Source organism: Aminobacter sp. NyZ550, assembly GCF_025628925.2.
In the GTDB taxonomy this organism is placed as follows: Bacteria; Pseudomonadota; Alphaproteobacteria; order Rhizobiales; family Rhizobiaceae; genus Aminobacter; species Aminobacter ciceronei.
Map to the genome: position 1 here is coordinate 1,570,491 of NZ_CP114190.1, position 54,509 is coordinate 1,624,999.

Here is a 54,509-nt window from a genome sequence, read left to right on the forward strand (position 1 = left end):
TGGTCTATGTCGCCCAGGCGGCGGCCGAGGAGACAGGTATCGATGCCGAAGTCATCGACCTCCGGACGCTTTTGCCGCTCGATCTCGAGACCATCGTCGCCTCGGTCAAGAAAACCCGCCGCTGCGTGGTGGTGCATGAGGCGACGCTGACCTCCGGCTTCGGCGCCGAGCTCGTGTCGCTGGTGCAGGAAAACTGCTTCTACCATCTCGAAGCACCCGTCGCCCGGGTTACCGGTTGGGACACGCCCTATCCGCATGCCCAGGAATGGGACTACTTCCCCGGACCCAAGCGTGTCGGCGAAGCTTTGATCGAAACGATGGAGGCCTGAGCATGGGCGAACATGTCATCAAGCTTCCCGATGTCGGCGAAGGCGTGGCCGAGGCTGAGCTTGTCGAATGGCACGTCAAGATCGGCGACCTCGTGCGCGAGGACGCGGTGCTTGCCGCCGTCATGACCGATAAGGCAACGGTCGAGATCCCGTCGCCGGTCGACGGCGAAATTGTCTGGCTCGGCGCCGAGATCGGCGACACGGTTCCGGTCGGCTCGCCGATTGTCAGGATAAAGGTCGCCGGCGATGCGCCGTCGACCGCAGAGCCGGCCGCCGAATCCAAGCCGGAGGCCAAGGCGCCAGAAGCTGCCAAAGCCTCTGCTGAGCCGGCTAAGAAAGAAGAAGAAAAAACGCCAGCCACCCCGAAGCCTGCCGCTACCACAGCAGCCCTCAAGCCTGTGCCGCGTGCCACGACCGGCCTGCCGCGTCCCGAAGGCGAGCGTCCGCTCGCCTCTCCTGCCGTCAGGCTACGCGCCAGGGAGGCAGGCATCGACCTGCGCCAGGTGCCGGGTACCGGTCCCGCCGGGCGCGTCACCCACGAGGATCTCGATGCGTTCGCCGCCCGTGGTGCTGCCGTCGTCGTCGCGGGTCTCCAGGAAAAGACCGGCGTCGAGGAGGTCAAGGTCATCGGCCTGCGCCGGCGCATCGCCGAGAAGATGGCGCTGGCCAAGTCGCGCATCCCGCACATCACCTATGTCGAGGAGGTCGACGTCACGGCACTCGAGGAGCTGCGCGCCAAGCTCAACGCTTCGAAGAAGCCCGAGCGCGCCAAGCTAACCATCCTGCCGTTCCTGATGCGGGCGCTGGTCAAGGCCGTCGGCGAGCAGCCGCAGCTCAACGCCGTTTATGACGACGACGCCGGCATCATCCATCGCCATGCCGGCGTGCATATCGGCATGGCCGCCCAGACGCCGGGCGGGCTGATGGTGCCTGTGGTCAAGCATGCCGAGGCGCGCGACCTCTGGGATTGTGCCGCCGAGGTCAACCGTCTTGCCGAGGCCGCCAAGGCTGGCACGGCAACGCGCGAGGAGCTGACCGGCTCGACCATCACCATCACCTCGCTCGGTGCGATGGGCGGCGTCGCCACCACGCCCGTTATCAACTACCCGGAAGTGGCGGTCGTCGGCGTCAACAAGATCATGATCCGGCCGATGTGGGACGGCACCCAGTTCGTGCCGCGCAAGATGATGAACCTGTCCTCCAGCTTCGACCATCGCGTCATCGACGGCTGGGACGCAGCGGTCTTCGTCCAGCGCATCAAGGCGCTGCTCGAAGCGCCGGCAATGATCTTCGTGGAGGGCTGAGGCTGTGAAGGAAATCTCCTGCAAGCTTCTGATCATCGGTGCCGGACCCGGCGGCTATATCTGCGCCATCCGCGCTGGCCAGCTCGGCATCGACACCGTCATCGTCGAAGCCGTCAAGCCCGGTGGCACCTGCCTCAATGTCGGCTGCATCCCCTCCAAGGCGATGATCCATGCCGCCGACGAATATCTCAAGGTCTCGGAGATGGCGGCGGGCACAAGCCCGCTCGGCATCTCCCTGTCGGCACCGGCACTCGATCTCGCCAGGACCGTTGCCTGGAAAGACCGCATCGTCGGCCGCCTGACGACAGGCGTTGCCGGCCTGCTCAAGAAGGCCCGGGTCAAGTCGGTGCAGGGCTGGGCGCGCTTCCGCGACGGCAAGACCGTCGAGGTCGACACCGAGACCGGCCTGCAGGTGATCCGCGCCGAAACCATCGTCATCGCCACCGGCTCGGTGCCTGTCGAATTGCCGTTCCTGCCCTTCGGTGGATCGGTGATCTCGTCGACCGGGGCGCTGGCACTCAAGCAGGTGCCGCAAGCGCTCGCCGTCGTCGGCGGCGGCTACATCGGCCTTGAGCTCGGCACTGCCTTTGCGAAGCTCGGTTCGAAAGTCACAATCGTCGAAGCCTTGCCGCGCATCCTGCCGCAATATGATGCCGAGCTGACCCGGCCCGTCGCCAAAAGGCTCGAAGCGCTCGGCGTCAAGGTGATGACAGGCGCCAAGGCCAAGGGGCTTTCAGCCAAGGGCGATGCGCTGCTGGTCGAGGCCGCCGACGGCAGCGAGCAGAAGATTGCGGCCGACAAGGTGCTAGTGACTGTCGGGCGCAAGCCGCTGGTTGAAGGCTGGGGCCTCGAGGAGATCGACCTCGACCGCGACGGCCGCTTCATCCGCATCGACGAGCAATGCCGCACCTCGATGCGCGGCATCTATGCCATCGGCGACGTTACCGGCGAGCCGATGCTGGCGCACCGCGCCATGGCCCAGGGCGAAATGGTCGCCGAGATCGTCGCCGGCCACAAGCGCAGCTGGGACAAGCGCTCGATCCCCGCCGTCTGCTTCACCGATCCGGAGGTCGTCACCGCGGGCCTTTCACCCGACGAGGCCAAGGCGCTCGGCATCGAGATCAAGTCGTCGTCATTCCCGTTCTCGGCCAATGGCCGGGCGATGACCTTGCTCGGCGAAGACGGGTTCGTGCGCATCGTTGCCCGCGCCGACAACCATCTGGTGCTCGGCATCCAGGCCGTCGGCACCGGTGTCTCCGAGCTTTCCTCTGCCTTCAGCCTGGCGATCGAGATGGGCGCCAGGCTGGAAGACATCGCCGGCACCATCCATGCTCACCCGACCCAGGGCGAAGCCTTCCTTGAGGCAGCACTGCGTACGCTCGGCCACGCGCTGCACATCTGATGCCCTATCCCGATTTGGACGCGGCCTTGCGCCGCGTCCCCTCCTGCCTTGCCCAATCAGCCAAGCTGGGCTAACAAGCCCACGCACTGGACGACCAGTGCCTAGTACGTTCGGGGACGGCCCCATCCAGGAGATGGCGCCGCAGACTTGTCACCTGAACTGATTCACCCCTTGAAACCGCGAAAACATGCAGCCTCCGCGCGGCGGACTGCTTTGTGCGCTCGACCCTGTCAGGCTTCCGGATCGGGTTCCGGGGCGCGCGCTTTCGCATTCGCATTGACCAGACCGGAGAGGCGCCATGGCCGGACCGATAGAACAATTTGAAATCAAGCCGATCTTCACCCTGTTCGAGTTTGCCGGCCAGGAGATCGCCTTCACCAACTCCGCCGCCCATATGGTCGGCGTCGCGGTGTTCGGCGGGCTGTTCCTGCTGGTCTCGACCAGCGCCCGCGCCCTTGTGCCGACCCGGCTGCAGTCGATCACCGAGCTGATCTACGAATTCGTCTCCAGGACCTTGCGCGAAAATGCCGGCGAGGGCGGCATGACATTTTTCCCGCTGGTGTTTTCGCTGTTCGTCTTCATCCTGATCGCCAATCTGGCCGGCATGTTTCCTTATGCCTTCACGGTCACCAGCCACATCATCGTCACCTTCTCTTTCGCCATGATCGTGTTCGGCACGGTGACGCTCTATGGCATCTGGAAAAACGGGCTCGGTTTTTTCAGGCTGTTTTTGCCATCCGGCGTGCCGCTGGCTTTGGCGCCGATCATCGTGCCGATCGAGATCGTTTCCTACATCTCGCGGCCGATCAGCCATTCGGTGCGCCTTTTTGCCGTCATGCTGGCCGGTCACATCACGCTCAAGGTCTTTGCCGGCTTTGTCGTCAGCCTCGGCAGCATGGGCACGCTCGGCATTTTCGCCGCCGTGCTGCCGCTTGCCATGACGGTTGCGCTGACGGCGCTCGAACTTCTGATGGCGGTGATCCAGGCCTACATCTTTACCATGCTGACCTGCATGTATCTCAACGACGCGCTGCACCCCGGGCACTGAACGGGCGCTGCCAAACAAAAACCCCGGCGCGAGGCCGGGGTTTTCTGTTCAGGGCTGGTTGGCCGGCTCACTCGCGCGGCGGCCAGACGTGGTCGCTCATCCCCATCTTGGGCTCGCCCAGCAGCGGCGTTTTCAGCGCATGCACGCCGCCGACCGAAAACAGCCAGATGATGTTGCGGTCATATTCGGTGAACACCGCGAAGCTGGCATTGTCGAAGGTGTAGTCGGGCATCTCAGATGTCGTCGGGAAACGCGGCACGAAATAGCCTGATATCTTCGGCTGTGCCGGGTCCTTGACGTCGAAGATCTGCAGCCCGGCATTGTAGAAGGCGTAAGGCACGATGCCGTCGCGGCCATGGCCTGGCTGGTGCGTGGTGCCGGAGCGCTTGGGCCCGAAGCTGCCTTTGCGCTGGCAATAGTCGGTGAATTTCGCTTCCTGCGGCGGTGTTGGCCGCGGGAAGGTCGCCACCACCTTGGGTGCCGCCACATCCTTGGCGTCGATCACCAGCACATCCTTGTAGGGCTCGTAGCAGTTCGAGTTCATCGGATAGCCATTGGCGAAGACGTATCCGGTGCGCGCATACTGGCTGGTGTCGACATTGTCGAACTCGGTGCCGGCAAAGCTCGGTGCTGTCTCGACATGCCCCTTGATCTCCGGCCTGTCGGGATTGGAAAGATCGAAGGTGTAGAGGCCGAGCCCGCCCATCGCGCCGAAAGCGACCTTGCCGCCCTTTTCAACCGGGGTCGGCAGGAAGAGCGGCATGCGCGAACCCATCCATGACGTGCGGTTTCCTGCGCGCGGGTTCATCAAATAGGCGTCCTCGCTTGCCTTGTCGCCGACCACCTGGCCGGGCACCGTCACCTGGCTGACAAAGACCGGATTGGCCGGGTCCGACATATCCCAGACCTGATAGCCCGGCGAGTGCAGGTAATCGGGGTATTCGGTCAGTGCGTAAGAATCGTCGGGGGCCGCCGACAGGTACATGTATTTGCCGCCGAACCAGGCGGGTGCGTCGAGCGAGCCCGAGCCCTCCTGCTGGCCAACGGGCGCATTTGGGTTCTTGGTGTCGGTGGTGCGGGTGGCGATCAGCTTCCAGTCGTCGGGCGTCGGCCCGTTCATCTCATAGACCTTGAAGCCCTTGAGCGAATTGTAGTTGCGCAGGCTCGCGACGATGTCGGGCTGGGTGCGCTTGTTGTCGAGAATGCCGAAGCGGCCGATCTCGTAGGAGGCGACGACGACGTTCTTCTGCAGCTTAGCGCTCCAGGCGATGGTGATGCCGCCGAAATAGTCCTGGACCGTCTTGGCGTCCCAGTCCTCGCTCGAACCTTCCGGCCCCCACACGCCGCCCCTGGAATAGACGACCTTGGCCTTGGCCGGGTCGGTGATGTCGAGCACGCGCATATAGTCGCGGTCGTGCACATACATGTAGCGCTTGCCGTCGAAGTCGGCGACGTCGGGCCAGGCATGCCAGGGCGAGCTTATATGCGGATAAAACGCGATCTCCTCGACATTGTGGCTGTAGCTGTTGTCGTCCCAGGCTTCGAGCTGGCCGGGAAAGGCCGGGCTGTCGCCCAGAGGCGTGGCGCGCGGCGCGCGGAAGGTGCCGTCCTCCGCCATGCCATAATCCTTGCCCGGCTCGAGCGCCGGCGGCGCCTTGTCGTAGGTCAGCGCGTTCCACTGCTTGAGGTAGGGGTCGGTGATGTTGATCTCGGTCGGCACCTTGCTGCCCCAGTCGGCGGCCCGAGCCACGCTGGCGGTCAGCGCCAGCACCGAACAGCCGATCGCGATAATCCTTGATGTCATGACGTCCCTCCCGACGGTTGGCCGCCAGCCCGCGTTCCTCGCTTGGGGCCTGTGGCGGAGTGGTCAGTTGAGGAAAGTTCGGTCAGTCAGAAAAGTGAATTTTCAGCACACAGCTATGAGCAGTTGGCATAGATGAGTATTGAGGTGAATGAGTTTGGATACACAGATCGCCGAGGGCATGCAAAATGCGATTGCGCCGCATTCAAACACATCTGCGAGAGAATGGAGTGGTGATCCCGACAGGAATCGAACCTGTGACCTACAGATTAGGAATCTGCCGCTCTATCCTACTGAGCTACGGGACCACTCGGCTGCACACATAGCGGCTTCGAACGGATTCGCCAACGGTTTTTGGCAGGCTTTGCCTGAAACGGTTTGGCGGCGACTGATGCCGCCAAATCCTGTTTCTGCGTCCAGGGCCGGTTGGCGGCCCTGGAGGCGTTTGGGCGGCGAAGGTCAGGCCGCGAGCGCGGTTTCGGCGAGGCGGACCCAGTAGCTGACGCCGTGGGGGATGGCCTCGTCGTTGAAGTCGTAGGCGGGGTGGTGGAGGTTGGCGGTGTCGCCATTGCCGATGAAGATGAAGGCGCCGGGGCGGGCTTCGAGCATGTAGGAAAAGTCCTCGCCGCCCATCAGCGGCTGGATCGCCCGGTGCACCTGCGGCTCGCCGGCGACGGAGGCTGCGACATCGCCTGCGAACACGGTCTCGTTCTCGTGGTTGAAGGTGACGGGGTAGTTGGCGTCGTAGTCGAGCTCGATCGCCGTGCCGGTGGCTTCGGCCACGCCGCGACAGATGGCGCCCATGCGCTCCTCGGCGAGCTTGGCGATTTCCTTCTTCAGCGTGCGCACGGTGCCGGCAATGACAGCCTGCTCGGGAATGATGTTGTAGGCGGTGCCGGCGAGGAACTTGGTCACCGAAACGACGATCGCCTCGGCCGGATCGGTGTTGCGCGAGGCGATTGCCTGAAGTGCGGTCACCAACTGGCTTCCGGCGACGATCGGGTCGATGGCGCGGTGCGGCATGGCGGCATGGCCGCCCTTGCCCTTGACGGTAATGGTGAACTCGGCGGTCGCCGCCATGATCGCGCCCGGGCGGATGGCAAACTGGCCAACCGGCAGGCTCGGCATGTTGTGCATGCCGAACACCTTCTGGATGCCGAAGCGCTCCATCATGCCGTCCTTGACCATCTCGTTGCCGCCGCCGCCGCCTTCTTCGGCCGGCTGGAAGATGACGGCCACCTGGCCGGCGAAATTGCGCGTCTCGGCGAGATATTTGGCGGCACCCAGAAGCATCGCCGTGTGGCCGTCATGGCCGCAGGCATGCATCTTGCCAGGTACTGTCGAAGCATAAGGCTTGCCGGTGATCTCCTCGATCGGCAGCGCGTCCATGTCGGCGCGCAGGCCAACCACGCCGCCTGCACCGAGGCTGCCCTTGATGATGCCGACGACGCCCGTCTTGCCGAGGCCGGTGACGATCTCGTCGCAGCCGAACTCCTCGAGCTTGGCTTTGACGAAGTCGGCGGTCTCGAAGACGTCGAAATTGAGTTCCGGCTTCTGGTGCAGGTGACGGCGCCAGCCGGCGATCTCGTCCTGCATTTCGGCGGCTCGGTTCAGGATCGGCATGTTGGTCTCGACTTCCTGTGTGTTGGACCGTCTGTTTGTTGAGCCAGGGGTCCGGATTCGCAATTGTGATCGCCCAAGCTCTGCCATCTTGGCGTCACATAGGTTATTTAGCAGCGGCGGCGACGCCGTGGCCATGGGTCTTTCGTACCGGCCAGCGCGTTGCCATCCCGGTTTACGGAAATCTTATGGACGGCCGGCTATGATCGGCAAGAGGCGATTTCGGATTTGATGATGAAGATTAGGTTCGTCAGAAGCATGCTCCTCGGCCTAACGGTCGCAACCGTGCTGGGCGCTGTCCCCGCGTCGGCCAATCCGGCGATGCTTTTCGACGTCAATTCGGGCGCCGTCATCGAGCACCAGGAAGCGTTCAAGCGCTGGCATCCGGCCTCGCTGACCAAGCTGATGACCGCCTATACCGCCTTCCGCGCCGTCCAGGCTGGCGAGCTGGCGCTCAATTCGCCAATCAAGATCTCCAAGAAGGCGGCGGCCTTCCCGCCGGCCAAGATGGGCTACAAGCCGGGTTCCGTGCTGACGCTCGACAACGCGCTGAAGATCATCATGGTCAAGTCGGCCAACGACGTGGCGGCTGCGATCGGCGAAAATGTCGGCGGCACGCCAGAGGCCTTCGCCGCACGGATGAACGCCGAGGCGCAGCGCCTCGGCATGGTCGGCAGCCACTGGGTCAATGCCAACGGCCTCCACGATCCCGAGCAGTATACGACGGCGCGTGACCTCGCGATCCTGGTCAGGGCGATCCGCCTCGAATATCCTGAATATGCCGCCTATTTCGACATCGAAGGCATCATTGCCGGCAAGGCCAAACTCAAGAACTTCAATCCGCTGGTCGGCCGCTTCCCCGGCACCGACGGCATGAAAACAGGCTTTGTCTGCGAATCCGGCTTCAACCTGATCGCCACCGCCACCCGCGACGGCAGGACACTTGCGGCGATCGTGCTCGGCGCGGACTCACCAGACAATCGCGCCGAAGAGGCGGCGAAGATGCTGCAGACCGGTTTTGTTCGCAACGGCGCGTCGGTCAGCGTTACAGGGCTTGCGCCCTATGGCGACAACCGCGACGTCGCGACGAGCATGCGCGAGGAAGTCTGCTCGCCCAAGGCCAAGCATGCGGCTTCCGATGGGCCGGCGCCGACCGAGGCAGGGGCTGCGCCCGACAAGGTCTCGATCATTCCTGAAATGACACGCCAGCGTAACTGGGTCACCGTCAGCCTCGGCGGCGCCACCGGGCCGATGCCCAAGGCGCTCGGCGGCCGCGACATCGTTGTCGACACTGGCGTGCCGTTGCCGACCTGGCGTCCCGACAGGCCAGCGCCCGCAGGTGCTGCACCAGTTGCTGGCAAGGTTAAGGCGCGCTCGTGAATTCGCAGGCAGTTTTCCCGATCCCGGTATCGGTGCTGACCGGCTTTCTCGGCGCCGGCAAGACGACGCTGCTCAACCGCCTGCTCAAGGATCCCGAGCTCACCGACACGGCCGTCATCATCAATGAGTTCGGCGATGTCGCCATCGACCACCTGCTGGTCGAAAAGGCCTCCGACGGTGTCATCGAGCTGTCCGACGGCTGCCTCTGCTGCACCGTGCGCGGCGAGCTCGTCGACACGCTGGCCGATCTCGTTGACCGCCTGCAAACCGGCCGAATCGAGCGGCTGGCGCGGGTTGTGATCGAGACCACCGGCCTTGCCGATCCGGTGCCGGTGCTGCAGTCGATCATGGGCCATCCCGCACTCATCCACGCCTTCCGGCTCGACGGCGTCATCACCCTTGTCGATGCGGTCAATGGTGCATCGACGCTCGACGCCCATGTCGAGGCGGCCAAGCAGGTGGCGGTGGCCGACCGCATCGTGCTGACCAAGGCCGATCTCGTCGACGATGCCGAATGGCTCGATGCGCTCAGGGCGCGGCTTGCCCGCATCAACCCGGGTGCCGAAATCCGCGACGTCGAAGGTGCAGCGGTGGCAAAGCTGTTGCAGTGCGGGCTCTACGACCCGGCGACCAAGACCGCGGACGTGCGCCGCTGGCTGGGCGAGGCGCATGCGCATGACCACCACCATCACGGTGACCACGGTCACCATCATCACCACGACCATCATCATGATCACGACCATGGTCATGATCACGACCATGGCCATCATCACGACAGCCGGGTCGGCTCGTTCTCGCTGACGCACGCCGGTGCGCTGCCTTTCTCGACGGTCGAGATGTTCCTCGACCTGTTGCTGTCGACGCAAGGCGACAAGCTGTTGCGGATCAAGGGCATCGTCGAACTGCTGGAAGACCGGGAGCGGCCGTTGGTCATCCATGGCGTGCAGAAACTGCTGCATCCGCCGGCACGCTTGCCGTCATGGCCGGATGCGGTTCGCGGCACAAGGCTGGTGCTGATCGGCATCGACCTGCCGCGCGACTATGTCGAACGCCTGTTTGCCGCCTTCGTCAACAACCCTGCCATCGACACGCCGGACCGCGAAGCGATGGAAAACAACCCGCTGGCGATCGCCGGGCGGTAGGGTCCTGTCGCTGTCTCCAAGGACGCACCGACTCCGAACTCAGCTTCCGCGTTCGACCAGAAAACGGTGGCCGCCTGAAAAGGCCGTGGTCTCGATCAGGCGGTGGCCAGCCTCCTGGCAGAAGGCCGGGATGTCTATGACAGCCAGCGGGTCGGTGGTTTCGAGCCACAACAGCTCGCCTGACGACATGTCGGCGAGCCGGCGCTTGGCCTTGAGCACGGGCAGGGGGCAATTGAGCCCCCTGAGATCGTAGATTTCGGTGGTTTCGCCCACGCCGATCAGCTGCCGAACAGGTTGAGCAGCTTCTTCTTGAGCTTGGTGGCAGCTCCTGCCTCTTCGGCGGGGGCCGCCTGCGCGGCCCGCGTCGGCGCTTCGGTCACTGCGGGCTGTGGCTGCGGCACGGCGGCGATCTCGACCTGCTGCTGGGCGGCAAGCTTGGCAGCCTTGGCGGCAGCGATGGCTTGCGCCTTTTCCTCGGCAGCCTTCTTCTTGGCTTCCGCTGCCGCATCGAGCGCTGCCATGCGGCGGCCTTCGGCCGAATCGATACGGCCCATGCGGGCGGTGGTCTGGACGATGCTGCCGTCCTGGGCCATCGCCGGCGGCTCCAGGGTCACGCGCTCGCCGCGGGCACGGCGCTTGGTCCAGTCCGAAACGATTGCCGCTTCCTTGATGCCGGCAATCGTCGGCTTGGGCGCGGGAATGTCGCCACCGGTGGCGCTGGCAAAGGCAGCGTCATACTTGCTCTTGTAGGCCTGGTAGGCGGTCTGCAGCGCCTGCGGCTGGGTCACTGCCGGGCAGGCGCCCGTCGGGTTGAACGTGCCACCTGCTTCCGGGACCTGGTTGAAGACGTAGCGCTTTTCGCAGACGTCGACTTTCGGCGGCACCTTGGTGATCTCGAAGTGGTCGTAGCCTTCCTTCAGCATCGCCCAGAACTGGTAGTTCGGGTCGTTGCGGTAGCGGGCCATGTTGGCTGCGGTCATGCGGAACGGATAGGACTGGACCTGGAATTCGGTCTGGCCGCCCTTGAAGGCATCGCGCGCGAAGGCGTAGATTTCCTCGATCTGCGCATCGGTCATCGAGAAGCAGCCTGACGACGAGCAGGCGCCGTGAACCATCAGGTTCGAGCCGGTGCGGCCGTTGGCGCGGTCGAAGGCGTTGGGATAGCCGATGTTGAAGGCGAGGTGATAGCTGGAGTTCGGGTTCATCTGTCCCGGACGCACGGTGTAGAAGCCCTCCGGCGACTGGCGGTCGCCCTCGGTGAACTTGGGGCCGAGCTTGCCCGACATCTTGCAGATGTCGTAGCTGGCAACGATGTCGTAGCGGCCGTTGGTCTTCTGTTTCCAGACCTCCAGCTTGCCCTCTTCCTTGAACACGCGCGCCAGCACGGGCGAGCTCTTGTTCATGCCCTTGGCCTTCATTTCGGCCACGATCTTGGCCGGCAGCTGCCTGTTGGCGTGCTGCGGCACGAAGTCGGTCACGGAGGATTCCGAACAGCCTGCCACCGCAAGGGCAGCGAGAAGCAATCCGGCGCGTGCGATATTGGCGATCATCGGTCTAAATGTCGTCTCTGATTGCAGTCATGGCGCATGCGCCAACGACCGGCCCGTCCTGGTACTGCCTCGACCTTAGGGTCGTTAACCTTGAAAAATCCTTACCGCAAGTTCTTGGCCCGTCCCACGCGCGAAAAATCACGGCAAGTTCATTGAGCCGGGCGAGGCGGCATTTTTGTGGCGAAAACGTGCCGTGGCCCATGGGGCCCACAGTTTGTGCAATCACAGGCTGCGCATTGCGCCTTGCGAAGATCGATTCCGATTTTCGGGCGGATGCTAGAGGCTGCGGCCGATGGAGAGGTACTTCTCGCGGCGCTGCTCGCGGAAATCGATGTTCGAGCCGTTGAATTCGGCGAACGTCTTGGCGATCAGGTCGCCGGTGGCCGAAATGACCGCCTCGGCGTTGCGGTGAGCGCCGCCCAGCGGCTCGTCGATGATCTTGTCGATGATCTTGAGCGAGAGCAGGTCCTGCGCAGTGATCTTCATGTTGGTCGCCGCGTCTTTGGAACGCGTCGTGTCACGCCACAGGATGGAGGCGGCACCTTCCGGTGAGATCACCGAATAGATCGCATGCTCGAGCATGAACACGCGATTGGCGGTGGCAATGGCGATCGCGCCGCCCGAGCCGCCTTCGCCGATCACAACCGCGATCGACGGCACCTTGAGGCCGAGGCAGGCTGAGGTCGAGCGCGCGATGGCTTCGGCCTGGCCGCGCTCTTCGGCGCCGACGCCCGGATAGGCGCCCGCGGTGTCGACGAGCATGACGACGGGGATGTTGAAGCGGTCGGCCATTTCCATCAGGCGCACGGCCTTGCGGTAGCCCTCGGGGCGGACCGAGCCGAAATTGTGCTTGAGGCGGCTCTTGGTGTCGTTGCCTTTTTCCTGGCCGAGCACCAGCACCGGCTCGCCACGAAAGCGGGCGAAACCGCCGACCATGGCATTGTCTTCGCCGAAATTGCGGTCGCCGGCCAGAAGCGCGAAATCGGTGAACAGGCCGTTGATGTAGTCGAGGCAGTGCGGGCGGTCGGGGTGGCGCGCCACCTGGACCTTCTGCCAGGGCGTCAGCGCCTTATAGGCGTCACGCAGAGCATCACGCGAGCGCTTCTCCAGCCGCTTGATCTCGTCGCCGACATCGACGGCCTCGCCATTTTCGGCAAGCTTCTTGAGCTCGAGGATCTTGCCTTCGAGATCTTGGACCGGTTTTTCGAAATCGAGGTAATTGTACATTGGCGAGCGGACTACCACGCTGAAAATTTGAGGCACCGGGGGCCGGGGCCTGTGGCACCGCGCCAGTGGAACGTGGCACTCACATAGCGATATGGGCCCTAATCGGCAAGCGGATGATGCTCGTTGACCAGTTTCAACAGCCTTTCTTCCAGCACATGGGTGTAGATTTGCGTGGTCGAAATGTCGGAATGGCCAAGCAATTGCTGCACCGCGCGCAAGTCGGCGCCATTCTGCAGCAGGTGGCTGGCAAAGGCATGGCGCAGTACGTGTGGCGAGATTTTCGCCGATGCGATGCCAGCGCGGGCGGCCAGACCCTTGAGTTCTCTGGCGAAAACCTGGCGCGGCACGTGCCCGCTTTCCGACGAAGCGGGGAACAGGAACGGACTTTCGACCAGCCGTGGGTTGGCATTGCGGTCACCCAGCCAGCGCCGCATCGCCTCGCGCGCCTTGGCTGACAGCGGCACCATACGGTCCTTCTCGCCCTTTCCGCGCACGACGAAGAAGCGCTCGTCGCGCAGCGCCACCGTCAGCGGCAGGCTGACCAGCTCCGAAACGCGCAAGCCGGTGGCATAGAGCACCTCGACAAGCGCGTGCAGCCGGGTCGCCGCCAGGCTGTCGCCCTCGGCGGATTCGCTCGCTTCCATCGCCGCGCGGTCAAGAAGCCGGCCTGTTTCGGCCTCGCTCATCGTCTTGGGCAGCGGCCGATCCTTCTTCGGGCTGTCGAGGACGCCGGTGGGGTCGTCGGTTCGCAGGCCTTCGGCATAAAGGAAGCGGAAGAACTGCCGGAGTGCCGACAGCTTGCGTGCCTGTGAGGTCGCTGCGAAGCCGCGGCCGGCAATGTCGTCGAGATAGCCGCGGATGGCTGGGGCGTCGGCGTCGGCGAGGCGGCCGCCGAGAAATTCCGAGGCGTCTTCGAGGTCGCGGCGATAGCTGGCCAGCGTGTTGTCGGCAGCGCCACGCTCGGCGCTCATCATTTCGAGGAAGGCCTCGATGCGCGCACCGCTTTTCATTTTTTTGGCGCGAGCTTTTCCGGTGGAATGCGGATGGTTATCTCAGCCTTCTTCGGCTCGACGAACATCACCAGCGCAAACATGGCGCCGTATGCGATGCCCGCCAGAACAGCGAGCGTGACAAGGAACCGGAAAAGTGTCGGCATCGATGTGTTTGCCCGTCTGTCCTATCCTGTGCCCTTATGGGACGCCGTCACAGGCAATTCAAGGGCGCGTTTGCGGTCATGCGCTTGACGCAACGGGGCTTTTCATGTCGATACGCCGGCGAAAGGGACGCCATGACACCCGACGCGCAGACTCCATTTCCCGAAGGCTCCGTAGCCGCCCTGCTAGAACGGCTCGGCACCCGTTCGATCGTTTTCGTCGGCCTCATGGGCGCCGGCAAGACCGCCATCGGCCGCAAGGTCGCGCAGTCGCTCGGCCTCGGCTTCATCGACAGTGACCACGAGATCGAAAGCGTGTCGCGGATGACAATTCCCGAGCTCTTCGAACGCTATGGTGAGGTCGAGTTCCGCGCGCTTGAACAGCGCGTCATAGGCCGCCTCCTGGAAGGTGGCCCGCAGGTTCTGTCGACCGGCGGCGGCGCCTTCATGAATGCACAGACCCGCGCGGCAATCGCAGGCCACGGCGTTTCGGTCTGGCTCAAGGCCGAGCTCGACCTTCTGATGGAACGCGTTTCCAAGAAGCAGAACCGGCCGCTGTTGCAGAATGCCGATCCGCGTGCCGTGCTGGCCAAGCTGATGGACGAACGCTACCCGGTCTATGGGCTTGCCGACCTCACCGTTGCGACACGCGACGACCGCAAGGAGGCGATCGCCAGCGAGGTCATCGAGGCGCTGTGCAGCCATCTCGGCGTGCCCGGCAGAATTCACGTTTCGGAAGGTTCGGAGGATCACGAATGAGCGTCGTCACCGTCGAAGTCGGACTTGGCGACCGCGCCTATGAGATCCTGATCGGCCCGGGCCTGATCGCGCGCGGCGGCGAGCTGATCCAGCAGCGCCTGCCCAAGGCGCGTTGTGCCATCGTCACCGACGAGAATGTCGCTGCTGCCCATCTCGAACCGCTGGTCGAAAGTCTCACGGCCGTCGGCAATGCGCCTGCTGTCATCACACTGCCAGCCGGTGAAAAGACCAAGAGCTTTTCCTCGCTGGAAACCGTTGTCGACCAGATCATTGCCGCCCGGCTCGAGCGCGGTGATGCGGTGATCGCGCTTGGCGGCGGCGTCATCGGCGATCTCACCGGCTTTGCCGCCGGCATCGTGCGGCGCGGCATGAATTTCGTGCAGGTGCCGACCTCGCTGCTGGCGCAGGTTGATTCGTCTGTCGGCGGCAAGACCGGCATCAACAGCCCGCGCGGCAAGAACCTTATCGGCGTCTTCCATCAGCCGAAGCTGGTGCTGGCCGACACCGGGGCCCTCGACACGCTGCCGCTGCGCGAATTCCGCGCCGGTTATGCCGAGGTCGCAAAATACGGCCTGATCGACCGCCCGGATTTCTTCGCCTGGCTGGAGCAGAACTGGCAGGAGGTCTTTTCGGGTGGTGCGGCTCGCATCGAGGCTATAGCGCAGTCCTGCCGTGCCAAGGCCGACGTGGTTGCCCGCGACGAGTTCGAAACCGGCGACCGGGCGCTTCTCAATCTCGGTCATACGTTCGGTCACGCGCTTGAAGCTGCCACTGCCTATGACGGCGCACGGCTGGTGCATGGCGAGGGTGTTGCAATCGGGATGGCACTGGCGCACCGCTTCTCGGCCAGGCTCAATCTGGCAAGCCCCGACGATGCGGCACGCGTCGAGGCGCATCTGCGCGCCGTCGGCCTGCCGTGGCGCATGTCCGACATACCTGGGGACCTGCCGGACGCCGATGCGCTGTTCAACTACATTACCCAGGACAAGAAGGTGTCGCGCGGCGCACTGACCTTCATCCTGACGCGCGGCCTCGGCCAGTCCTTCATCGCCAAGGACGTGCCGGCCTCCGAAGTGATTTCCTTCCTCAAGGAGCAGCGTCAGGGATGATCGAGGCCGGCTGGATCGCTGCGGGCGCGCTGTCGGGGCTGGTCCTTGCCGGGCTGGCCTTCCGCGAGCGGCTGCTTGCCTCGCTCGGCTACGAATTGATTGCGCTGACGCCGCAGCGTTCCGGCCACGCCGAACTGCGCGGCGCGGTCGATGAACTCCATCGCGACGGCCAGGTGGTCAAGCAGGACCGCGACCAGGTCGGCGGCCTGCTCGACCTGCATGAGCTCGAGGTGTCGGACGTGATGGTCCACCGAACCAACATCCGCTCGATCAATGCCGACATGGCGCCCGAGGCACTGGTGCGCGAGATCCTGCAGAGCCCCTACACCCGCATGCCGTTGTGGCGCGGCTCGCTCGACAACATCGTCGGCGTCGTCCACGCCAAGGACCTGCTCCGCGCGCTCAATGACGTCGAAGGCGACTATTCACGCGTCGACGTGCCGAAGGTCGCCTCCAAACCCTGGTTCGTGCCCGACACGACCTCGCTTCAGGAACAGCTCAACGCCTTTTTGCGGCGCAAGGCGCATTTCGCCATCGTCGTCGATGAATATGGCGAGGTCGAAGGGCTGGTGACGCTGGAAGACATCATCGAGGAGATCGTCGGCGAGATCGCCGACGAGCACGACATCGATATTCAGGGCGTCAAGCAGGAGGCCGACGGCTCCGTGGTCGTCGATGGCACCGTGCCGATCCGCGACCTCAACCGCGCGCTCGACTGGCACCTGCCGGACGACGAGGCGACGACGATCGCCGGCCTCGTCATCCACGAGACCCAGTCGATCCCCGAGGAAAAGCAGGCCTTCACCTTCCACGGCAAGCGCTTCATCGTCATGAAACGCGACAAGAACCGCCTCGCGCGGATCAGGATAAGGCCCACGGTGGTCGAGCCTCAACCGGCCGCAGCGCGTCCGCCGAAGTAACACCCGGCCACAAGACCCGACCTGCCGCCAGGCCAAGCACCGCGCCCGCCAGTTGGGCCGCGATGAATGCCGGCGTGTCGGCGGGCGCGATGCCCGCGAATGTATCGGTCAGCGCCCGCGCGATGGTCACAGCTGGATTGGCGAAGGACGTCGACGAGATGAACCAGTAGGCCGCAAAGATGTAGAGACCGACGGCGGCGGGCGTCGTTTTGGGTGCCTGGGCAATGCAGCCGAAGATGGTCAACACCAGTCCAAAGCTTGCGACTGCCTCGCCGAGCCATCGGCCCGGGCCGGTTCGGACCGTGGTCGAGACCTGCAGCAGCGGCAGGTCGAACATCGCGTGCGCCAGCAATACGCCCAGTATCGCGCCGCTCGCTTGTGCTGTGACATAGGGCGCGACCAGCGACCATGCCAGGCGCCGGTCGAGCGCCGTCACGAGGCTGACTGCTGGGTTGAAATGCGCGCCGGAGATTGGCGCGAGAATGGTGATGAGCACCACCAGCATGGCCCCGGTGGCCAGGGCATTGCAGAGCAGTGCCAGCGCTACGTTACCCTGCGCAAGCTGCGCCGCCATGATGCCGGAGCCGACCACGGTTGCGAGAAGGAAGGCACTTCCCAGGCATTCGGCAAGCAATCGCCGCGCGAGCAAAGCGCTCATGTGCTGGAATCGCCTGCTTTCGTGCTGGCACCTTCCATCTTGCCGATATCATGCAGATGTGCGGTCAGCGCCATGCGGTCGAGGCTGGTGATGGGCAGCGCGGTGAATGCCCTGATGCGGTTGCGCATGTATTTGAAGGCGGTGACGAAAGCTGCTTCCTTTTCGAGGTCGGTGCCTTCGACGTGGCTCGGATCCTCGATGCCCCAATGCGCGTTGGCCGGATGGCCGAGCCAGACCGGGCAGGCTTCGCCGGCAGCGTCGTCGCAGACGGTGAAGATGAAATCCATCTCCGGGGCGCCGGCAGCGGCGAACTCATCCCAGGTCTTCGAGCGGAAGCCGTCGGCCGGATAGCCATAGCTTTCAAGCACCTTGAGCGCGAAGGGATTGACGCTGCCCCTGGGCTGGCTGCCGGCGGAAAAGGCGTTGAAATGCGGTGCCCCATCCTTGCGCAGGATGCCCTCGGCGAGGATCGAGCGGGCGCTGTTGCCGGTACAGAGGAAAAGCACGTTGAAAGGCCGATGGGTCATGGCATTACTCCGATGGCGTGCAGCAGGGAGACAATTCGGCGAGCAGCGGCGCGCAGATCTCCGGCTTGCCGTCGCAGCAATCCTGCAGCAGGAACAACAGCACATTGCGCAGGGCAGGGAGGTTGGCGCGGTAGATGATCGAGCGCCCCTGGCGGTCGCCGGTGGCGAGGCCGGCGCGGGTCAGCACGGCCAGATGCGCGGACATGGTGTTTTGCGGCACGTCGAGTCGGCGTGCCAGGTCGCCGGCGGCAATGCCGTCCGGCTCGGCGGCGGCCATCTGGCGAAAGGCCTCCAGCCGTGTCGGTTGGGCCAGCGCGGCGAGAGCGTCGATCGTGTCGTTTACATCCATATATCCAGACTAATGGATGTATGTGACAGGCAAATGACGAGGCAGCGCGGGGCTGCGCTCAACAATCGTGCAGAAAGAAAATTACCAGCGTGTCGCTTCGCCGGGGGCTGCCGGCTCGATCGCCAGTGCGTGCAGGCCGGCCTTGAGTTCGGCTGCCAGTGCATCGTTGACGGCGCGATGGCGGTCGATGCGGCTCATGCCGGCAAATGCGGGAGCAACGATGCGGATGCGGAAATGCGTCTCGCCTGACCCGTCGAAGGTGGCGTGATCGCCGCCGTCGACATGGTGATGGCCGGCATGCAGGTGGCTTTCATTGAGCACGACGAGCCGCTCCGGCGAAAATGCCTGGTTAAGCTTCGTTTCGATGGTCGCCTGTATGGACATCGGTCTCGCCTTTCACCACATGTGTCGCCGCGACCAATCATGCTCTCGGGCAAAATTGGGCCGCAAATCAGGCGTTAGGGCCAACATCCTCGAAATGTCAATTCTTGTTTCGCCGCGCCAAGAGGCGGTAAATACGATCAGATGAAGCCGTACCCAAAATATTTCGACAAGATCCGCGTCCGGCCCGATCCGGAAGCGGAGGTGAAGTCGCACGCGCCGCTCTGCCAGTGGGATGGCTGCAAGCAGCCGGGAACGCACAAGGCGCCGGTTGGCCGCATGCGGGAAGGCGAGTACTTCCGCTTCTGCTTCGACCACGTGCGCGAGTATAACAAGGGCTTCAACTACTTCTCCGGCCTCGCCGACGGCGATATCGCGCGTTTCCAGAAGGAAGCGCTGACCGGCCACAGGCCGACCTGGACCATGGGATCCAACGGCTCGGCGCGTTCGGCGCCTGACTTTGCCCAGCAGCGCTCGGGCCGCGCCGGCTACTACAGCCGCATGCGTGATCCGCATAATCCTTTCGGTGCCGGCGCGCCGCGCCAGCGCAAGGCGAAGCCCTTGGAAGCCAAGGCGCTGGAGACGCTCGGCCTCGATTCGCGGGCCACCGGTTCCGACATCAAGGCGCGCTACAAGGAACTGGTCAAACGCCACCACCCCGACGCCAATGGCGGCGACAGGGGGTCCGAGGACCGCTTCAGGGATGTGCTCCAGGCATATCGCGTGCTCAAGCAAGCGGGATTGTGTTGAGCCAGCCGCGGTCGCGGCCTTTTTCCAACTTTCATCTGGTCGGAAAAGGCTTTATGACCGCCCCCGAAGAAAATTCGATTGCCGGCGTGGCCTGAAGCCACGCGCGTGGAGACGCTATGAACAAGGTCGATCGCGACATCACGAACCTGCCTGATACCACGGTGTCGGTGAAAGACACCTTCGGCTTCGATTCGAAGATGGTCGTGCCGGCCTATTCGGCGTCGTCGGAGCATGTGCCCGACATCGATCCGGACTATCTGTTCGACAAGGCGACGACGATGGCGATCCTCGCCGGCTTCGCCTACAACCGCCGCGTCATGGTGTCGGGCTACCACGGCACCGGCAAGTCGACCCACATCGAGCAGGTCGCCGCCCGCCTCAACTGGCCGATGGTCCGCGTCAACCTCGACAGCCACGTCAGCCGTATCGATCTGGTCGGCAAGGACGCGATCGTCGTCAAGGAAGGCATGCAGGTCACCGAGTTCAAGGACGGCATCCTGCCCTGGGCCTACCAGCACAACGTCGCGCTCTGCTTCGACGAGTATGACGCCGGCCGTCCCGACGTGATGTTCGTCATCCAGCGCGTGCTCGAATCCTCGGGCCGCCTGACCCTGCTCGACCAGAGCCGCGTCATCCGCCCGCACCCGGCTTTCCGCCTGTTTGCCACCGCCAACACCGTCGGCCTCGGCGACACCACCGGCCTCTATCACGGCACCCAGCAGATCAACCAGGCCCAGATGGACCGCTGGTCGATCGTGACCACGCTGAACTACCTGCCGCACGACAACGAAGTGAACATCGTCATTGCCAAGGCCAAGCACTATCGCGACGCCAAGGGCAAGGAGATCGTCAACAAGATGGTCCGCGTCGCCGACATGACACGCTCGGCCTTCATCAATGGCGACCTGTCGACGGTCATGAGCCCGCGTACCGTCATTACCTGGGCCGAAAACGCCGAGATCTTCGGCGATGTCGGCATGGCCTTCAGGCTCACGTTCCTGAACAAGTGCGACGAACTCGAACGCTCCGTCGTTGCCGAGTTCTATCAGCGCGCCTTTGGTGAAGACCTGCCGGAATCCGCTGCCAACGTCGTGCTTGGATGATCTGGTAAGATGCGGCCATGCATGGGGATACCCTTTGCTGTCCTCGTGCTGGTGCTTGCCGGGAGTGGATCTCCAGTAATGGCACAGGAACTCGCTGCAGGTCAGGTGTGGTCGTACAACGAAGCTGAGCCTAAGACGTCACGAGTCATAATCGGGAAGGTAGATCGTTTCGATGGGCAGCAGGACCGAGTTGTTTCGATTGTCGTTACGGATGCACCAATTCCTTCCGCAAGTTCGACGCATCAGACAATTCAACATCTGCCTGTTGCCGAAGAAAGTCTGCGTAAAAGCCTGATTGGACTTGAGGGCCAAGTAGAGGTTCCGTCCGGGTTCGTCGACGGATATCAGCATTGGCGTCTAGTGTACGACGAGGGCAAGGCTGGCTACTTTACGATCCCAGTCAATGAGATCGTGAAATACGTAGGCCAAGTGGCAGGTCAGCCTCGGACGGCAGAATAGCGAGTGTGACTGATTATGGCAGGGCCGGGCGACAACACACGCAACAAGTCGAAGACGGGCTCTGAAGCCGACAGCTTCAAGCGCGCGATGACCGTCTGCATGCGTGCCATTTCGGGCGACAACGGCCTCGAAGTGGCCTTCGCCAAGGAGCGGCCGGCGCTTGCCGGCAATCGCGCCCGCCTGCCCGAGCTGCCCAAGAAGGCCTCGCCCAGTGACATCGCCGTCACCCGGGGCCTCGGCGATTCCATGGCGCTGAAGCGTGCCTGCCACGACGGCCGCATCCATGCCCGCCTGGCGCCCGAGGGCAAGCAAGCCCGTGCCGTGTTTGACGCGGTCGAGCAGGCGCGTGTCGAGGCCATCGGCAGCCGCGCCATGACAGGCGTTGCCCAAAATATCACCTCGATGCTCGAGGACAAATACGCCAAGGCCAATCTCGCCGACGTCACCGAACAGTCGGAAGCGCCGCTCGAGGAAGCGCTGGCGCTGATGGTGCGCGAGAAGCTGACCGGCCAGCCCGTCCCCAAGAGCGGCGAGCGCATGGTCGCGCTCTGGCGCGACTGGGTCGACCAGAAGGCCGGTGGCGATCTTGACGGCCTGCTCGGCAGCCTCGAGGACCAACAGGCTTTCGCCCGTGTCGTCCGTCATATGCTGGCCTCGCTCGAGATGGCCGAGGAATATGGCGACGACCAGGAGACCGAGGACAACGAGGACCAGGACGACGACCAGCCGCAAGGCGAGGAGCAGAGCGAGGAGGGCGGCGAGGACGATTCCGGCTCCGAGCAGGCACAGTCCGAAGATGCCGAATCCTCCGCCGACGAAGAGCAGTCCGGCGAGATGGAGGCGTCCGATGCCACGTCCGACGAGATGTCCGACGACGATGACGTCGATTCCGAGACGCCGGGCGAGGCGCGCCGCCAGGACAATCCCTTCGCCAACCTGCCGCGCGAAATCGACTACAAGGTCTTCACCACCGCTTTCGACGAGACGGTGGGCGCCGAGGAGCTGTGTGACGAGGACGAACTCGACCGTCTCCGCGCCTTCCTCGACAAGCAGCTCGCCAATCTGTCTGGTGTCGTCGGCCGTCTCGCCAACCGCCTGCAGCGCCGCCTGATGGCGCAGCAGAACCGTTCCTGGGACTTCGACCTGGAAGAGGGCTATCTCGACCCCGCACGCCTCGTGCGCGTCGTCATCGACCCGATGCAGCCGCTGTCGTTCAAGCAGGAGCGCGACACCAAGTTCCGCGACACCGTCGTCACGCTGGTGCTCGACAATTCCGGCTCGATGCGTGGCCGTCCGATCACCGTTGCCGCAACCTGCGCCGACATATTGGCGCGCACGCTGGAGCGCTGCGGTGTCTCTGTAGAGATCCTCGGCTTCACGACGCGCGCCTGGAAAGGCGGACAAGCACGCGAGAAGTGGTTGAAGGACGGCAAGCCGCCGAATCCTGGCCGCCTCAACGACCTCCGCCACATCATCTACAAGTCAGCCGACGCGCCGTGGCGCCGCGCCCGCCGCAATCTCGGCCTGATGATGCGCGAAGGCCTGCTTAAGGAAAACATCGACGGCGAAGCGCTGCTCTGGGCGCACCAGCGCCTGATCGCACGGCCCGAGCAGCGCAAGATCCTGATGATGATCTCGGACGGCGCGCCGGTGGACGATTCGACGCTGTCGGTGAATCCGGGCAACTATCTGGAGCGCCATCTGCGCGCCGTCATCGACCTGATCGAGACGCGCTCGCCGGTCGAGCTTCTGGCGATCGGCATCGGCCACGACGTAACGCGCTACTATCGCCGTGCCGTCACCATCGTCGACGCCGAGGAACTGGCAGGTGCGATGACCGAGCAGCTCGCCTCGCTGTTCGGCGAAGAGAGTGCGCGCGAGACCCGCCGCGGCGGCTTCCGGCGCGCCGGGTGAGCTTGTCCATGGCCCGGCTGCGGCACCTTGCTTGCGCTGCCTTGGCGGCGCTCGCGCTGTCGGCATCGCTCACCGCGTCCTCGCGCGCCGAGCAGCCTGCCATCGAGCGCATCGAGATATCAGCCCGTCCCATCGCCCGCTTCCAGATCGGTCTCGACCAGAAGATCTTTGGTCCGCTCGAATTCGTCGGCGGCCTCGAAATGACCTCGTCGTCGCGCAATCTCGGCGCGCTGTCGGCCTTCCGCTTCCTCAAATCGGGGAGTGACTTCATCGGCGTCGCCGACACCGGCTTCTGGTATTTTGGACGTGTCGCCCGCGACTCCGCGATGCGCCCGACGGGCATCGAGAACTTTCGCATGGTGCAGATGGTGGACAGCTCCGGTGTCGCCATCGAAAAGAAATGGCAGGCCGATGCAGAGGGCCTTGCGGTGAAGGACGGTATCGCCACCGTCGGCTTCGAGCGCACCCACCGCGTCGCCCAGTACCGCATCGATCCCGACAACATGCAGCCGCCGTTCCGCGAGCTCGATTTCCTCGTGCCGCGCAACGAGCTCAGGACGAATCGCGGCTTCGAGACCGTCGCCTATTCCACTGAGAAGGGCGGGCTTGTGGTGGTGTCGGAAAAGAGCCTCGACACATCAGGCAACATCTTCGCCGCGATCATCGAGGGGCCCAAGAAGGGCGTCTTCACGGTCAAGCGCAACGGCGAGTTCGACATCACCGACGGCGCCTTCCTGCCCGATGGCGACCTGCTGCTGCTTGAACGTAGCTTCTCGATGGCTTCGGGCGTGAAGATGCGGCTCCGGCGCATTGCCTCCGAGACAATCGCCAGGGGCCAGGTCGCCGACGGTCCGGTGCTGCTGGAAGCCAACATGGGCTATCAGATCGACAACATGGAAGGGCTCGACGTCTGGCAGCGCAGCGACGGCGCGCTGATGGTATCGCTGGTCTCCGACGACAACCATTCGATCCTGCAGCGCAACCTCTACCTGGAATTCATCCTGCACGGCGATTGAGCAGCGATTTTCCGCTATTGTCGGCGCCTGCGATGCGGGAGCCAGCCATGTCGTCCGATGTCACCAGCCTCATTGACCGCTACTGCGCGGTCTGGAACGAACCCGACGCCGACAGTCGCAAGGAGCTGCTCGAAGCCGTCTGGGCCGAGCGGGCGACATACACCGACCCGCGGGCCGACACTGTCGGTGCTGATGAGCTTCTGGTGCATATCGCAAGTATCCGGATGAGCCGCCCCGGTGCGAAGATCGTCCGCACCACCGCTGTCGATCTTCATCACGGCGTTGCCCGTTTCGGCTGGCGCGTCGTCGTGGCCGACGGCACGCCGCTGCCCGAAGGCCTTGATATTGCCGAGCTTTCGCCCGACGGGAAGCGCATCGCGCGCATTATCGGCTTCTTCGGGCCGATGGTGGCGATCTGATCTGCCTGAACTTGCCCTTGGCCGAGCCAAGCAGGGAGCCGGCCGCTGCCATCAGGGCAAAAAGAAAGCGAGGGGTCCCCCAACCCCTCGCTGTAAAGTCGGACCTCCGGGGTATCCTCCCCGTAAGGCGTCCCGTGATCAGGCTGCCAGATGGCTTGTCGCGGCCTGGGCGTAGTTGTGGCCGAAACGGTTGGCGAGGAAGGCGTCGAGCGCGATGTCTTCCTGGCGGATGAAGCCCTGCTGCGGCAGCGCACCGTTGGCCAGCATGTCGAGCACGGCGCAGATACCCGAAGCCGTGGTGATCTGGATGGCGCTGCGCACCATCGTGCCCATCTGGCGGCTGTAGATCTTATTGGCGTAGCTTTCCTGGAGCAGGCGCCCGCCCTTGCGACCGCTGACGGTGACGAAGATCACCACCACGTCCTGCATGGTCGCCGGCAGCGAGTTCTCCAGGATGTCCTTGAGCACTTCGCGGCGGTGACGCAGGCCGAGATCGTTGAGCAGCGCCTTCATGATCGCGGCGTGGCCGGGATAGCGAATGGTGCGGTAGTTCAGCGTGCGCACTTTGCCCTTGTAGGTCTCGCACAGCGTGCCGAGACCGCCCGAGGTGTTGAACGCCTCATAGGTGATGCCGTCGAGCGAGAACTCTTCGCGTTCTTCCAGCGGCGGCACCTCGACCAGCGAGCCTTCGACGATCGCCTCGCAGGGCTCGCAATACTCGTTGATGACGCCGTCGGTGCTCCAGGTCAGGTTGTAGTTCAACGCATTGGACGGGTACTGCGGCAGTGCGCCGACGCGCATGCGCACGCTCTCCAGCGAATCGAAGCGCTTGGCGAGATCGTTGGCGACGATCGAGATGAAGCCCGGTGCGAGGCCGCACTGCGGGATGAAGGCGCTCTTGGCGGTGACAGCCAATTCCTTGACGATGCGGGTCGAAGCGACATCCTCGGTCAGGTCGAGATAGTGCACGCCGGCCTTGGCGGCTGCCTCGGCAATGCGTGTGGTGAGGTGGAAGGGGGCTGCGGAAAGTACGGCGAACTTGCCTGCCAAAACGGCGTCGAGGGCGCCAGCTTCGGCGATCTCGACCTTAAGCGTCTCGACGGCGTTGCCGGTCTCGAGCGAATCAAGTGCGGCCTGCGAGCGGTCGACCACGGTCACCTGGTAATCGCCACTCTCGGCCAGCATGTCGGCGATGGTCGAGCCGATCTTGCCTGCGCCAACGACAACGATCTGTTTCATGGTCATGTCCCCTTCAAATGGAATTTCGCGCGGAGTCTACGGTCGCACCACGTCAAAAGGCAGTATCGATATTGCCGAAAGGCCGATATGTTTTGGACGAAACGACGTATGGTATCGACGAAATGACGACAGACCCTGATCGCGCCCTGCTTGCCTTGTTGCGCGAGAACGCGCGCGCCTCGACGGCCGAGCTGGCGCGCAAGCTAGGTGTGTCGCGAACGACGGTGCAAAGCCGGATCGAGCGGCTGGAACAGCGTGGGGTGATTGCTGGCTACAGCGTCAGGCTGTCGCCAGACTACGAGAAGAACCTGGTTCGCGCGCATATCCTGGTCACCGCGCTGCCCAAGGTCTCGGCGGCGGTGGAGGCGGTGCTGAAGCGGATTCCCGAGGTGCGCACGCTGCATTCGGTCAGTGGCAATTTCGACATGATCGTCGTCGTCGAGGCGCCGTCGGTGCGCGACCTCGATGCCTTGATCGACCGAATAGGTGCGCTCGAAGGTGTCGAACGCACCTTGTCGTCGATCATCCTGTCGACGCGAATCGACCGCTGATCGGCCTCAGCCGATCGCCGAAAGGTCGTGACGAAAGACGACCTCGCCGCCGATGATCTCGCCCGTCGCGCGGAAGCCAACCTCGCGATAGAGCGCCATCGCCATTTCGTTTTCCGGCACGACGCTCAAGGTGACATGGCCGCAGCCGGGCAGTGTCGCCATCAGCTTCAGCATCTCCAGCAACGCCTTGCGGCCATAACCGAGCCGCTGGTAACGCTGGTCGATCATCAGCCGATAGATCCAGTAATTGCCGTCGTCGGGATCGAGCGCATACATGGTGAAGCCGACCGGCAGGTCATCGGCATAGATGGCGAAGGGTACGCAATGGTCGCCGTCGTCGGCCTCCTCGATCGACTCTTCGTTGCTGGCGACAAAGTCCTGCTGTGCCGGCGCGACGTGCAGTTCAAGCATTGTTGCCCGCTCGGCATCGTTGAGCGGGCGTAGTGTAATGGTCATGTGTCCACCGTGTCTGACGTAACTCCCGCGACATTGTCGAGATTGCATTACGCCAGCATGTCCCCGGTGGTCGCGGAAAGTAGCGAATGCTCCCCGATGCTCATGCGCTCGGCTCGCTTGCCGCCGCCTGTCGCAGCAGCTTGGCAAGCTCCTCGACCGGCTTGACCGCCGAAGTCGGCGCTGTCCCGGCGAGGACCATCACCGGCACGCCCGATATGCCGCGTTCGACGGCGAGGCGCTTGTCGGCGCGCACGGCGGCGGCGAAGTCGTCGCCGGCGAGCAATTGCGCCACCGCACCTGGCGCAAGCCCGGCCTCGCGGCCAAGCCGGTCCAGAACGCCGCGGTCGGCTATGTTTTCGGCCTCGCTGTGATAGGCGCGCAGCAGGCGTTCCATCACCGCGTCGGCCTTGCCGCTCGCTGCACCAAGGTGAACCAGCCGGTGCGCGTTGAAGCTGTTGACCGGGCGGGCGTTCCCCAGGTCGAGCTTGATGCCCTCGACCGCTGCGAACCCTGTGATCTGGGCGATCCGCGCTTCGGCCGCATCGCCGCGCCATTGCCTGAGCATGTCGGCGGCGCTGTCGCCTGATATCAGGGCGCCTTCGGGCGACAACTCGAAGCTGCGCCAAACGATCTTGATCGGCGTGCCGGAAAGCGCCGAGGCGGCTTCGAGGCGGCGCTTGGCGATGTAGCTCCACGGGCACAGCACGTCGGCATGCATCTCGATCTGCATGGTCTCCTCCCGGCTCAGGTGTCGATCGGGCGCGGGCCGGGCGCGATTTCGCGGACGAGGTTGTAGCGCGGTGGGCCGCTCATTCTGGGCTCGGCCTTGCCCTTGAGGCCGTCGATGACGCCCTGGATCGCCGCAATGCGCGCGGCATTGTCCGAAACGCGCTCGAATTCGCGATGCGCGGCTTCGCTTTCCCAGTGGATGATGTTGTAGACGCGTGTGCCGTCGGTGCTGGCAAACAGATGCGCCGACTTGTAGCCGGGATAGAACCGTACCCATTTTTCCTGCAGGCCGGCGAAGGCGTCGATCAGCTCTTGCTGTGTCTGGGCGCCGTCCACGGTGTAGTCGATGATCGAGTAGAATCCCTGTGTGTCCTGCATCTGCATGTCCTTTCGTCGCTTTGATGAGCCGAAGGTAAGGACAGGTACCCGGGCGGATTAGCCGGAGATTTCAGGATGCAGCTTCCGGATCGACGGAAGATCAGGCGACGAACAGCTGGCGCGGAAAATGCGCGACGACATGGTCGATGAAGGAGCGCAGGCGCCTCGAGACGATGCGCTGGCGCAGATAGACGATGTGGATCGGCTGCGCCTCGCCGCTCCACTCGGGCAACAGAATCACCAGCTCGCCACTGGCCAGTTCCCGGGCCAGGAACGCAGCCGGCACCAGCGCAATACCACGACCCGCGACGGCTTGATGCCGCAACGACGAAAGCTGGTTGCCGGTGAAACGACCGGAGATGCTCAGTTTGTAGGGGTCGCCGCCGGCGTGGCGTAGCTGTGCCGAGGCATATCCGGAAAAGGACATCAGCTGGCCGGTGTCGATGTCACCAGGATGGCTGATTGGTGCATGTGCCGCGAGATAGGCAGGTGACGCCACGAGCCTCAGCGCGGCACTGCCAAGCGAACGCGCCACCAGCCCCGAATCGTCGCGCAGCGTGCCGACCCGAATGGCGACGTCGATGCCATCAGTGAACAGGTCGGCGTTGCGGCCGCTCAGATTGAGCTCCAGCGAGATGTTGGGATGAGCCTCGAGGTAGCTGCTCAGCAGCGGCGCCAGCACATCGTCCATGGCGATCGTGCTCGCCACTCTGAGCTTGCCGCTCAGCCCTGCCGCCGTGTCGGTCAGCTCGGCCTCGTAGCCGCGCAGTTCGGCCAGCGCCCGCGACGCGACCTCGTGATAGCTTGCGCCGGTTTCGGTCAAGGCCAGACGTCGCGTGGTGCGCTTGAGCAAGGTGCTGCCGAGGCGGGTTTCGAGTGCGGCGATACGCTGGCTTACCGTTGAGACGGGGATGCCGGTGGCTCTGGCTGCGCCGGAAAAGCTTCCGGTCCGAACGACCTCGAGGAAAAGATCAACCGAATCGAGAGCCATACCCTTGCCGATCATGCCGTGGCGCGAGCCGGTAAGGTATGCGGCGGCGCCCGACATGCAAGAGCAGCCGATCGATCATCGGATGCTCTTGGCAATGCTGTCGTATTTGTTGGCGGCTATGCCAGCGCCGGCTGTGTCCAGCGCGCGGCGATCAGGCGGTAGGGGATCAGCGCGAAGACGGCGATCAGAAGCTTCACCGTGAGGTCGCCGAGCGCCCACGAGATCCAGCGCGCCGCCTCGAACGGCAGCACGCCGAACAGCGGGGCCGCTTCCAGGGCGAATGCATCCTCGGGGCCGAGGAAAGCGAAGGCTGCCGAAAAGGCGATGCCGAAGAAGATCGCCGTGTCGAACACCGAACCGACGAGCGTGCCGAAGATCGGCGCGCGCCACCAGCTCTGCCGGCGCAGCCAGTTGAACACGGTGATGTCGAGCAACTGGGCGGTCAGAAAGGCAGCACCGGAGGCAACGGCGATTCGCGCCAGTCGATCGGCAGCCGTGTCGAACGGGATCAGGCCATAGCGGAACAGCACCGGCGGAATGACGATCGAGCAGACCACCGCAACCGTGAAGCCGACGAAGACGATACGCCGTGCCAGCTTCGGGCCGTAGCGCCGGTTGGCAAGGTCGGTGACCAGGAATGAGAAGGGATAGGTGACGGCGCCCCAGGTCAGGACGTCGGCAAGCGCCAAAGGTCCGACCTGTCCCTGCATCGGGAACTGGACGAGAATGTTGGAAGCGACGACGACAAGCGCCATGGCCGCCACGAAAGGCAGGTATCTTGAACCGGAGTTCATTTTTTTATCCTGGGTAATGGAACCAGCGGTGCGGGCATAGCCCGGGCGGATTTGGGCGGAGCCTCCATCGTCCTTGCGGCCGTCAGAGGCTCCAGGCGGTCGTCCCCCGCCTCGTCAGACGATTAGGCTGCGGCCTGCTCGGCGTTCTTCTTGGCGATCTGCTTCTTGAGCAGGCGCGCACGCTGCGACAGCTCTTCCGCGTCAGCCTTGATCAGGAAGGCGTCGAGGCCACCGCGATGCTCGACCGTGCGCAGGGCGTTGGCCGAAATGCGCAGGCGCACGTTCTGGTTCAGCGTCTCGGAGATGAGCGTGACGTTGACCAGGTTCGGCAGGAAGCGACGACGGGTCTTGTTGTTGGCGTGGCTCACATTGTTGCCGGTCATGACGGCTTTGCCGGTGAGTTCGCAAGCGCGGGACATGTTACTTACCTTCAGTTCTGGCGGACCAAGCGACGATGACGCACCGAATAACGATGGCGCGCGGTCTCAGTCAGGCGGCCTCATGGAAAAAGTTGGCGTTCCATAAGTGTATTTCACCGACGCGTCAAGCACCCCGGTTGTTTCCAGGCATTGTCCCCAACTCCACAGAATGGTCGGAATTGGTTCTATAACCATTGCGCAGGGACGTAAACAGCGGCAGGCGCAGCTTGCGCTGTCGATGAGGTGTTACCGAGAATGCGCGGCCCCGCACCGATCCTGCTTTGCCTTTGCCTCGCCGTCCTGCCGTCGCCGCTGCTCGCCGCCGGCAAATCCTTCAGCGGCGATTACTCGCTCTCGTTTCTCGGCATTCCGGTCGCCAAGGCGACCTTCGACAGCACCTATGAGGGCAACTCCTATATCGTCAACGGCAGGGTCTCCAGCGCCGGGCTGGCGGCCTTCTTCGACGACACGCGCGGCACGATCTCGTCGCGCGGCAGTTTTGGCGAGGGCCGCACCAGGCCACGAGCCTTCCGCGCCGACTATGTCTCGGGCAAGGTCAGCTCGCTCGTCGCAGTCGGCTTTTCCGGCGACCGCGTCACCAGCACCGAGGTGGTGCCGCCGCCCAAGAAGCGCGGCAAGACCTGGATTCCGCTCGGCGCCAACGACCTGCGCGGCGTCGCCGATCCGATCGCCGCGACCGTCATCCGCGCGCCCAGCCTCGACAAGGTCTGCGGCCGCACTGTCAGGATCTATGACGGCGAACTGCGTGCCGACCTCAAGCTGACCGAGGTGTCGCGCAAGAAGATGGTGGTCAAGGGGTTCGAAGGCGACACAGTCACCTGCCGCATGGGCTTCCAGCCTGTCTCGGGCTACCGCACCGACAAGAAGGCGCTGACCTTCCTGCGCGACCGCAGCCGCATCATGGTGACGTTTGCGCCGCTCGGCGAAACCGGAGTATATGCGCCTATATATGCGACCGTAAGCACGGAGATCGGAACGATCACCGTCAAGGCACGGCGCTTCGAAGCGACCAATTGAGCATGACCCGAACGAAGCATGTTCCCGAAAAGTGGACATCGATTTTCGGATAAGCAACGAAAAGGGGGCGCCGGTTTCCGGACGCGGTCATGCTCCACGGTGAAAGGCGCGTTGCGCCGGGAGGGGTAAGTGGGGCGCGCAACCTTGATCGGATTTTCGGCGGTCGCCATGTGGGCGCTGCTGGCCTTGCTTACCGACGCCTCCGGTTCGGTGCCGCCGTTCCTGATGTCGGCGATCACCTTCGCCATCGGCACCTGCGTCGGCCTCGTTGCCCGCCTGTTCATGCCCAAGCCCGACAAGGCCGAGAATATCCCGGCGCAGGTCTGGATCATCGGCATCGTCGGCCTGTTCGGCTACCACTTCTTCTACTTCACCGCGCTGCGCAACGCGCCGGCGGTCGAGGCCAGCCTGATCGCCTATCTCTGGCCGCTCTTCATTGTGCTCGGCTCGGCGCTGATGCCGGGCGAGCGCCTGCGCTGGAACCACATCGCTGGTGCGCTGCTCGGCCTGGCCGGCACCTTCCTGATCGTCACCAAGGGCGGCGGGCTGGCCTTCGAGCCGCGCTACGCCTTCGGCTACATCATGGCCTTCGCCTGCGCCTTCCTGTGGTCGGGCTATTCGCTTCTGTCACGCCGCTTTCCCTCGGTGCCGACGACCGTCGTTACCTGGTTCTGCCTGGCGACGTCGGTCCTGTCCCTTGCCTGCCACCTGGCGCTGGAAGAGACCGTGCTGCCGGCCAATGCCGGCCAGTGGCTCGCCGTGCTTGGCCTCGGCCTGATGCCGGTCGGTGCTGCCTTCTATGCCTGGGACATCGGCGTCAAGCGCGGCAACATCCAGGTGCTCGGTGCTGCGAGCTACGCAGCCCCGCTGCTGTCGACCCTGGTGCTGATCGCGGCCGGCTTCGCCGAACCATCGCTGCGCATCCTCGCCGCTTGCGTGCTCATCACCGGCGGTGCGGTGCTGGCGGCGAAATCGCTGATCTTTGGCGAGGGCAAGGGGCCGGCCGCCGACGGGGCAGGAGCCTAGCCGACACTCGGCTCCCAGCCCGGTTCCGCCAACTCGAACTGGGCGAATTCGAAACCCGGTGACACCGTGCAGCCGACAAGCGTCCAGTCACCCAGGCAACGCGCCGTCTGCCACCAGCCTGACGGCACCACGCATTGCGGCCGCTGGCCGGCTGTCATGTCGATGCCGAGCGTGTGGGCGACGATGTCGCTGCCCTCGTGGAACAGTGTGAGCTCGATCGGCGCCCCGGCATGAAAATGCCAGATCTCGGCAGCGTCCTTGACCCGGTGCCAGTGCGAGACGTCGCCGTGCTCGAGCAGGAAATAGATCGCCGTCTGGTTGCCGCGCAGACCATGCGGCCCGCCTTGCGGGCTGTCGCGAAAGGTCTCGACATACCAGCCGCCCTCGGGGTGGCGCTGCATGCCGAGTGTGGCGATGATCTCCTGAGCCCTCATGGTCAGATCGGGGTCGAAGCCGAGCCGTGCCCATAGATCACGACGAAGCTATCCTGCTCGATAAATGGAACGTGGATCCGTGTGAGCAGTGCGATCAGTTCGCTTGAGCAATCCTGTATCACCGGGCTTACCAACAGGCCTCTGTGCTCGGTGTAGCGGGGTGCAATCCTTATCCACTCGATGTGCAGGCCAAGGCTCGCTTCGTGGGTTCTTGCCCAGTCGCCGAAGTATGCCGGTGCGTACTCAAGCTCGTGTGTCTCAGGTGCCTGATGCACGTATTTGACCTGGTATGCGGGCGGAAAAGGCAGCTGATACATACCCCGACAAAGTTCCCGCCACTTCGTGTCGTTCATGTATGAAGCCAAACCGCGCTGTGTCAGGATTTCCCTGATGCGTTTCTTGTCCTTTGCATCGGTGAGCAGATACACATGGTCTGGATCGAGCGTTGCTATTACCATTTGTCCATCATTGCAGCGATGCTGGAATGCCGCAACATTTCGTGCGGCTGAGGTGTGACTGATCATCCCACCCGCTGCATGCTAAATGTGGCGATGATCTCCTGAGCCCGCATGGTCAGAAATTGTCCTTGCGCCTGCGGACCTCAGTGAAGACGTCGACATCAGTCGCCTGTTCCATGCCGAGATGCTTGCGAATGGCGGGATCAGCCCAGCGCAGGAACGGGTTGGTGGCAAGCTCTTCGCCGATCGTCGTCGGCAGCGTCGGCTTGCCCTCGGTGCGGAGCGCCTCGATCTTTTCGGTGCGGGTACGCAGGGCTGCGTTTTCGGGGTCGATGGTCAGGGCAAAACGGGCGTTGGACAGCGTGTATTCGTGCCCGCAATAAACCACCGTCTCGGGGGGCAGGGCGGCCAGCTTTTTCAGCGATTCGAACATGACGGGTGCCGGGCGCTCGAACAATCTGCCGCAGCCGAGCGCAAACAGGGTGTCGGCGGTGAACGCAACCTTCGATTTCGGCAGGTAATAGCAGACATGGCCGGCCGTATGTCCGGGAGTCTCGATGACCTCGATGGTCTCATTGCCGAAGGGAATCACCGAGCCTTGTTCGACCGTGTCGTCGATGCCGGGGATCTTGTCGCGCTCGGCCTCGGGCCCGACGATGCGCAGCTTGAAGCGCTGTTTCAGCGCGACATTGGCCTCGACATGGTCGGCATGGTGATGCGTCGTCAGGATCGTCGACGGCGTCCAGCCGCTCTGTTCGATCGCCGCCAGGATCGGGCCTTCCTCGGGCGCATCGATGATCGCCGTCTCGCCGGTTTCGCGGTCGTGCAGCAGGGCGCCGAAATTGTCGGTGCGGCACATGAAAAGCTTGATCTCGACAGCCATGACAGGACTCCATTTTGCCGGGAACGATAGGGCGCGCCGCCAAGCCTGTCACGCCAAATGGGGCGGGGTCGTTGAAGTCGGCGGGCGGCGCGTCTACCTTCGGCCCATGAATTCCGACATCGTCGATCTTCGCTCCTTCTACTCGACGCCGCTTGGCCGCCTCGCCGAGCAGTCGATATCCATGGCGCTGTCGTCGGTGTGGGCCGGTCTGCCCAATGAGCGGCTTGTCGGGCTCGGTTACACGCTGCCCTGGCTCGACCGATTCGGCAGCGATGCCGAGCGTGTCTTTGCCTTCATGCCAGCTACACAAGGCGCCGTCGTCTGGCCGGCGAATGGGCCGTCCTCGACGGCACTCGTCTTTGACGAGGAGTTGCCGCTCGTCGATTCCTCCGTCGACCGGGTGCTGCTGGTCCATTCGCTCGAACATGCCGAAAACCCGCGCGAGACGCTGAAGGAGATCTGGCGCGTGCTGTCGCCGGCGGGGCGCATCGTCATTGTCGTGCCCAACCGGCGCGGCATGTGGGCGCGTTTCGAGCACACGCCCTTCGGCACCGGGCGGCCATTCTCGTCCGGCCAGCTCAACGAACTGTTGCGCGAGGCCAATTTCACCGTCTCGGCATGGTCGGATGCGCTGCATTTCCCGCCGTCACGGCGCAAATGGATGATGAAGTTCGACCATCTGTTCGAGCGCGCAGGCCGCCGCCTCTGGCCGATCTTTGCCGGCGCCATCGTCGTCGAGGCGCAGAAGCGCGTCTACCAGGGCATTCCGGTGGCGCAGCGCGCCTCGCGGCGCGTCTTCGTGCCGGTGCTGTCGCCCACCGGCGCCTCACGCGGCTTTCCAGCCCTGCGCCGTGGCGACGCGGAGCATGGTGGCTAGGCTGTACCTCACGAAGGGGTGAAGCCGCACCACTTCCATTCCGACGCCATTGCCGCGACACTGATCCATCCGTCGGAGAGCCTGCAAACGATGCTGGGCGTGCTGGCCATAGTCTTGTGTCTGGGCTGCGAGGTGCCGCGCCCGGTGGCTGGTGTTGCGGTCGATGTCGAGCTCGTGCTTGCGGTCGACGTCTCGCGCTCGATGGATCTGGAAGAGTTCACCCTCCAGCGCGCGGGTTATGTCGAGGCGCTGCGCCACCCTGATTTCATTGATGCCGTTCTGTCCGGCCAGCATGGCCGCGTCGCCATCACCTACTTCGAATGGGCGGGCACCGTGCGCGAGGAATCGGTGGTGCCGTGGCAGATCATCGACGGGCCGCAGAGTGCTGCCGCCTTCGCCGCCAGGCTCGAGGCGAGGCCGTTCAGCGGCTTTCGCGGCACCTCGATCTCGGGCGCGGTCACTTATGGCGCCAACCTGTTCGACAGCAACGACGCCGACGGCTTTCGCCGCGTCATCGACATTTCGGGCGACGGGCCGAACAATTTCGGCAACCCGGTGCTTCCCGCGCGTGGCGCTGCTCTGGCCCAGGGAATCGTCATCAACGGCTTGCCGATCCTGATCCGGCCGTCGCGAACGGCGTCCCGGCTCGACCGTTATTACGCCGAATGCGTCACCGGCGGCCCCGGCTCGTTCGTCCTGCCGATCAAGGCGGCGTCGGAATTCGCCACTGCAATCCGGCGCAAGCTGGTGCTCGAGGTCAGCGGCGACACCCATGCCGTGCCGGTCGTCAGGATCGACACCGAGCCCCGGGTCGACTGCATGGCCGGCGAACGCGACAGGCGGATCTATTCCGATCCCTATTTCCCCGAGCTAGATCGTTAGACTGCGAATGCGTTCGTTGCCGGGAAACCTTGCGCGGAATATGCTTGTTTTCTAATGTTTCTGCGGATTGCGGCACTCTTGGAGCAGAGAGGTACTGCCATGGAGGGGGAACAGATCGGGCGCCTGCTGCGCCAGGCCGCGGACCATGCCATCCGTTACAGGTCGGAACTGCCATCCAGGCCGCAGCGTCCGCTGCATGGCTACCCCGACGCCTTGGCCGCCTTTGACGGCCCTTTGCCCGAGACCGGAGAAGCACCCGGCGTCGTGGTCGACGAACTGGCGGCACGGGCCGAACCGGGTCTCAACGTTACCACCGGCGCACGCTTCTTCGGCTGGGTCATTGGCGGTTCGCACCCGGTTGGCGTCGCTGCGGACTGGATGACCAGCGCATGGGGCCAGAACGCCGGCAACCACCACGCCATGCCGTCGGCCGCCGCGGCCGAGACGGTTTCCGCGCGCTGGCTGCTCGACCTGCTCGATCTGCCACGCGAAAGCTCGGTCGGCTTCGTCACAGGTGCTACGGTGGCAAATTTCGTTTGCCTGGCCGCAGCGCGCGGTGCGGTGCTGCGTCGTGTCGGCTGGGATGTCGAAGCCAACGGCCTGTTCGGCGCGCCGTCGATTTCCGTGCTGATCGGAGACGACGCCCACACCACGGTGTTTTCGGCGCTGCAATTCCTCGGCCTTGGCCACGATCGGCTGATCCGGGTCGCCACCGACAGCCAGGGCCAGATGGTCCCGGACGATTTCGCTCGCCGTGCAGCTGACGTGCGTGGGCCGGCAATCGTCATCCTGCAGGCCGGCCAGATCAACACCGGCGGCTTCGACAGGTTCACCGAACTGGTGCCGATCGCCCGCGGGGTCGGTGCCTGGATCCATGTCGACAGCGCTTTCGGTGCCTGGGCGCGTGCCTGCCCTGCTTTCAGGCATTTCACCGAGGGGCTCGACGCTTGTGATTCCTGGGCAACCGATGGCCACAAATGGCTGCAGACGCCTTATGACTGCGGCTATGCCATCGTCCGCGACAGCGAGGCGCATCGCCGCGCCATGACGATTGCGGCGAGCTATCTGCCGACGGCTATGGAGGGCGAGCGCGACCCCAGCCATTTCGTTCCCGAACTGTCGCGGCGGGCGCGTGGTTTTGCCACCTGGGCGATCATCCGCCATCTCGGCCGCGAGGGCATAGCCACGATGGTCGAGCGGCACTGTCGTGTTGCACGGCTGATCGCCGATGAGCTGCGTGGTGAAAACGCCATCGCAGTGCTCAACGATGTCGTGCTCAACCAGGTGCTGGTGCGTTTCGGCGCCGACGAGCCTGCCGAGCGCGGCGATGAACTGACCCGGGCAACGATCATCCGGCTCCAGCGGGACGGCGTTGCCTTCGCCGGCGGCGCCAAATGGCGCGGACGCGAGGTGATGCGCATTTCGGTGATTTCCTGGCTCATCGACGACGCGGCCGGCAAGGCTACCGCCGCAGCCATCATCTCGGCCTGGCGCGGCGTGCGTGAAACGTCCCAGGACTGACGCGAATATTTCCGGTTACTTGGCTTCGCCGCCGGCATATTCATCCGCCTGCCTTCAAATTTGCCAGATCGATCCCTAGATGACAGCGGGCTTGGCCCACCGTGAAGAATAGGGGTTTCCTCCTGACCGACGTCATCAACCAAAAGCGCGCCGTGCAGCATTCCAGGGGCAAGCGCGCGATGCTGATCGTCAATCCGCGCGCACGCCGTGGTGGCGGGTCGATCGATGCCGCCCGTCAGGTGCTCGTCGATGCCGGTCTCCAGATCGAGGAGATGGCAACAAGCAAGGACGAGAACGCCTCCGAGCTGATCTCGCGCAATGCCGATCATTTCGACATGGCAATCGTTGGTGGCGGCGACGGCACGCTCAACAACGCGGCCGCCGGTCTGTCCTATTCCGGCCTGACGCTCGGCGTGTTGCCGCTCGGCACAGCCAATGACTTTGCCCGCACGATGGGCATTCCCGCCGACCCGGTGAAGGCGGCGGAAATCATCGCCGCCGGCCACCAGGCAACCGTCGATCTCGGCGAGGTCAACGGCCATCTGTTCTTCAACGTCGCCAGCATCGGTTTCAGCGCCGAACTGGCGGGCGAGCTCACCGAGCACGCCAAGAAGCGCTGGGGCACGCTGGGCTACGGCATCGTCGCCGCCCGCATCCTGATGCGTTCGCGGCTGTTCACCTGTTATGTCGACCATGACGGCACCACCGAAAAGATCCGCACCATGCAGGTCTCGGTCGGCAACGGTCGCCATTATGGCGGCGGCATGACCGTCGAGGAGACCGCGACCGCCGACGACGGCTGGCTCGATCTCTACAGCCTCGAGGTCGACCATTGGTGGCGGCTGCTCAGGCTTCTGCCCAGTCTGCGCAAGGGCACGCAAGGCCAGTGGGACGACGTCCGCGCCTTCAAGACCACGGAGGTGACGATCCGCACCAAGCAGCCGCGACCGGTCAACACCGACGGCGAGCTGGTTACCTGGACGCCGGCGCATTTCCGCATCCGGCCGAAATCGGTCAACGTGTTCGTGCCGAAGGGCTAAGCCTCGGCCAAAGACTGCGTTTTCAATCACGGTCTGTTCAGCCGACTCGCTGATACGCCATCGCAGTTGAATGGCACACTCCGCCCGCGCCGATTCGCACGAAGCGGCCAGCCGGAGGATGCGCATGCCAGCCCAATCGTTCATCCACACCAATCGTGAGCCTCTGGCAGCAGATGTCGACGGCCGGTTTTTCGACCATCTCAGAATGGCGCGGCAGGCGCTTGCCGGCTCTCCGGTGCGCCGAACACTCGTCTGGCTCGGCCTGTCGATCCTGACCGTCATCCTCGCCACGTCGGCCGGGCAGATCGTGCTCAACCGCTGGAACAAGCCGTTCTACGACGCGCTCGAAAACCGCGACCTCGACGCCTTCCTGCGCCAGCTGACGATCTTCGCGGCGATCGCCGGCTGCCTCCTGGTGCTGAATGTCGGCCAGCAATAGCTGAACCAGATGATCCGGCTCAAGCTGCGCGAGGGGCTGACGCTCGACCTCATCACCGAATGGCTGCGGCCTGGCCGTGCCTTCCGCCTCGCCAATGCCGGGGCCGTCGGCGTCAATCCCGACCAGCGCATGCAGCAGGATGCCGGCCACCTTGCCGACCTTACAACCGACCTCGCCATCGGCCTGCTGCAGGCCTCGATCCTGCTGGTGTCCTTCGTCGGGGTGTTGTGGAGCCTGTCGTCCGGCTTCGTCTTCCACGTCGGCGAGCGCTCGTTCAGCATTCCCGGTTACATGGTCTGGGCGGCGATCGCCTATGCCGGCTCCGCATCGCTGCTGAGCTGGCTGGTCGGCCGGCCGCTGATTGCCCAGAACGCCGATCGCTATTCGCGCGAAGCCGAGCTTCGTTTCTCGATGGTCCGCATCAACCAGAACATCGACGCCATCTCGCTGGCGCGCGGCGAGGCCGATGAAAAGCGCCGGCTGGAGCTCGATCTTGCCGGCGTGCTCAAGTCGCTGCGCCGCATCTTCGCCACCCAGATCAATCTCGGCTGGGTCACCGACGGTTATGGCTGGTTTACCGTGGTCGCGCCGATCCTGGTCGCTGCACCGGTCTATTTCGCTGGCGACATCAGCTTCGGCGGGCTGATGATGGCTGTCAGCGCCTTCAACCAGGTCCACGCCTCGCTGCGCTGGTTCATCAACAATGTCGGCGCCATCGCCGACTGGCGCGCCACGCTGATGCGCGTCGGCGTGATCCGCCGCGTGCAGGTCTCAGCCGACGGGCTGCACGACAAGGAGGAGCGCATCGACGTCGCCGAAAGCCACGACGGCAGCCTGGCGTTCGACGATCTCCAGCTGGTCTCGCCAAGCGGTTGCATCCGGCTTTCGGAGCCGCATCTCCGGGTCAGGCCGGGCGAGCGCCTGCAGGTCACGGGCGAGGCAGGTGCCGGCAAGACGCTGCTGTTCCGCGCGCTCGCCGGGCTGTGGCCATGGGGCAAGGGCCGCATCGAACTGCCCAAGGACAAGCAGGTCGCCTTCCTGCCGCGCGTTTCCTACCTGCCGCCGGGCACGCTGCGCGAGGTGCTTGCCCATCCGTCCAGCGGCACAGTCCTCGACGACAAGGATTTTGCCGAAGCGCTTGCCGCCGTCGGGCTGGAGCGGCTGGCAACCTCGCTCGACCGTGTCGCGCCATGGAACGATGAACTCACCAGCGACGAATTGCGGCTCGTCGCCTTCGCGCGACTGCGTTTGCACAAGCCAGACTGGGCGATTGTCGACGAGGCCTTCGAGACGCTCGACGCAGCAGCGCATCAGCGGGTCAAAGACATGTTCGAGGGCGAGCTCGCCGGCACCGGCGTCGTCTATTTTGGCCCGCAACGTCACAATGGCGGCCTGTTCGACCGGACAGTCCACCTTGCCAAGGACAAGCGTGGGCCGGTGCTCAAGCCGATCCGCATCAAGGATGTGGCAAAGGCCAAGGCTCCGGCTTGATCGGCCGGGCTGCAGGCCGCTGGAGCAGGCCTGCAGCGGTGCGCTCAGATCGCGTGCGTCTGCGCATCCGAGCAAGGCTTGGCCGACGACTTTCCGGCACCGAACAGCACGAAGCTGAGTGCCGCCAGCACCCATACGCCGAGGCCGCCATAGAGCATCACCCAGTGGAATCCGTTGACCAGCGCGGCATGGACCGCGTCGGCCGGCACATCGAGGGCGCCTTGTGCGCCGTCGGTTACGCCACCGGCGGCGATGCGCTCGGCCAGCGAGCGGAGCTGGCCGGCATCGGCGCCCTCGGGCAGCGCCCCCCTAAGTCCTGCAAGGATGCCCTCGACGAGAACGAAGCCCATGACGGCGATGTTGATGGCAAGCGCGATCAGCCTGGCGCTGGCATCGATGCCCGAGGCCATGCCGGCGCGGCTGGCCGGCACCGAACCCGTGGTCATGTTGGTGGCCGGCGTCGTCGTCAGGCCGAGGCCGATGCCGGCAATCAGCGCCCCGGGCAGCACCGTCAGGCCGCTCGCCCCTTCGACAGGGCTGCCCAGCCACATGGCGATGAAGCCGAGGCCAATGGTGAACAGGCCGAGCGGAATGACGGTGCGTGGGCTGGTGCGCAAGAGCAGATACTGCGCCACCGGCGACATCACCAGGAACGGCACCGTATAGGCGAGCACGGCGAGTCCCGTTTCGGTGCTGTCATAGCCGAGGCCTGCGGTGAAATAGATCGGCAGGTAGACCATGAACGGCCAATAGCTGAAGTTCATGCCGACGCAGCCGACGATGGCGCCGGAGAAGTCGCGGATCCGGAACACCGAGAAGTCGAACATCGGGTGCGAATGCCGCCGCTCGACCGCGACGAAGGCGATCAGGCCGATCAGCGTCGCCGCGGCGATAGCGAGAGCCGTCGGGCTGAGGAAGCCGAGATCAGCGCCTTGGGTGATGTAGTAGGTCAGGCCGAAGACAGCAGCACTCAGGATGACGATGCCGGGCAGGTCCAGCCTCGTCGCCTGCGGGTCACGCGATTCCTTGACGCTGCCGAAGGTCAGCACCAGGCACAGCAATGCCAGTGGAGCGTGCACGAGGAAGACCCACTGCCAGGTCGACAGGGCGACGATCACGCCACCGATGATGGGGCCAAAGCCAAGGCCGATGCCTGATATGACGCCCCAGACGGCAAAGGCGCTGCTGCGCGCCCTGGCGTCCTGGAACTGGTGCGACAAAATGGCGATCGAGCAGATGAACATGGCGCCGCCGGCCATGCCCTGCAGGAAGCGGCTGACGATCAGCACGGTGGTGTTGGGGGCGAGGCCGCACATCAAGGAGGTCACGCCGAAAGCGGCAACCGTAAGCGCAAAAACGAGCCGGCGGCCGTAGCGGTCGGCCAGCGTTCCTGTTGCCATCAGTACCGTCGTACAGGCGATGGTGTAGGCGTTCATGATCCACTGCATGTCCTTGAAGTCGGCATGCAGCACATGTTCGAGCGTCGGCAGAATCACCGGTACGCTCGCTATCTCAAGACCAAACATCAGCGCCGACAGGCAGATCGCCCCCAGCGCCAGACTGTCTCTCATCGTCCGCTTCATCCCATGTCTCCGGCTGGCGGCGTCGGGGGAGGAAGTCCGGTCGCCGCTGGTTATCTGGAAACATCCGAGATATGCCAAGCTTGAGCATGCATAAATGCTATGCAATCCTATATCAGTGATAACAAATCGGGATAGATGACATGCTGTGGCTCGACGCGGAGGCCGTCCGCAACTTCGTCATGGTGGCGGACCTGCAGAGTTTCACCCGTGCAGCCGACGCCATGGGCTCGACCCAGGCGGCGGTAAGCGTCAAGCTCAAGCGGCTGGAGGAGCGTGTCGGCCGCAAGCTGATCGAACGTACTCCGCGCCGCGTCAGGCTGTCGGCCGACGGCGCGCTGTTCATCGAATCGGCACGCAGCTTCCTAGCCGCGCATGACAAAGCGGTTGCCGGCCTGTCATGTTCGGCGCGGCGCTTCACGCTCGGCATTGCCGGCCATGTCGCCGGACCGGAGGTGACGACGCTGCTGGCCCGCCTCAGCCAGCACGACCCGGCCCTGACCATCGAGGTCCAGGTCGACAATTCGACCTTGCTGCTCGACGCCTTCGACCGTGGCGAGCTCGATGCGGCGATTGTCCGGCGCGAGGATGACCGCCGCGACGGCGAGGTGCTGGGACCGGAGCATTTCGGCTGGTTTGCGACGCCCGAATTCGATCATCGTCTTGGCGAGCCGATCCGGCTGGCGACGCTGTCGCGGCTGTGCGGCGTGCGCGATCTGGCGATACGCACGCTCGACGATGCCGGCATTCCCTGGGTCGAGGTGTTCGTCGGCGGCGGCTCGTCGCTGGTGACGGCGGCAGTGTCGGCCGGGCTGGCGACGGCGGTCTTTCCCAGCCGTCTCGCGCCGCCCGGAACCGTCGAAGTCAGCCGCAAGTTCGGTCTGCCCGATGTGCCGGCAACCGAAATCGTGCTGCACTCGTCGCTCACCGACCGCCGCTCGCGCGAAGCCCTGCGCATCCTCGCCTGCGCCTTCCACGAGCACCGGGCAAAGGCGGGGTAGGGCAAAGGACCGCGCCCGGGTTCCGGACGCGGTCTTGTGGTGCTAGCGACCCTTGCCGATGTTTTCCAGATCGTACTCGGTGGTCTGGTAGACGCGGTTGATCCAGTTGCCGAACAAAAGATGGGCGTGCGAGCGCCAGCGATTCAGCGGCCGGCGCTGCGGGTCGTCGTCGGGGTAATATTCGTGCGGCACGGCAATCGTCACGCCGGCGGCCACGTCGCGGTCATACTCTTCCTTGAGTGAGGTCGAGTCGTATTCGATGTGGTTGAACATGTAGAGCCGGTTGCCGGCTTCTTCGGCCAGCAGGCTCGGGCCGGTCTCTTCCGATTCCATCAAAAGCTCCAGGCCGGAGTCTTCGGGGATGTCCGAGGCACGGACCTCGGTCCAGCGCGACACCGGTATGGCGAAATCGTCGGAGAAGCCGGCGAGATAGGGCGAGGCAGGCGCGTTGTTGTTGTGGCGGTAGACGCCGAACGCCTTGTGCTCCAGCGTGTGCTTGGGAACGCGGTGAAAATGCCAGGCGGCCGCCATCGCGCCCCAGCAGATGAAGAACGGCGAGTGCACGTTGGTCGTCGTCCAGTCCATGATCTGCTTGAGTTCGTCCCAGTAGGTCACGTCCTCGAAAGGCAGCAGTTCCACCGGCGCACCGGTGATGATGAAGCCGTCGAACTTGCGATCCTTGACCTCTTCCCAGGTCTGATAGAAGGCGATGAGGTGATCTTCTGAGGTGTTCTTGGCCTTGTGGGTGCCGATGCGCACCAGCGTCAGTTCGACCTGCAGCGGGCTGGCGCCGATCAGGCGCGCGATCTGCGTTTCGGTCCTGACCTTGTTGGGCATCAGGTTGAGCAGGCCGATCTGCAGCGGACGGATGTCCTGGCGGAGAGCTGTCTGCTCATCCATGATGGACACGCCCTCTTTTTCCAGCACTTGGCGGGCGGGGAGTTGATCCGGGATCTTGATCGGCACTGTGCGAACTCCAAAAAACAAAACCGGCATTGCTGTCGCAAAGCCGGTTTACGGATCGCAAACGGCCCTTTAGCGACTTGTTTAACGTGGCTGCAAGCCGACCGGCCAAATCACCACGGGTCTATGCCCTGCTATTACGCCCGGTCGGGGATTGCGTCAACCGCGACCCATTCGTCCGGCCAGACCGCCCGGTTCCGCCGGTTTTCCTCGACATTGCGTGCACCGGGCGGTATTTCCGCTGCGGCCTCCGGCCGGAGGCGCCAATCCAGGATATTTCGAAATGACCAAGGCACCCGAGCAGATTCGCCCCGAACCCCGCGCCGGCATCATGGACATCGCAGCCTATGTCCCCGGCAAGAGCTCCGCTCCGGCAGGCGTCGCCAAGGTCCATAAGCTGTCGTCGAACGAAAATCCGCTCGGCGCCTCGCCCCATGCGATCGAGGCCGTCCAAAGGCTATCGCATAAGATGGAGTATTATCCCGATGGGTCGGCGTCACGCCTGAGGCAGGCGATCGCGGCGACCCATGGGCTGAATCCTGCCAACATCCTGTGCACCAATGGCTCCGACGAAGTGCTGGGCCTGTTGTCCCAGAGCTATCTCTCGCCGGGCGACGAGGCCGTCTACACCGAGCACGGCTTCATGGTTTACAAGATCTACACCCAGGCAGCCGGTGCCACGCCGGTCGTTGCCAAGGAGGATGCCGAGAAGGCCAGCGTTGACAACATCATCGCGGCGGTGACGCCGAAGACCAGGATCGTCTTCCTCGCCAACCCCAACAACCCGACCGGCACCTACCTGCCGTTCGAGGAGGTGCGCCGCCTGCACGCGGCACTGCCCAAGAACGTGCTGCTCGTGCTCGATGCCGCCTATGCCGAATATGTCCGCCGCAACGACTATGAATCGGGCGTCGAGCTGGTCGCGGCCAACGAGAACGTCGTCATGACGCGGACCTTCTCCAAGATCCACGGCCTTGGCGGCATGCGCATCGGCTGGATCTATGCGCCGTCGCACATCATCGACGTGCTGGAGCGCATGCGCGGTCCCTTCAACGTCAATGCGGCGGCGATCGAAGCCGGCGTGGCGGCGATGGAAGACCGCGGCCATGTCGAGCGCACGGTGGCGCACAACGCCAAATGGGCGGAATGGCTGGTCGCCGAGTTCGAAAAGCTCGGCCTGCGCGTCACGCCTTCGGTCGGCAACTTTCTGCTGGTGCACTTCCCCGATGACGGCAAGCACTCGGCCGCTGCCGCCGACGATTATCTCACGGCGCGCGGCTATATCCTGCGCAGGGTCACCGGCTACGGTTTCCCCAATGCGCTGCGCATGACCATCGGCACCGAAGAAGCCAATCGCGGCGTCGTCGCCGCACTCACCGAATTCCTGAAAAGTTGAACCATGTCAGATCCTCTCTTTGAAAAGATCGCCCTCGTCGGCATCGGCCTGATCGGCTCGTCGCTGGCCCGCGTCATCCGCCGTGAAGGGCTCGCCCGTCACATTGCGATCACCACCCGCAGCGCACCCACGCTCGCCCGCGCCGAGGAACTCGGCCTCGGCGACAGCTACTCGACCGACGCCAAGGCAGCCGTCAAGGATGCCGACCTCGTCATCGTCTCGGTGCCGGTCGGCTCGTCCGGCGCCGTGGCTGTCGACATCGCATCGGCGCTGAAGCCGGGTGCCATCCTCACCGACGTCGGCTCCACCAAGGCCTCCGTCATCGCGCAGATGGCCCCGCATGTACCCGCGGGCGTGCATTTCATCCCTGGCCACCCGCTGGCCGGTACCGAGAAGTCGGGTCCCGACGCCGGCTTTGCCGAACTGTTCGAGAACCGCTGGTGCATCTTCACGCCGCTGCCTGATACCGATCCGGTGGCGCTGGAGAAGCTGTCGGAGTTCTGGCGCCGCTGCGGCTCCAACATCGATACGATGGATCCCGAACATCACGATATGACGCTCGCCATCGTCTCGCACCTGCCGCACATCATCGCCTACAACATCGTCGGCACGGCCGACGACCTAGAGTCGGTGACCAAGTCGGAAGTCATCAAGTATTCGGCTTCCGGTTTCCGCGACTTCACCCGTCTGGCGGCGTCGGACCCGACGATGTGGCGCGACGTCTGCCTGCACAACAAGGACGCGATCCTGGAAATGCTGGCGCGCTTCTCGGAAGACCTGGCGTCGCTGCAGCGGGCTATCCGCTGGGGCGACGGCGACAAGCTGTTCGAGATGTTCACCCGCACCCGCGCCATCCGCCGCTCGATCATCGACGCCGGCCAGGAAGTCGACGTGCCGAACTTCGGCCGCGAGGCCATCGAGCATCCGGCGAAGGGTTAGGGGAATAGGGGAACAGGGGAACAGGGGATCGTCCCCCTACTCCCCTACTGCCTTACTCCCCTAATCTACCGCCGGTACCATGCCGAGCGGAATGAAGCCCAAAGTCGCCTTGCCCTTGACGATCTTGAGCGGCAGGGTCGGCGCGTCGCCGAGCAAAGCGAGGCCGGTGAAGGCGGTCTCGAACTGCTTGGCCTGCTCCGGAATGACCTGAGACAGGATGCGCGACAGCTCGCGCGGGTTCTGGATCGTCACCTTGAGATCTGCATCGATCAGTCCATCGTCGCCGACCGACCATGGGCCACTGAGTGCGACGCCGGTCGTACCGCCCGACGTCAGCGTCAGCGAGCGAATGCTGCCCGACTGGCCGCGCAGCGCCGGCTGCCTGCTTTCCACAAGGGCAACGCCATTGTTGAGCGAGGTGTCGGCACTGCCGTCGAGCTTGGGCAGCGTGCGTCCGCCGATCGCCTGCGGGTCGATCTGCAAGCCGGTGAAGGTACCGGCGAGATCGATGTTGGCGCCGTTCGGGCGCAGATGCGTCTGCGTCTGCTCGGCGGTGAACAGCGGCTTGGCGACGCCGTCGATAAACGCTGCCTGGCCGGAAAGCTTGAGCGTTTCGACCGAGATACGTTCGGGCAACGGCTTGGCGATACGTGCGCTGGCATGCAGCAAATCCCAGTTGAATTGCAACTGAGGCAGGTCGGGCGCGGCGATCCTGAGCGGGCCGTCGATCTCCAGCACCGAGTGCATAGGTTGATAGACCTGGGCGGCGGTGCGGAAACTGCCGGCGCTGGCCGAAATCCTGCGCCCCGCATCCTCGTAGTCCAGCCGGTCGCAGAACAGGCCGATGCGGAACGGGAAGCCCTTGATCTCGGGGTTGGCGCATTCGAGCGACACGCCATCGCGGTTGACGCCGGCGATCGCCTTGCGCACCTCGCTTTCGGCCTTGCCGGCGAACCAGAACCATCCGGCGCTGTAGCCGCCGAACAGAAGCACGATGAAAAGCCCGAGCCACATGAAGCGGCGGCTGTAGTTTGCTCTTGGTTCCTGACTTGACGGCATGCTCGGGCTCTCGCTAACGCGGTTCTGTTCACCGCGATCACCAACAGGCTGGCGATATGGGCGATTTTTGGGTTTTTGGCTACGGTTCGCTGATGTGGCGGCCAGGTTTCGCGCATGTCGAGACGCGCCGTGCCCGGTTGATGGGGTTTCGTCGTTCGCTCTGCATCCGCTCCTGGGTCCATCGTGGCACCGAGCAGCGGCCGGGCCTGGTGCTCGGCCTCGACCGTGGCGGCTCCTGCGTCGGCCTCGCCTTCCGCGTGCCGGGCGACCTGCGCGACGAGGTGGTTGCCTATCTCAGGGACCGCGAGCTCGTCACCAGCGTCTATCTCGAACGCCAGCTGACCATCCAGTTCGATGGCGGCGGAAAGGCGGAGGCGGTGTGCTACATCGCCGACCGCAAGCATCATCAGTATGCCGGCAATCTCGACGCGGCGCACGCGGCCGAAATCGTCACCGGAGCCGTCGGCCAGTCGGGCCGCAACGAGGATTATGTGCTCAGCACCGTCGAGCATCTCAGGGCGCTCGGCATTCGCGACCATTGGCTCGAAGATGTGGCACGTCTGGTCGGCAAATAGTTCTGTGTCAGGAGGCAAAATCAACGCCCGTTTTTCGGCGGCGCGCCGAGCGGAGACGCGCTAAGGATCAGCCATGCTGTTCCAACGCCCCGATGACGACACGCTTTATGATGCCCTGATCGCCCGCGATGCAGGCTATGACGGTTTTGCCTATGTCTGCGTCAGGACGACCGGCATCTTCTGCCGGCTGACCTGCTCCGCGCGCAAGCCCAAGCGCGAGAACGTGCAATTCTTCGACACCACCGCCGAATGCCTGCATGCCGGCTTCAGGCCCTGCTTGCGCTGCCGGCCGATGATGGGCTCGGGCGAAGCTGAGCCACTGGTCGCAGCGCTGCTCGAAGCACTCGAACGCGAGCCGGAGCGGCGCTGGCTGGAGGCCGATATCGTCGCCATGGGCCTCGATGCCTCGACAGTGCGCCGCGCCTTCAAGCGTCGTTTCGGCATGAGCTTTCTCGAAATGGCGCGGCTGCGCCGGTTGGGGCAAGCGGCGGAGAGGCTGACGTCAGGTGACAGCGTCGTCGACGCCCAGGTCGAGGCGGGTTTCGATTCCGGCAGCGGATTTCGCGCGGCTGTCACCCGGCTGCTCGGCGAGGCGCCGGCCAAGCTGCGCGGCAAGACCATGCTCAAGGCCGACTGGATCGAGACGCCCATCGGCCCGATGATCGCGATTGCGGACCAGCATGCCCTGCACATCCTCGAATTCCTCGAGCGAAAGGCGCTGGCGACAGAGGTGCGCAAGCTACAGGCGGTCACCGGCTCGGCCATCGCCTTCGGCAGGGCCGCACCGATCGATCAGATCGAGGCGGAACTCTCCGCCTATTTCGCTGGCACGTCTGCAGAGTTCGCAACTCGGCTGGCACCGCAGGGCACGTCCTTTGAACGTCAGGTCTGGGACGGCTTGCGCCGCATTGCTGCGGGCGTCTCGGTGACTTATTCCGGCCTCGCCGGCGAGATCGGCAACCCCGCAGCCATACGTGCGGTCGGCCGCGCCAACGGCGCCAACCCGATCGCCATCGTCATCCCGTGCCACAGGGTGGTCGGCGCCAGCGGCGACCTGACGGGCTATGGCGGTGGCCTCTGGCGCAAGCGCTGGCTGCTCGAACACGAGCGGCGCATTGCGGCCGGGCTAACCAGGCTGGTCACGCGCGAGTAAGCCGTCTTTCTATGTACGGATCAGAAGTCGAAACCACATCGATGACGTGATCCGCGCAAATAAGCTCCCAGTGCGAGTATTTTCCCGGGAAGTCGTCGGATGCGAAGGTCGACGCCCCGACGAAATCAAGGAAGGCCGATTGCGATCGCACTAGCAGGCGATCATCACAATCTGGCCGATTATCCGACTGCCAATAGCTCTCGTTGCGAACCGCATAGGCAATGTAGGAATCCCACGTCAGTTGCCAGGACTGTTCGTTGGTTACCTGTATGACTGGTCGGGCTATGAAGTCTGTCCCGGGAACTGTTGTTGCGTTCTCCTGGGCACTTGCCTCTGCCACGACAACGCGAAGGACGTTCGCCTCCGGCTCCCCGATTTCTTGCAGGAAGAATGTTCGGCGGCCGGTCGGGAACAGTGTCACGTGTTTACGCCCAGTTCCTTCAGCCGCTTCGCCGCCGTGGGCGGCATGGGGGGCGGGTTCTTCGAGGTTGCTGCTTCGATCAGGAACGCGTCGCAGGCGGCCTCGGTCTCCGAGATCAGGCGTTGCATGAACTCCTCGCGCGACAGGCCAGCCGGGATCGGCTTCAGGAAGCGCGCCTTGATGGTGCCGGGGAAACGCAGAAATTTGCGGCGCGGCCAATACAGGCCGGCGACATGGGCGACCGGCACGACGGGCATGTTGAGCGCCGCATAAAGTTCGGCGATGCCCCACTTATAGGCCGGCTCGTCGCCGGGCGCGCGGCGTGTCCCTTCGGGATAGATGATCAGCTGGCGGTCGTTCTGCATTTCCCGGCGGGTCGCCACCACCACCGCTTTCAGCGCTGCCGAGCGCTTGCCGCGGTTGACAGGGATCATCTTCATCTTGGCGATGTACCAGCCGAAGAACGGGATCCACATCAGCTCGCGCTTGAGGATGTAGAGCGGGTCGCGCAGATAGGGGAAAAAGGCGATGGCGTCCCAGAACGACTGGTGCTTGGGCGCCAGGATGAACGAACCTGCGGGCAGGTTCTCGAGCCCCGTCACCTCGCTTTTCGTTCCCGCGATCTTTTCCTGCAGCCACAGGCTCGAACGCGCCCAGAATTTGGGCACCAGCCAGGCCCGGTGGCGCGGCGACAGGAAATAGTAGGGCGTCCAGAAGATCATCTGGGCGATCAGGCTGACATAGAAGACGAAGTTGAATGCCAGCGAGCGGATATGGAGCATTGGTGAGGGGCGCCTGAGGACGGGATTTCGCCGTTGGTTACACCAAGCCGTCCAAAAAGGAAAACGCCGCTTCGCCTTGGAATGAGCTTTTGCGTGGCAGAGTGCCTATTCGGCGGCGGCCTGCACCACGACCATGCCGTCCGAGGTCGGCTTGACCGGCACGATGCCGCGCGCCAGCGCCAGCAGGTACTTGTTGTATTCGGTGAACAGCACGCGGAACGCTTCGGGCTTGGTCAGCCAGCGGCCTTCGCCAAGCTTGGAGTTGACGACCGGGTAGGGCTCCAGGCTGGCCTTGCGCAAAAGCCTGCCCATTTCCAGCATGCTGCGCGGCATGTGGTAGTTGTTGGTGACGAGGATGACACGGGCGTAGTCGTGGCTTTCGACCCATTTGGCGCTTTCCTCGGCATTACCGATGGTGTCGAGCGCGGCGCGGTCGATGTCGACACGGTTGAACAGCGACTTGTCGCTGCGAGTCGCCAGCTGCAGTTGCCGGCGCGTCGCCGAGGGATGGACGCCGCTGATCAGCAGGCGTTCGCCTTTGCCGGCCTTGAGCAGGTCAAGTGCCGCATCCAGCCGCGACTGGCCGCCGGTCAAAACGATGATGGCGTCGGCCTTTGCAGGGTTGGCCGGCGTGGTAAGTCGACTGACATGGGTTGCAAACAGCGCGAAGCCACCGGTGAAGATGAAGGCTGCTGCGACGAGGATGAACAAAATGCGGCGCAAAAAAACACTTCTCCGGCGCGGCTTGAGCCCGGCCGGGTAGGTTTTCGATCCGGAAACCGTCCCCGATGCGGCGAGCGCGTTCTGACCCATCACGAAGCCATGGTTAAGCAGGGATTGCGGCTTTTGCAGCGCCTATCTAAGCACATTCTGCAACAAAGTGACATCATCGGTGATCACATCCTTTCCGGATGCTGCACGTCGATGTCGCCGAGATAGCTGACGACGGTGAAATGTGATGTCGCGGCAGTCAATGCGCCAATGACAGCGACGATCACGGCGACGCCGAGATAACCGTTCAGGCCGATGGCGAAGTTGCCGAACAGGGCGGTTGCCTGGTCGGCTTCCGGCGTCGCGAGATTGAGCGACGACCACCACGAAAAGATGATGAAGACCACCACAGCGGCAACGCCACCGGCGGCCGCACCCGTCATGCCGGTGAGCAGGAAGTGACGGCGGAACTCGCTGGCTATGAAATTGGCCTCGGCGCCGACGAAATGCAGCACCTCGATGATGTGGCCGTTGCCGGCCATGGCGCCACGCGTCGCAAACACCACAGACAGCACAGTCGCTGCCAGCATCAGCACCAGCACGCCGGTGCCGATGGTGACCGTCGTGCGCGCCATCGCCACCAGCCGGTCGACCCAGGTGCGGTGATCGTCGAGCGTGGCGGTTGGCACCTTGGGGCTGATCGCCTGGCGCATCGCGCCGAAATCGGGCGGGCTGCTCTGGTCGATGGTGACGATCACCAGCCGCGGCACCGGCAACTCGTCGATGTTCAATCCCGAGCCGAGCCACGGTTCGAGCAGCCGCGCGGTAGCGGCGCGATCGACGATCTTGGTGCCGCTGACGCCGGCGAATTCGCCGGCGATGCGTGCGGCCGTCTCCAGTGCCGCCTCCATGTCCAGCCCTTCGGCGGGCTTGATCTGGATCGTCGCCTCGCGGGCGATCTGGTTTTCCCACACCGAGGCGGTGTCGCGCACCAGCGTGACCGCACCCAGCGTCAGGCACGACAAGAACGTCATGATGGCGATGACCAGCACCAGCGCGCGGCCGGCGATGTTCTGTGACGGCACGATGGGGGCGGTCTTGCGCTGCAGCCTTGGCGCCGGCTGCTGGAGCGGCGCATCCTCGAATTCGTCCTCGAATTCCTCGCCGTGTGTGCTGCTGTCGGCTTGGGCCTCAGTCATAGATGTCGAGCCTTCCGCCGGCGAGAATCATGCGCCGAGCATCGACCTGGTCCATCAGGCCGAGATCGTGGGTTGCGATCACCACCGCGGTGCCAAGCCGGTTGAGCTCGATGAACAGCCTGAGCAGGCGCCGCGCCAGTGGCGGGTCGACATTGCCGGTTGGCTCGTCGGCCAGCAGGATCTCGGGCTGCTCGATCAGCGCGCGGGCGATCGCGGCGCGCTGCTTTTCGCCGCCCGAAAGCACCGGCGGCAGCACATGCATGCGCTCGCCGAGGCCGACCCATTTGAGCAGTTCGGTGACGTCGGTGCGGTAGCTTGCCTCTTCGCGCCCGCGCACGCGCAGCGGCAACGCCACATTCTCGTAGGTGGTCATGTGGTCGAGCAGGCGGAAATCCTGGAACACCACGCCAATACGCCGGCGCATCAGCGGCAGCTCGGTGCGCGAGATGCGCGAACGGTCCTTGCCGAAGACGCTGATCAGGCCACGCGTCGGCTTGAGCGACAAAAACAGCAGCCGCAGCAGGGTGGTCTTGCCCGCGCCCGACGGCCCGCTCAGGAACTGGAACGAGCGCTCGGGGATGTGGAAGGAGATGTCACGCAGGATCTCCGGTCCCATCCCGTATCTGAGGCCGACATTCTCGAAGCGGATCACGTGCTGCAGACCTTGAACTTGCGAAACATTGGGAACTTACGAAACCCTGGGAACTTGCGAATCCACGGAGATTCATCGGGACCCTGGCTGCCCGTTTCTACGAAACGACCATGGGTCCGCATGGTTAAGAGACGGTTAATTTCCGTCCGGAATGGGGCGCCGAAGCACCTCGGTGGCGAAGCATTAACCATTTCCGTTTACCCCCTCTCGGCAGAATGTCTAAGGGGTCTGATGGCTGAGCAGCGGAAAGCACGCCCGGTTTCCGGCGAAATCATGACCGATGACGGCCGCGACACATCCGCCCAACCCCAGCGCGCGCCTGCCTTGGACATTGTCGACGCCGATTTCGAAGTCGTGGCTCGCGCCGATCGCCGAAACGAATCATCCGCCGTCCAGCCTGTCCTCGCCACTCAGTCAGCCAATCGGGGCGGAATGGAGATGCTCAGGCCAGCGCATTCGCGGCTGGACGCCCGGCCGACGCGCGGCGGGCCGATCTTCTGGCTCTCCGGTATCTCCTTGGTGGCAATGGCGTTTTGGGTCGCCGGCGGACACCAGGTGCTGCATGCTGCGGCGTTTCCGCTGTCATGGCAGGCGCCGAAGCTGCGCCTCGCCGACGTCGTTTCGCGCATCGACAGCTCCGGCCGCAAGCCGCTTCTGCTCGTCGACGGCACCGCTTTCAACGACGGAAACAGGGCGGCATCGCTGCCGCCGATCGTCATCGCCGTCACCGGCGATGACGGCAAAGTCCTGCGTTACAGGCTGGGGACAGGCACGGTTCCGGTGGCAGCCGGCGCAAGATGGGACTTTTCGAGCCGGCTCGACGTGCCTATGAACGGGGTAAAGACCGTCACGGTCGCTTTCTCGGAATAGGATGCTGTCATGCCTGTTGTGCGCGACAAGGAAATCGAAGTGCTGTTCTCCGCCTCGGCGATCGCACGGCGCAATCTCGAACTCGCCAAGGATATCGCGGCGCACGACTACACTGACCTTCTGGTCATCTCGGTGCTGAAGGGCTCGTTCATCTTCGCCGCCGACCTGATCCGCGCCATGCACGACGTCGGCCTGTCGCCGGAGGTCGAGTTCATCTTCATTTCAAGCTATGGTGCCGGCACCACGAGCGGCGAGGTCCGCGTGCTGCGTGACATCGACAACGAGGTTGCCGGCCGCGACGTCCTGCTGATCGACGACATTCTCGAATCGGGCAAGACGCTGAAGTTCACCCGCGAGCTGATGATGTCGCGCGGCGCCAAGAGCTGCTCGATCGCTGTGCTGCTCGACAAGCGCATGCGCCGCAAGACCGACCTCAATGCCGATTATGTCGGTTTCGACTGCCCCGACTATTTCGTCGTCGGCTATGGCATGGATGTGGCGCACGCCTTCCGCGAGCTGCCCTTCGTCGGAGTGGTCAAGGGCGAAGACTGATCAGCCGCTAATCACAAATTTTGCGGCATTCAGGAATCGTCAACCAGTCGCGGCAAATATCGCCGCCATGGCAAAACTTCTGATCGTTGAGGACGATGAGTCCGTCCGCACTCTCGCAGCCCGCGCGCTCGAACGCGCCGGCCACAAGGTCGACGTCGCTTGCGATGGCGCCGAAGGGCTCGACTCCATTCACGCAGAGCGCGGCGGGTACGACCTGATCGTCTCCGACATCCGCATGCCGGAGATGGACGGCATCGAGATGGCGCAGAATGCAGCACGCGCCTATCCCGGGCTGCCGATCCTGCTGATGACCGGCTATGCCGACCAGCGCGAGCGCGCAGAGGAACTCGACGCCATCATCATCGATGTGGTGCAGAAGCCGTTCACGCTCAACGACATTCGTGACCGCGTTTCGCGGGCGCTGGCTGCTCAGTCGGCAGTGGCGCTCGCCGGCGCCGCCTGAGGCGTCCGCGTCCCGACATTCAGCGCGAATATACCGGCGCCGACGATCAGCAGCGCGCCGATCACCGTGCCGGTTCCGGGCACCTCGGCGAATAACAGGTAGCCCCACAGCGGTGCCCACAACAGCCCGGTGTATTCGAAAGTCGCCGCCTTGTTGGCGGGCGTCAGCCGATAGGCTTGGCCAAGCAGCACCATGCCGACAGCGGCAATGATGCCGCAGGCGCCCAT

60 protein-coding genes, 1 tRNA gene, 1 pseudogene and 1 riboswitch (2 of these 63 cut by a window edge) are annotated in these 54,509 nt (G+C 64.1%); of the genes and pseudogenes, 31 read left to right on the forward strand and 31 right to left on the reverse strand.

Annotated elements, in window-relative coordinates; translation table 11 throughout:
• The 4 genes from N7E70_RS07830 to N7E70_RS07845 form a co-directional block, all read left to right on the forward strand.
• Window positions 1-329: the 3' end of an alpha-ketoacid dehydrogenase subunit beta gene (locus N7E70_RS07830; RefSeq protein ID WP_263006001.1), read on the forward strand. The gene continues 685 nt to the left of window position 1, outside the view; only the last 329 of its 1,014 coding nucleotides appear in the window; its start codon lies off the left edge, out of view; the stop codon is at window positions 327-329.
• 2 nt (window positions 330-331) lie between these two features.
• Window positions 332-1,633 (forward strand): dihydrolipoamide acetyltransferase family protein, encoded by a 1,302-nt coding sequence (locus N7E70_RS07835; RefSeq protein ID WP_263006002.1) that lies wholly within the window; start codon window positions 332-334, stop codon window positions 1,631-1,633.
• Window positions 1,634-1,637: 4 nt separating this feature from the next.
• On the forward strand, window positions 1,638-3,035 hold the full coding sequence (lpdA, locus tag N7E70_RS07840; RefSeq protein ID WP_263006003.1) for a dihydrolipoyl dehydrogenase: 1,398 nt from the start codon (window positions 1,638-1,640) through the stop codon (window positions 3,033-3,035).
• A 298-nt stretch (window positions 3,036-3,333) separates the two neighbouring features.
• Complete coding sequence (locus N7E70_RS07845) at window positions 3,334-4,083, forward strand: F0F1 ATP synthase subunit A (protein ID WP_263006004.1); 750 nt, start codon at window positions 3,334-3,336, stop codon at window positions 4,081-4,083.
• A gap of 67 nt (window positions 4,084-4,150) precedes the next feature.
• On the opposite strand, the gene N7E70_RS07850 is transcribed toward N7E70_RS07845, so the two are convergent.
• The 3 genes from N7E70_RS07850 to N7E70_RS07860 form a co-directional block, all read right to left on the reverse strand.
• The gene (locus N7E70_RS07850; RefSeq protein ID WP_263006005.1) at window positions 4,151-5,887 is read right to left on the reverse strand and encodes a hypothetical protein; all 1,737 of its coding nucleotides are present in this window, start codon (window positions 5,885-5,887) and stop codon (window positions 4,151-4,153) included.
• A 228-nt stretch (window positions 5,888-6,115) separates the two neighbouring features.
• Window positions 6,116-6,192, reverse strand: a tRNA-Arg gene (locus N7E70_RS07855).
• A 151-nt stretch (window positions 6,193-6,343) separates the two neighbouring features.
• Window positions 6,344-7,507, reverse strand: coding sequence for a M20 aminoacylase family protein (locus N7E70_RS07860; protein ID WP_067957538.1), 1,164 nt, complete (start codon window positions 7,505-7,507; stop codon window positions 6,344-6,346).
• A 228-nt stretch (window positions 7,508-7,735) separates the two neighbouring features.
• On the opposite strand from N7E70_RS07860, the gene N7E70_RS07865 reads away from it, so the two are divergent.
• Together N7E70_RS07865 and N7E70_RS07870 are read left to right on the forward strand one after the other, a co-directional pair.
• Entirely contained in the window at window positions 7,736-8,884 is a 1,149-nt protein-coding gene (locus tag N7E70_RS07865; protein ID WP_263006006.1) for a D-alanyl-D-alanine carboxypeptidase family protein, read from the forward strand.
• The gene (locus tag N7E70_RS07870) at window positions 8,881-10,026 is read left to right on the forward strand and encodes a CobW family GTP-binding protein (RefSeq protein ID WP_263006007.1); all 1,146 of its coding nucleotides are present in this window, start codon (window positions 8,881-8,883) and stop codon (window positions 10,024-10,026) included. The genes N7E70_RS07865 and N7E70_RS07870 overlap by 4 nt, the downstream gene beginning before the upstream one ends.
• A 39-nt stretch (window positions 10,027-10,065) precedes the next feature.
• Here the strand turns inward: N7E70_RS07870 and N7E70_RS07875 are convergent, their stop codons facing one another.
• From N7E70_RS07875 to N7E70_RS07895, 5 genes are all read right to left on the reverse strand, one after another.
• Window positions 10,066-10,299, reverse strand: a complete 234-nt coding sequence (locus N7E70_RS07875; protein ID WP_263006008.1) for a sulfurtransferase TusA family protein — start codon at window positions 10,297-10,299, stop codon at window positions 10,066-10,068.
• A gap of 5 nt (window positions 10,300-10,304) precedes the next feature.
• On the reverse strand, window positions 10,305-11,576 hold the full coding sequence (locus N7E70_RS07880) for a L,D-transpeptidase family protein (protein WP_263006009.1): 1,272 nt from the start codon (window positions 11,574-11,576) through the stop codon (window positions 10,305-10,307).
• 276 nt (window positions 11,577-11,852) lie between these two features.
• Window positions 11,853-12,803, reverse strand: coding sequence for an acetyl-CoA carboxylase carboxyltransferase subunit alpha (locus N7E70_RS07885; protein ID WP_067957550.1), 951 nt, complete (start codon window positions 12,801-12,803; stop codon window positions 11,853-11,855).
• Window positions 12,804-12,901: 98 nt separating this feature from the next.
• Window positions 12,902-13,813, reverse strand: a complete 912-nt coding sequence (locus N7E70_RS07890; protein ID WP_182575159.1) for a site-specific tyrosine recombinase XerD — start codon at window positions 13,811-13,813, stop codon at window positions 12,902-12,904.
• Window positions 13,810-13,959, reverse strand: coding sequence for a histidine kinase (locus N7E70_RS07895; RefSeq protein WP_067957555.1), 150 nt, complete (start codon window positions 13,957-13,959; stop codon window positions 13,810-13,812). Before N7E70_RS07895 ends, N7E70_RS07890 begins: the two co-directional genes overlap by 4 nt.
• Before the next feature lie 132 nt (window positions 13,960-14,091).
• Between N7E70_RS07895 and N7E70_RS07900 the strand changes: the two genes are divergently transcribed.
• The 3 genes from N7E70_RS07900 to N7E70_RS07910 are packed head-to-tail and all read left to right on the forward strand — an operon-like array spanning window position 14,092 to window position 16,744.
• Window positions 14,092-14,715: a shikimate kinase gene (locus N7E70_RS07900; protein ID WP_067957558.1), complete on the forward strand. Its 624-nt coding sequence runs from the start codon at window positions 14,092-14,094 to the stop codon at window positions 14,713-14,715.
• A complete protein-coding gene (aroB, locus tag N7E70_RS07905; RefSeq protein WP_263006010.1) occupies window positions 14,712-15,824 on the forward strand; it encodes a 3-dehydroquinate synthase in 1,113 nt (370 codons plus the stop codon). The genes N7E70_RS07900 and aroB overlap by 4 nt, the downstream gene beginning before the upstream one ends.
• Complete coding sequence (locus tag N7E70_RS07910; RefSeq protein WP_263006011.1) at window positions 15,821-16,744, forward strand: HlyC/CorC family transporter; 924 nt, start codon at window positions 15,821-15,823, stop codon at window positions 16,742-16,744. Before aroB ends, N7E70_RS07910 begins: the two co-directional genes overlap by 4 nt.
• Here the strand turns inward: N7E70_RS07910 and N7E70_RS07915 are convergent.
• The 4 genes from N7E70_RS07915 to N7E70_RS07930 form a co-directional block, all read right to left on the reverse strand.
• Entirely contained in the window at window positions 16,686-17,402 is a 717-nt protein-coding gene (locus N7E70_RS07915; RefSeq protein WP_263006012.1) for an aquaporin, read from the reverse strand. The genes N7E70_RS07910 and N7E70_RS07915 overlap by 59 nt on opposite strands.
• Complete coding sequence (locus N7E70_RS07920) at window positions 17,399-17,929, reverse strand: arsenate reductase ArsC (protein ID WP_154386102.1); 531 nt, start codon at window positions 17,927-17,929, stop codon at window positions 17,399-17,401. Before N7E70_RS07920 ends, N7E70_RS07915 begins: the two co-directional genes overlap by 4 nt.
• A 4-nt stretch (window positions 17,930-17,933) precedes the next feature.
• Window positions 17,934-18,278 (reverse strand): ArsR/SmtB family transcription factor, encoded by a 345-nt coding sequence (locus tag N7E70_RS07925; protein ID WP_263006013.1) that lies wholly within the window; start codon window positions 18,276-18,278, stop codon window positions 17,934-17,936.
• An 81-nt stretch (window positions 18,279-18,359) separates the two neighbouring features.
• The gene (locus N7E70_RS07930; protein ID WP_263006014.1) at window positions 18,360-18,662 is read right to left on the reverse strand and encodes a BolA family protein; all 303 of its coding nucleotides are present in this window, start codon (window positions 18,660-18,662) and stop codon (window positions 18,360-18,362) included.
• Window positions 18,663-18,803: 141 nt separating this feature from the next.
• Between N7E70_RS07930 and N7E70_RS07935 the strand changes: the two genes are divergently transcribed.
• The 6 genes from N7E70_RS07935 (at window position 18,804) to N7E70_RS07960 (ending at window position 24,320) form a co-directional block, all read left to right on the forward strand.
• On the forward strand, window positions 18,804-19,409 hold the full coding sequence (locus N7E70_RS07935; protein ID WP_067957581.1) for a J domain-containing protein: 606 nt from the start codon (window positions 18,804-18,806) through the stop codon (window positions 19,407-19,409).
• A gap of 116 nt (window positions 19,410-19,525) precedes the next feature.
• Entirely contained in the window at window positions 19,526-20,512 is a 987-nt protein-coding gene (gene cobS / locus N7E70_RS07940) for a cobaltochelatase subunit CobS (RefSeq protein ID WP_067957584.1), read from the forward strand.
• 78 nt (window positions 20,513-20,590) lie between these two features.
• Window positions 20,591-20,971, forward strand: a complete 381-nt coding sequence (locus N7E70_RS07945) for a hypothetical protein (RefSeq protein WP_263006015.1) — start codon at window positions 20,591-20,593, stop codon at window positions 20,969-20,971.
• 15 nt (window positions 20,972-20,986) lie between these two features.
• Window positions 20,987-22,885 (forward strand): cobaltochelatase subunit CobT, encoded by a 1,899-nt coding sequence (gene cobT / locus N7E70_RS07950; RefSeq protein WP_154386106.1) that lies wholly within the window; start codon window positions 20,987-20,989, stop codon window positions 22,883-22,885.
• Between the two features lie 8 nt (window positions 22,886-22,893).
• On the forward strand, window positions 22,894-23,901 hold the full coding sequence (locus N7E70_RS07955; protein ID WP_263006016.1) for an esterase-like activity of phytase family protein: 1,008 nt from the start codon (window positions 22,894-22,896) through the stop codon (window positions 23,899-23,901).
• Between the two features lie 47 nt (window positions 23,902-23,948).
• Window positions 23,949-24,320 (forward strand): nuclear transport factor 2 family protein, encoded by a 372-nt coding sequence (locus N7E70_RS07960; RefSeq protein WP_157097011.1) that lies wholly within the window; start codon window positions 23,949-23,951, stop codon window positions 24,318-24,320.
• A 138-nt stretch (window positions 24,321-24,458) separates the two neighbouring features.
• Here N7E70_RS07960 and N7E70_RS07965 read toward each other — a convergent pair whose 3' ends face one another.
• Complete coding sequence (locus N7E70_RS07965) at window positions 24,459-25,559, reverse strand: saccharopine dehydrogenase family protein (protein WP_263006017.1); 1,101 nt, start codon at window positions 25,557-25,559, stop codon at window positions 24,459-24,461.
• Window positions 25,560-25,681: 122 nt separating this feature from the next.
• On the opposite strand from N7E70_RS07965, the gene N7E70_RS07970 reads away from it, so the two are divergent.
• Window positions 25,682-26,110: an Lrp/AsnC family transcriptional regulator gene (locus tag N7E70_RS07970; RefSeq protein WP_067966119.1), complete on the forward strand. Its 429-nt coding sequence runs from the start codon at window positions 25,682-25,684 to the stop codon at window positions 26,108-26,110.
• A 6-nt stretch (window positions 26,111-26,116) separates the two neighbouring features.
• Here the strand turns inward: N7E70_RS07970 and N7E70_RS07975 are convergent, their stop codons facing one another.
• The 6 genes from N7E70_RS07975 to rpmB form a co-directional block, all read right to left on the reverse strand.
• On the reverse strand, window positions 26,117-26,566 hold the full coding sequence (locus N7E70_RS07975) for a GNAT family N-acetyltransferase (RefSeq protein WP_067957596.1): 450 nt from the start codon (window positions 26,564-26,566) through the stop codon (window positions 26,117-26,119).
• A gap of 100 nt (window positions 26,567-26,666) precedes the next feature.
• Entirely contained in the window at window positions 26,667-27,296 is a 630-nt protein-coding gene (locus tag N7E70_RS07980) for a DsbA family oxidoreductase (protein ID WP_263006018.1), read from the reverse strand.
• A gap of 14 nt (window positions 27,297-27,310) precedes the next feature.
• Window positions 27,311-27,673 (reverse strand): antibiotic biosynthesis monooxygenase family protein, encoded by a 363-nt coding sequence (locus N7E70_RS07985; protein ID WP_067966120.1) that lies wholly within the window; start codon window positions 27,671-27,673, stop codon window positions 27,311-27,313.
• A 100-nt stretch (window positions 27,674-27,773) separates the two neighbouring features.
• Window positions 27,774-28,721, reverse strand: coding sequence for a LysR family transcriptional regulator (locus N7E70_RS07990; protein WP_263006019.1), 948 nt, complete (start codon window positions 28,719-28,721; stop codon window positions 27,774-27,776).
• 59 nt (window positions 28,722-28,780) lie between these two features.
• The gene (locus tag N7E70_RS07995) at window positions 28,781-29,458 is read right to left on the reverse strand and encodes a queuosine precursor transporter (RefSeq protein ID WP_263006020.1); all 678 of its coding nucleotides are present in this window, start codon (window positions 29,456-29,458) and stop codon (window positions 28,781-28,783) included.
• 122 nt (window positions 29,459-29,580) lie between these two features.
• On the reverse strand, window positions 29,581-29,877 hold the full coding sequence (gene rpmB / locus N7E70_RS08000) for a 50S ribosomal protein L28 (RefSeq protein ID WP_067957607.1): 297 nt from the start codon (window positions 29,875-29,877) through the stop codon (window positions 29,581-29,583).
• Window positions 29,878-30,132: 255 nt separating this feature from the next.
• On the opposite strand from rpmB, the gene N7E70_RS08005 reads away from it, so the two are divergent.
• Window positions 30,133-30,915, forward strand: coding sequence for a DUF3108 domain-containing protein (locus N7E70_RS08005; protein WP_263006021.1), 783 nt, complete (start codon window positions 30,133-30,135; stop codon window positions 30,913-30,915).
• A gap of 129 nt (window positions 30,916-31,044) precedes the next feature.
• The gene (gene yddG, locus N7E70_RS08010) at window positions 31,045-31,941 is read left to right on the forward strand and encodes an aromatic amino acid exporter YddG (RefSeq protein ID WP_263006022.1); all 897 of its coding nucleotides are present in this window, start codon (window positions 31,045-31,047) and stop codon (window positions 31,939-31,941) included.
• Here yddG and N7E70_RS08015 read toward each other — a convergent pair.
• The 3 genes from N7E70_RS08015 to gloB are packed head-to-tail and all read right to left on the reverse strand — an operon-like array spanning window position 31,938 to window position 33,716.
• Window positions 31,938-32,375: a cupin domain-containing protein gene (locus tag N7E70_RS08015; protein ID WP_263006023.1), complete on the reverse strand. Its 438-nt coding sequence runs from the start codon at window positions 32,373-32,375 to the stop codon at window positions 31,938-31,940. The genes yddG and N7E70_RS08015 overlap by 4 nt on opposite strands.
• 2 nt (window positions 32,376-32,377) lie before the next feature.
• Window positions 32,378-32,899, reverse strand: a complete 522-nt coding sequence (locus N7E70_RS08020) for a DUF6678 family protein (RefSeq protein WP_263006024.1) — start codon at window positions 32,897-32,899, stop codon at window positions 32,378-32,380.
• 49 nt (window positions 32,900-32,948) lie between these two features.
• Window positions 32,949-33,716, reverse strand: coding sequence for a hydroxyacylglutathione hydrolase (gloB, locus tag N7E70_RS08025; protein WP_263006025.1), 768 nt, complete (start codon window positions 33,714-33,716; stop codon window positions 32,949-32,951).
• Between the two features lie 106 nt (window positions 33,717-33,822).
• On the opposite strand from gloB, the gene N7E70_RS08030 reads away from it, so the two are divergent.
• The 5 genes and pseudogenes from N7E70_RS08030 (at window position 33,823) to N7E70_RS08050 (ending at window position 39,966) form a co-directional block, all read left to right on the forward strand.
• Window positions 33,823-34,593, forward strand: coding sequence for a class I SAM-dependent methyltransferase (locus N7E70_RS08030; RefSeq protein WP_154386119.1), 771 nt, complete (start codon window positions 33,823-33,825; stop codon window positions 34,591-34,593).
• A gap of 90 nt (window positions 34,594-34,683) precedes the next feature.
• On the forward strand, window positions 34,684-35,475 hold the full coding sequence (locus N7E70_RS08035) for a DUF1194 domain-containing protein (protein WP_263006163.1): 792 nt from the start codon (window positions 34,684-34,686) through the stop codon (window positions 35,473-35,475).
• Between the two features lie 99 nt (window positions 35,476-35,574).
• Complete coding sequence (locus N7E70_RS08040) at window positions 35,575-36,996, forward strand: pyridoxal phosphate-dependent decarboxylase family protein (RefSeq protein WP_263006026.1); 1,422 nt, start codon at window positions 35,575-35,577, stop codon at window positions 36,994-36,996.
• Between the two features lie 179 nt (window positions 36,997-37,175).
• Window positions 37,176-38,036 (forward strand): lipid kinase, encoded by an 861-nt coding sequence (locus N7E70_RS08045; RefSeq protein WP_067966126.1) that lies wholly within the window; start codon window positions 37,176-37,178, stop codon window positions 38,034-38,036.
• A 124-nt stretch (window positions 38,037-38,160) separates the two neighbouring features.
• Window positions 38,161-39,966 (forward strand): annotated as a pseudogene (locus tag N7E70_RS08050) (ABC transporter ATP-binding protein/permease).
• Between the two features lie 44 nt (window positions 39,967-40,010).
• On the opposite strand, the gene N7E70_RS08055 reads toward N7E70_RS08050, so the two are convergent.
• Window positions 40,011-41,537: an MFS transporter gene (locus tag N7E70_RS08055; RefSeq protein ID WP_263006027.1), complete on the reverse strand. Its 1,527-nt coding sequence runs from the start codon at window positions 41,535-41,537 to the stop codon at window positions 40,011-40,013.
• A gap of 152 nt (window positions 41,538-41,689) precedes the next feature.
• Here N7E70_RS08055 and N7E70_RS08060 point away from each other — a divergent pair, with 152 nt between their 5' ends.
• Entirely contained in the window at window positions 41,690-42,547 is an 858-nt protein-coding gene (locus tag N7E70_RS08060) for a LysR family transcriptional regulator (RefSeq protein WP_154386122.1), read from the forward strand.
• A 42-nt stretch (window positions 42,548-42,589) separates the two neighbouring features.
• Here N7E70_RS08060 and metA read toward each other — a convergent pair whose 3' ends face one another.
• Entirely contained in the window at window positions 42,590-43,513 is a 924-nt protein-coding gene (metA, locus tag N7E70_RS08065) for a homoserine O-acetyltransferase MetA (protein ID WP_067957628.1), read from the reverse strand.
• A 49-nt stretch (window positions 43,514-43,562) separates the two neighbouring features.
• Window positions 43,563-43,640, reverse strand: a riboswitch (SAM riboswitch).
• 153 nt (window positions 43,641-43,793) lie between these two features.
• On the opposite strand from metA, the gene hisC reads away from it, so the two are divergent.
• Both hisC and N7E70_RS08075 read left to right on the forward strand, forming a co-directional pair.
• Window positions 43,794-44,906, forward strand: a complete 1,113-nt coding sequence (gene hisC / locus N7E70_RS08070) for a histidinol-phosphate transaminase (protein WP_154386124.1) — start codon at window positions 43,794-43,796, stop codon at window positions 44,904-44,906.
• A 3-nt stretch (window positions 44,907-44,909) separates the two neighbouring features.
• Window positions 44,910-45,845: a prephenate/arogenate dehydrogenase family protein gene (locus N7E70_RS08075; protein WP_154386125.1), complete on the forward strand. Its 936-nt coding sequence runs from the start codon at window positions 44,910-44,912 to the stop codon at window positions 45,843-45,845.
• Window positions 45,846-45,905: 60 nt separating this feature from the next.
• Here the strand turns inward: N7E70_RS08075 and N7E70_RS08080 are convergent, their stop codons facing one another.
• Entirely contained in the window at window positions 45,906-46,904 is a 999-nt protein-coding gene (locus N7E70_RS08080) for a DUF2125 domain-containing protein (protein ID WP_263006028.1), read from the reverse strand.
• Between the two features lie 56 nt (window positions 46,905-46,960).
• Here N7E70_RS08080 and N7E70_RS08085 point away from each other — a divergent pair, with 56 nt between their 5' ends.
• Both N7E70_RS08085 and N7E70_RS08090 read left to right on the forward strand, forming a co-directional pair.
• Entirely contained in the window at window positions 46,961-47,479 is a 519-nt protein-coding gene (locus N7E70_RS08085; RefSeq protein WP_067957643.1) for a gamma-glutamylcyclotransferase, read from the forward strand.
• Between the two features lie 73 nt (window positions 47,480-47,552).
• Window positions 47,553-48,632 (forward strand): bifunctional transcriptional activator/DNA repair enzyme AdaA, encoded by a 1,080-nt coding sequence (locus N7E70_RS08090; protein WP_263006029.1) that lies wholly within the window; start codon window positions 47,553-47,555, stop codon window positions 48,630-48,632.
• Here N7E70_RS08090 and N7E70_RS08095 read toward each other — a convergent pair.
• The 5 genes from N7E70_RS08095 to ftsE form a co-directional block, all read right to left on the reverse strand.
• Window positions 48,619-49,053, reverse strand: a complete 435-nt coding sequence (locus N7E70_RS08095) for a hypothetical protein (RefSeq protein ID WP_263006030.1) — start codon at window positions 49,051-49,053, stop codon at window positions 48,619-48,621. The genes N7E70_RS08090 and N7E70_RS08095 overlap by 14 nt on opposite strands.
• Window positions 49,050-49,835, reverse strand: a complete 786-nt coding sequence (locus tag N7E70_RS08100) for a lysophospholipid acyltransferase family protein (protein WP_263006031.1) — start codon at window positions 49,833-49,835, stop codon at window positions 49,050-49,052. Before N7E70_RS08100 ends, N7E70_RS08095 begins: the two co-directional genes overlap by 4 nt.
• Before the next feature lie 105 nt (window positions 49,836-49,940).
• Window positions 49,941-50,558, reverse strand: a complete 618-nt coding sequence (locus N7E70_RS08105; RefSeq protein ID WP_246765191.1) for a YdcF family protein — start codon at window positions 50,556-50,558, stop codon at window positions 49,941-49,943.
• Between the two features lie 173 nt (window positions 50,559-50,731).
• Entirely contained in the window at window positions 50,732-51,745 is a 1,014-nt protein-coding gene (locus tag N7E70_RS08110; RefSeq protein ID WP_067957657.1) for a cell division protein FtsX, read from the reverse strand.
• Window positions 51,738-52,397: a cell division ATP-binding protein FtsE gene (gene ftsE, locus N7E70_RS08115; protein WP_067957659.1), complete on the reverse strand. Its 660-nt coding sequence runs from the start codon at window positions 52,395-52,397 to the stop codon at window positions 51,738-51,740. Before ftsE ends, N7E70_RS08110 begins: the two co-directional genes overlap by 8 nt.
• Before the next feature lie 438 nt (window positions 52,398-52,835).
• On the opposite strand from ftsE, the gene N7E70_RS08120 reads away from it, so the two are divergent.
• From N7E70_RS08120 to N7E70_RS08130, 3 genes are all read left to right on the forward strand, one after another.
• Window positions 52,836-53,267: a hypothetical protein gene (locus N7E70_RS08120; protein WP_246765192.1), complete on the forward strand. Its 432-nt coding sequence runs from the start codon at window positions 52,836-52,838 to the stop codon at window positions 53,265-53,267.
• Window positions 53,268-53,276: 9 nt separating this feature from the next.
• Window positions 53,277-53,819, forward strand: coding sequence for a hypoxanthine phosphoribosyltransferase (hpt, locus tag N7E70_RS08125; protein WP_067957665.1), 543 nt, complete (start codon window positions 53,277-53,279; stop codon window positions 53,817-53,819).
• A gap of 67 nt (window positions 53,820-53,886) precedes the next feature.
• The gene (locus tag N7E70_RS08130; protein ID WP_067957668.1) at window positions 53,887-54,282 is read left to right on the forward strand and encodes a response regulator; all 396 of its coding nucleotides are present in this window, start codon (window positions 53,887-53,889) and stop codon (window positions 54,280-54,282) included.
• Here N7E70_RS08130 and N7E70_RS08135 read toward each other — a convergent pair.
• On the reverse strand, window positions 54,249-54,509 hold the 3' portion of the coding sequence (locus tag N7E70_RS08135) for a DMT family transporter (protein WP_067957671.1). 684 nt of this gene lie beyond the right edge of the window; 261 of the gene's 945 nt are visible here — the last part of the coding sequence; its start codon lies beyond the right edge, outside the window; it ends in the stop codon at window positions 54,249-54,251. The genes N7E70_RS08130 and N7E70_RS08135 overlap by 34 nt on opposite strands.

Coding starts and splice junctions, on each gene's coding strand:
- N7E70_RS07880 (WP_263006009.1), bottom strand. CDS start 11,576: ATGATCGCCAATATCGCACGCGCCGGATTGCTTCTCGCTGCCCTTGCG.
- N7E70_RS07835 (WP_263006002.1), top strand. CDS start 332: ATGGGCGAACATGTCATCAAGCTTCCCGATGTCGGCGAAGGCGTGGCC.
- N7E70_RS08030 (WP_154386119.1), top strand. CDS start 33,823: ATGAATTCCGACATCGTCGATCTTCGCTCCTTCTACTCGACGCCGCTT.
- N7E70_RS08110 (WP_067957657.1), bottom strand. CDS start 51,745: ATGACTGAGGCCCAAGCCGACAGCAGCACACACGGCGAGGAATTCGAG.
- hisC (WP_154386124.1), top strand. CDS start 43,794: ATGACCAAGGCACCCGAGCAGATTCGCCCCGAACCCCGCGCCGGCATC.
- N7E70_RS07850 (WP_263006005.1), bottom strand. CDS start 5,887: ATGACATCAAGGATTATCGCGATCGGCTGTTCGGTGCTGGCGCTGACC.
- cobS (WP_067957584.1), top strand. CDS start 19,526: ATGAACAAGGTCGATCGCGACATCACGAACCTGCCTGATACCACGGTG.
- N7E70_RS07975 (WP_067957596.1), bottom strand. CDS start 26,566: ATGACCATTACACTACGCCCGCTCAACGATGCCGAGCGGGCAACAATG.
- N7E70_RS08085 (WP_067957643.1), top strand. CDS start 46,961: ATGGGCGATTTTTGGGTTTTTGGCTACGGTTCGCTGATGTGGCGGCCA.
- N7E70_RS08100 (WP_263006031.1), bottom strand. CDS start 49,835: ATGCTCCATATCCGCTCGCTGGCATTCAACTTCGTCTTCTATGTCAGC.
- rpmB (WP_067957607.1), bottom strand. CDS start 29,877: ATGTCCCGCGCTTGCGAACTCACCGGCAAAGCCGTCATGACCGGCAAC.
- N7E70_RS07865 (WP_263006006.1), top strand. CDS start 7,736: ATGATGAAGATTAGGTTCGTCAGAAGCATGCTCCTCGGCCTAACGGTC.
- N7E70_RS08020 (WP_263006024.1), bottom strand. CDS start 32,899: ATGATCAGTCACACCTCAGCCGCACGAAATGTTGCGGCATTCCAGCAT.
- gloB (WP_263006025.1), bottom strand. CDS start 33,716: ATGGCTGTCGAGATCAAGCTTTTCATGTGCCGCACCGACAATTTCGGC.
- N7E70_RS07920 (WP_154386102.1), bottom strand. CDS start 17,929: ATGACCCATCGGCCTTTCAACGTGCTTTTCCTCTGTACCGGCAACAGC.
- N7E70_RS08035 (WP_263006163.1), top strand. CDS start 34,684: ATGCTGGGCGTGCTGGCCATAGTCTTGTGTCTGGGCTGCGAGGTGCCG.
- N7E70_RS08015 (WP_263006023.1), bottom strand. CDS start 32,375: ATGAGGGCTCAGGAGATCATCGCCACACTCGGCATGCAGCGCCACCCC.
- N7E70_RS08090 (WP_263006029.1), top strand. CDS start 47,553: ATGCTGTTCCAACGCCCCGATGACGACACGCTTTATGATGCCCTGATC.
- N7E70_RS07990 (WP_263006019.1), bottom strand. CDS start 28,721: ATGTCGGGCGCCGCCGCATACCTTACCGGCTCGCGCCACGGCATGATC.
- N7E70_RS08080 (WP_263006028.1), bottom strand. CDS start 46,904: ATGCCGTCAAGTCAGGAACCAAGAGCAAACTACAGCCGCCGCTTCATG.
- hpt (WP_067957665.1), top strand. CDS start 53,277: ATGCCTGTTGTGCGCGACAAGGAAATCGAAGTGCTGTTCTCCGCCTCG.
- N7E70_RS07925 (WP_263006013.1), bottom strand. CDS start 18,278: ATGGATGTAAACGACACGATCGACGCTCTCGCCGCGCTGGCCCAACCG.
- N7E70_RS07885 (WP_067957550.1), bottom strand. CDS start 12,803: ATGTACAATTACCTCGATTTCGAAAAACCGGTCCAAGATCTCGAAGGC.
- N7E70_RS07985 (WP_067966120.1), bottom strand. CDS start 27,673: ATGCAGGACACACAGGGATTCTACTCGATCATCGACTACACCGTGGAC.
- N7E70_RS07935 (WP_067957581.1), top strand. CDS start 18,804: ATGAAGCCGTACCCAAAATATTTCGACAAGATCCGCGTCCGGCCCGAT.
- N7E70_RS07995 (WP_263006020.1), bottom strand. CDS start 29,458: ATGAACTCCGGTTCAAGATACCTGCCTTTCGTGGCGGCCATGGCGCTT.
- N7E70_RS07860 (WP_067957538.1), bottom strand. CDS start 7,507: ATGCCGATCCTGAACCGAGCCGCCGAAATGCAGGACGAGATCGCCGGC.
- N7E70_RS08055 (WP_263006027.1), bottom strand. CDS start 41,537: ATGAGAGACAGTCTGGCGCTGGGGGCGATCTGCCTGTCGGCGCTGATG.
- N7E70_RS07960 (WP_157097011.1), top strand. CDS start 23,949: ATGTCGTCCGATGTCACCAGCCTCATTGACCGCTACTGCGCGGTCTGG.
- N7E70_RS07970 (WP_067966119.1), top strand. CDS start 25,682: ATGACGACAGACCCTGATCGCGCCCTGCTTGCCTTGTTGCGCGAGAAC.
- N7E70_RS08075 (WP_154386125.1), top strand. CDS start 44,910: ATGTCAGATCCTCTCTTTGAAAAGATCGCCCTCGTCGGCATCGGCCTG.
- N7E70_RS07930 (WP_263006014.1), bottom strand. CDS start 18,662: ATGTCCATACAGGCGACCATCGAAACGAAGCTTAACCAGGCATTTTCG.
- N7E70_RS08040 (WP_263006026.1), top strand. CDS start 35,575: ATGGAGGGGGAACAGATCGGGCGCCTGCTGCGCCAGGCCGCGGACCAT.
- N7E70_RS07915 (WP_263006012.1), bottom strand. CDS start 17,402: ATGAGCGCTTTGCTCGCGCGGCGATTGCTTGCCGAATGCCTGGGAAGT.
- N7E70_RS07945 (WP_263006015.1), top strand. CDS start 20,591: ATGGCACAGGAACTCGCTGCAGGTCAGGTGTGGTCGTACAACGAAGCT.
- N7E70_RS07900 (WP_067957558.1), top strand. CDS start 14,092: ATGACACCCGACGCGCAGACTCCATTTCCCGAAGGCTCCGTAGCCGCC.
- cobT (WP_154386106.1), top strand. CDS start 20,987: ATGGCAGGGCCGGGCGACAACACACGCAACAAGTCGAAGACGGGCTCT.
- N7E70_RS07910 (WP_263006011.1), top strand. CDS start 15,821: ATGATCGAGGCCGGCTGGATCGCTGCGGGCGCGCTGTCGGGGCTGGTC.
- N7E70_RS08130 (WP_067957668.1), top strand. CDS start 53,887: ATGGCAAAACTTCTGATCGTTGAGGACGATGAGTCCGTCCGCACTCTC.
- N7E70_RS07890 (WP_182575159.1), bottom strand. CDS start 13,813: ATGAAAAGCGGTGCGCGCATCGAGGCCTTCCTCGAAATGATGAGCGCC.
- N7E70_RS07980 (WP_263006018.1), bottom strand. CDS start 27,296: ATGCAGATCGAGATGCATGCCGACGTGCTGTGCCCGTGGAGCTACATC.
- N7E70_RS08045 (WP_067966126.1), top strand. CDS start 37,176: ATGCTGATCGTCAATCCGCGCGCACGCCGTGGTGGCGGGTCGATCGAT.
- N7E70_RS07845 (WP_263006004.1), top strand. CDS start 3,334: ATGGCCGGACCGATAGAACAATTTGAAATCAAGCCGATCTTCACCCTG.
- N7E70_RS08005 (WP_263006021.1), top strand. CDS start 30,133: ATGCGCGGCCCCGCACCGATCCTGCTTTGCCTTTGCCTCGCCGTCCTG.
- aroB (WP_263006010.1), top strand. CDS start 14,712: ATGAGCGTCGTCACCGTCGAAGTCGGACTTGGCGACCGCGCCTATGAG.
- N7E70_RS08060 (WP_154386122.1), top strand. CDS start 41,690: ATGCTGTGGCTCGACGCGGAGGCCGTCCGCAACTTCGTCATGGTGGCG.
- N7E70_RS08120 (WP_246765192.1), top strand. CDS start 52,836: ATGCTCAGGCCAGCGCATTCGCGGCTGGACGCCCGGCCGACGCGCGGC.
- N7E70_RS07955 (WP_263006016.1), top strand. CDS start 22,894: ATGGCCCGGCTGCGGCACCTTGCTTGCGCTGCCTTGGCGGCGCTCGCG.
- N7E70_RS07965 (WP_263006017.1), bottom strand. CDS start 25,559: ATGAAACAGATCGTTGTCGTTGGCGCAGGCAAGATCGGCTCGACCATC.
- N7E70_RS07895 (WP_067957555.1), bottom strand. CDS start 13,959: ATGCCGACACTTTTCCGGTTCCTTGTCACGCTCGCTGTTCTGGCGGGC.